Below are 56954 nucleotides of genomic sequence, written 5' to 3'. Positions count from 1 at the left end.
CCTGGAAACCATGGTCGCCGACCTGGACGAACGGAATCTGGCTTTGCTGACGGTGGATATGGTCAACCCCCACGGTTATGGCCGGATCGTTCGCAACGAACAAGGCCTGGTTCAGGCCATCGTCGAGCAGAAAGACGCGACCGCTGAACAGCAGCAGATTCAGGAAGTGAACACCGGCATTCTCGCGGTATCAGCCAGGCACCTGAAGCAATGGCTGCCCGCTCTGTCCAACAGCAATGCCCAGGGCGAGTATTATCTGACGGACATTATCGCGATGGCGGTGGACCATGGCTTGTCAGTGACGGTTTCCCAGCCGCTGAACCCGTTTGAGGTTCAGGGCGTGAACAACCGCCTGCAACTGGCGGAACTGGAGCGCTGGTACCAGCGTCAGCAAGCCGAGCGTTTGATGACCGAGGGTGCATCCCTGGCGGACCCGGCCCGCATTGATGTGCGTGGTGAGCTCACCATTGGCAACGACCTGTGGATAGACGTGAACGCCGTCTTTGAAGGCCGGGTGAGCCTCGGCAACAACGTTGTGATCGGACCTAACTGTGTGATCAAAGACGCCACCATCGCTGACGGTGCAGAGATCAAGGCCAACAGCGTGATTGAAGGTGCGGTAGTGGGCGCCAACGCCCAGATCGGGCCATTCGCGCGTCTGCGTCCGGGCACTGAACTGGCCGCCAACACCAAGGTTGGCAATTTTGTCGAAACCAAGAAGGCCGTGGTGGGTGAGGGCAGCAAGATCAATCACCTCAGTTACGTTGGTGATGCCTCACTGGGCCGTAATGTGAATGTGGGTGCAGGTACCATCACCTGCAATTATGATGGTGTGAACAAACACCAGACGGTATTGGGCGACGGGGTATTTGTCGGCTCCAATACCTCATTGGTCGCGCCGGTGAAGGTAGCGGAGCAGGCCACCATTGGTGCCGGGTCGACCATTACTCGGGATATCAGCGAAGGGGAGCTGGCGGTGGCCCGTGGCAAGCAGCGCAACATCGCCGGCTGGGAACGGCCGAAAAAAGCGTAACCAACGATTAACGAACAGGTGATAACAGCATGTGTGGGATTGTAGGAGCGGTATCTGAACGGGATGTCCAGGGTATTCTGCTGGAGGGCCTGCGCCGCCTGGAATACCGGGGGTACGACTCCGCCGGCATGGCCGTCATCAATGCCGAACATCAGGTTCAGCGTGCCCGGGAAGTCGGCAAGGTTGCGGCCCTGGCTGATGCCATTGAAGCGAACCCCCTGGCTGGTCACCTGGGTATTGCCCACACTCGCTGGGCCACCCACGGCGAGCCCTCGCAGGTCAATGCCCATCCCCATATGTCCGGCGAGCGGCTGGCCATCGTCCATAACGGCATCATCGAGAACTACCAGGAACTCCGGGATGAACTCAGGGCCGAGGGTTTTGAGTTCACTTCCCAGACCGATACCGAGGTGGTCGCGCACCTGATCGAGAAATACTTCCGTGAGCAGGGCAAACCCTATGAGGCGGTAAAGGCGGCCATTCAGCGTCTGCGCGGTGCCTACGCCCTGGCCGTTGTTCATGCTGATGAGCCGGATCACCTGGTGGTCTGTCGGGAAGGCAGCCCTTTGGTGGTAGGCGTCGGTATTGGCGAGAACTTTATCGCGTCCGACCAGCTGGCCTTGTTGCCGGTGACCGACCGCTTCATGTTCCTGGAAGAGGGCGATATCGCCGATATCCGCAAGGACAGTATCCGCATCCACGACCGCAGCGGTCAGTCGGTGGAGCGGACGATTACCCGTTTTGAACACGGTGCTGACTCTGCAGACAAAGGTGAATACCGCCACTTCATGCTCAAGGAAATCTACGAGCAGCCGAAAGTGATCAAGGCCACCATGGAAGGCCGGATTACCGACAGCCGGGTCCTGGAGCAGGCGCTCGGAACCGACGCGGCCAACCTGCTGGATAACGTCCGTCACGTCCAGATCATCGCCTGTGGTACTTCGTACCATGCCGGCATGGTAGCCCGCTACTGGATTGAGGAACTGGCCGGCGTGCCTTGTTCGGTGGAAGTCGCTTCGGAGTTCCGCTACCGCAAACACGTGATTCAGCCCGACACCCTGTTCCTGTGCATTTCCCAGTCCGGTGAAACCGCCGACACCCTGGCGGCATTGCGCCAGGCCAAACAGGCGGGCTTCCGCGCGGCTCTGGCTATCTGCAACGTGCCGGGCAGTTCCCTGGTGCGGGAATCCGATCTGGTCATCATGACCCAGGCCGGTCCGGAAATTGGTGTGGCGTCGACCAAGGCGTTCACCACCCAGCTGACCGCCTTGCTGATCTTCACCCTGGCGCTGGCGCGCCATAATGGCCTGAGTGAAGAGAAAGAGGCAGACATCGTTGCCGCCATTCATCAGTTGCCCAAGCAGGTGAGTGATATCCTCGCCCTGGATGCCGACATTGAAGAGATGTCCAAGGCGTTTATGGACAAGAACCACAGCCTGTTCCTGGGCCGCGGCTCTCAGTTCCCGGTGGCGATGGAAGGGGCCCTCAAGCTCAAGGAAATCTCTTACATCCACGCCGAGGCCTATCCCGCCGGCGAGCTCAAACACGGTCCGCTGGCCTTGGTGGACAGTGAAATGCCGGTAGTCACGGTGGCACCGAACAACGACCTGGTGGAAAAGCTGAAATCCAATCTGGAGGAAGTTCGCGCCCGTGGCGGTGAGCTGTTCGTGTTTGCCGACAAGGCGGCGGATGTGAAGCCGGAAGAAGGCATCCACGTGATGCAACTGCCATCCGTGCATGAGATCACCGCGCCCATCGTGTACACCGTGCCGCTGCAGTTGCTGTCTTATCACGTGGCGGTGTTGAAGGGTACGGATGTGGACCAGCCCCGGAACCTGGCCAAGAGTGTGACGGTGGAATAGGCCACCATTTAGAATGGGCCGGAGCTGTGGGATGGTAATAAAGTTGGTAACAAGGTAAAAGAGTTGGTAACTTTGGAATAAAGTTGGTAACAGGCAGTCGGTGTGGCAAAGTTTGGCTATTCTCCTATGGAGCTATCGGGAATGGCCAACTACAAACTCGACAAAAAAACTGAAAAGTGGATCAAGGAAAACCGTGGCAAAGGAAATGGTAAAGACTACCATCCATGGCTCACGGTCAGAGATCTACCCTCCGAGGGGCGTTCGCACCGGGTGATGGGCCACCTGACAGGGCGAACCCACCATTTCTTCTCTGACACAGAACTTGCGGCTTTTTTGTTAATTGAATGGAACCCGGATGTCATTGATATCCGTGAGCAGTTTCCTCTCCGAATAGAAGACACTCTCTCACTGGCTGAACAAGCCAAAATTTCTCATCCCGCAGCAAGCGGATACCACCAGATCATGTCCAGCGATTTTTTTGTCGACCTATCCACGTCGACTGGGCCACAGAGCATGGCCATCCAGGTGAAAGTCTCATCCGACCTAATGGATCCACGAACAGTAGAAAAACTGGAAATTGAGCGTCGGTATTGGAAGCTTAAAGGTATCCCCTGGTATCTGATAACCGAGAAGCAGATGCCCTCCACTGTAATGGCGAATCTTGATCTGCTTTATTCGGCGCGAGTGCAAGATGAGAGCCTGGAGGTCCTATTTCAGAGTTTGCCGATCTATGTAAGTACGTTGGCAGATAACCCTAATACCAGACTCCCGGATATTGGAATGCTGATTGACCACTCTTACTCACTTGAGCCAGGCACATCGCTGGCTAGGTTACGGGCGCTGGCAGCTTTGAGAGTATTAACGTTCGATATCTCCATCCCGTGGAACAAGCTGGTATCACGAGACCTGCATGTAGTAGATGATATAGGGTTACTGAGGGCGGGTTATGCTGCGAATCAATGACGTCTTCAAGCTCGGGCAGGAGCGGTATCGCATATTGGCATTGGCGGGCCAACACGCTATCTGGATGAATATTGACTCAGATAAAGCGTGGCCTGAGCTAGTCAAAGCCACAGAGATCGAGCAATGGATATTGGATGAATCACTTCGCCGGGTAGAAGATCCCTACTCGGAGCTCGCCTCGCTAGCCGTTGAACAGGGCAGTAAAGCCCAAGTGATTCGGGACCAGCGGTATGAGTTAATAGCGCCTTTGATTGTTGATGAAGAAATTTATTACCGCAGTGGCAGGGGCCGGTTAGTCCAGTCTCGTAGTGACGAAACCGACAAACCCAGAAAATCGCTTTATAAAAACCTCCGTCAGTTTTGGCAGAGAGGAGCGGTGCCTAATGCCTTGTTGCCTGATTACCGAAAGTCCGGAGGAAAGGGCCAGAGAAAAGTATCCAGGAAGAAATTGGGTCGACCCCGGAAAATTTCGCCGGGTACCGGGATTACTGTCGATGGCGCCATCGGAAAGATGTTTCGTCTGATACTTGATCGCTACTACGTGAACGACAAGGGCTATAGCCTGCCGTACGCCCATCGACGATTCATCGACATGTTCGAGGCTGCTAATCCCGATGTACGGCCAGAAGATTATCCAACACTTGATCAAATCAGATATTTCTACCGCAGAGAATATGAAAACGCCGATCGGATTCGCTTAAGAGCAAACAGAATTTCCTACCAGAAAGATACAAGACCGTTAACAGGGACCGCCACAGCAGGAGTGCTGGGCCCAGGCTCAAGATATGAAATTGATGCAACGATTGCTGATGTTTACCTGCTATCGGCAGACCGGCAACGGATCATCGGTCGTCCGACTCTGTATGTGGTGGTTGATGTCTTTAGTCGCATGGTAGCGGGCTTTTACATAGGGTTGGAAAATCCATCCTATGTCACAGCCATGAGTGCTCTGACTACCTCCATGTCAGACAAGATTGAACTCTGCGCTCATTATGATCTGGAGATTACGCAAGAGCAGTGGCCAACCGTTGGGATCCCAAATGCCATCCTTGCGGACCGTGGGGAATTACTGGGGCATCAGATTGAATCCCTGGAGAAAGCGTTTGGCGTGCGTATTGAAACTGCACCTCCATATCGCGGAGATGCGAAAGGGATAGTTGAGCGTTATTTCCGAACCCTGCAAGCAGAATTCAAACCGTTTACGCCGGGTGTCGTGACAGGGACAAAAGTCAGAAAACAGGGGGGAAAGGACTACAGGCTTGATGCAACACTCACGCTGGATGATTTCACCCAAATTATGCTCGCCTCGATCCTTCACCGGAACCAATATGCCGTGCTGTCAAAGTACGACCGCGATCCGGACATGCCAAACGATATGGCGTTAACCCCTATCAACATCTGGAATTGGGGTATACAGAATCGAACCGGTCGCTTGAAGAACGTATCGGAGCAAGCCTTGCGCATTGCTTTGTTGCCACGCCAAAAAGTTCACCTTTCTGATTTGGGGGTTAGCTGTTTTGGTGCTTATTACACGTCTAAGGAGTTATTAGCATCTGGATGGCTGCACAGGAACGGAGATCGCAGAGTCACCGGCCTCCAGGCAGCTTATGATCCTGCAGTAGCTGATTATATTTATCTGTTCCCGGAAAAAGACAGTTCGGAATACTGGGTGTGTTCTCTAACAGATCGTTCGCGCCAGTTTCGCGGCAAGTCTATGTGGGAGTTATGGGCCAGTCAGGAAGAACAACGAAAAGCGATGAGCGTTGCCAAAGTGGCCGAGACAACCAGCAAACGGGAGTTGGAAAATCTGGTCAGCAACACTATCAAAAACGCTGAGCGTTCGCGCCCCGCCATCAATAAACAGCAATCGAAAGCCGCGACAGTCCGAGGCATACGTGATAATCGCAAGCAAGAGCGAGATGCTCAAAGAGCTGAACAAACGAAGGCGCGGCAACCTGACACTAGTAAACCGAAATCTGATGTAACCTACCTACATGGCAAGCCCGACGATGGCGCCTTCCCGGATTTTTTGGATGAGCTGTTTGGAGACGATGAATGACTTTACCTTCAGGCATGGTGAGGGCCGTTTACCAGGACACCGGGATACCGTCATATCATGGCAATCCATTGATTGAGGCTTTACCGCCAATACCAGACCGTAAACAGCTCATAGCGGGGCTCAGTGAGGCTATGGAGCTTCGACCGACAGAAGTATATCTGGACGGCCAGACACGAGTGCACATTATCGCCCAGCTTCTGGACGGTTTTTTTCAGCCGTTGGCGCGCCACATCGAGCTTGAATCAAAAATCTCGATCATGCTGCGTCAGGGATATGTGGGGCGCAATATTGCCACTGGTGATCTTTCGGCCCACCTACAAAACGGATATGAGCGAATCAAGAGCGGAGACTTGAAGGCATTTCGCTTTGATCACGTGGAGTCGACTGCGAAAAGCCTGGTGTTTATCGGGTGCTCAGGTTCCGGGAAGACGAGCTCTCTAAACCGTATTCTGGCAACGTACCCGCAGATGATTCACCACCCGGAACACAATTTCACACAGATTGTTTTCCTGAAAATCGACTGCCCCCACGACGGTGCTCTCAAGAGCCTGTGCCATAACTTTTTCCGGGAAATTGATTCCATCCTTGGGACAGATTATGTCCGGCGCTATGGCGAAAAACGCCACGGCGTAGAAACAATGATTGCGTTGATGTCGCAGCTGGCAAACACCTATGCTATTGGCCTACTGGTCATTGATGAAATTCAGCACTTGAATGTTCGTGCCTCCGGCGGTGCGGAGAAAATGCTGAACTTCTTCGTAACGTTGGTAAACGAGATTTCTGTACCGGTGGTAATGGTCGGTACACCGAAGGCTCGACCGGTCTTTGAAACAGACCTGAGGTCTGCTCGGCGAGGGGCAGGATTTGGATCAATATTATGGGAACCCTTGCGCCAGCCTGCGCCTGAAGAAAACATAAATAAAACCGAATGGGGCGCATTCACAAAAAAGCTCTGGAGATACCAGTGGCTGAAAAAGGCCAGTGATACTATCTCGGATGATTTGAGGGATCTTTGGTTTGATCTGTCTCAGGGCATCATGGATGTCGTCATCAAGTTGTTCGTGTTGTCCCAGATACGGGCGGTTGTAACAGGCACGGAACGAATCACGCCCAATATCATGAAAAAGGTTTATCACGACGAACTGAAGCCGATACACCCGATGATGGAAGCTCTGCGTTCCGGAGACCCGAGCAAGATAGCCCAATACTCAGACCTCACGATCCCTGATGTGGATAAGAAGATTCTGGAACTCAGTGCCCTCTTGGAATCAAGTAAAGACCAGATCCGGAAATCCGTTCAGTACAACGGCAACGATCAGGCAATTCGGCTGCACAACCTGCTGGTCGATATGGGCCATGAATCAGACCTTTTGGAGCCGTTAATTCAACGAGCGTTCGAGGAGTACCCTGACTTACAGCTGAAATACCTGATGCCCATCATTCTTGACTGGTACCATTCTTCCGAAAAGACGCTACCGGTGACGGGAAAGCGAAAAATCAAATCGATTAAAGTGAAAGAATGGCACACCCTTGAGTCAGACGATTTGCGATTTCTGCACTCCCAGGCGGCAAACGAGGACGAAATGCTGGATGCCGCGCGTCAATCGGGTCTGGTTTTTAACAGCGACGAGTGGCTCGGTTCTGGTAACCAGGCATAGCTGCCATGTTGAACTTCCCGATTCCGTACCCTGAAGAGCTGATATATAGCACCGTGGCCAGGGCAGGTATTCGGAAAGGAATTGCCAGCCCCAAGGAATTACTGACCGAAATTTATGGCAACCGCAATGTTATTGCAACGCTGGATTTGCCCAATCAATTGTCGAGGATTTCTCGGTGGCTGCCCCCTGATTATAGCGTTGAAGTGATTGCCTACTGCCACACGCTATTCCCCTTGTATGCCCCGTTTATCCCGGAAGAACGCCGAAAACGGTGCCTGGCATGGATGGCTGGAAAATCTCGAGGTGCGGCCCACCTGGCGATGGGTGTCGCTGCATCGCTTGTAAAAGTGCCTGGCCGTGTTCGATATTGTCCCGGGTGCCTCAAAGAGCAACAACGTACCTATGGAGAGTATTTCTGGAAGCGGGAGTGGCAGATAGCCGGAGTGAACTGTTGTGAGAAGCACGGCGAACTCTTACATACGGCCATTACCCGCCCCTTAGTCGATCAGCACCGCTACCATGACGCTTCGCCAGCCACTTGTCCGATATTCCCTCAAAAACCTGCTCGTAACGAATCAAAGATGGTTCTGACTCAGGTTAGGGAGCTATTGGAACAGCGACCGGCCATTTCACCGAGTTATGACCAGTGGTCTTCTCACTACCACCGATTGGCTCAACAGTCTGGTTTTATTCGCGGCCAGGCTCACATTGACCATGCCGCCATTGCCAAGTCTGTTTCAGATCACTGGCCTGCGAGGTTTTTGCGCCGATATGGTTTGGGGATAGATCGGAATTCGGATTACTGCTGGCTACGAGCGATTTTCCGGAAGCACCGGAAATCCTTTAGCTATCTGCAGCACATCGTTGTTCACCAAGCGTTGATCCCTGAGTGCTGGTCTATTACCGATGTTATTGAGGGTGTCAGAGAGTTGCCCTTGCCCGTACCTCCAGAATCATTTGAGTCAACCGGAAAGGCACACATTGGGCCTAAAGATGGTTTGACGCCAGATCAGAACGACTGGATTAAAATGCTGGCAGACCGGTCACCGAAAAAGGCCCGTGTGGCGGCCCCGGCACTTTACGCCCGGTTGTATCGGTACGATCGATTGTGGCTGAAGCAGGTCAATCAAGCTCAACCACGAACACAGGTTCTTAAAAGAAAACCGAGAATTGATTGGCGGCAGCGGGACCGGCATTATTTAACCAAACTGCGGGAAATTCTCAGGTTTTTGCGTGCGGCCCCACGCGGCCCCCGGCATTCACAAACGTATTTGCTGAAACAACTGGGTAAGCTCTCCACGCTGGAAAAGGCACTCAATCGGTTGCCGCGAACCCGTCGACTGCTGGCACGTTATACCGAAAGCGTTCCCGAATACCAGGTACGGCGGCTGAGAAATGCTTGGTGGGAATTAAAGCAGGAGTTTCAGTACCCACCACGTTGGCGTTTGATCCGTATCGCCGGGCTAAGTGAAACACGACTTACAGACCAAGCACGGAAATACCTGCATGGCCTCGAAGAAAACGAAGAAGACACCAACGTTCAGGGGAATCAAGGACAATAGCCAGGTTAAAGAAATCGGCTCAATGGTTCGTGATCTGCGAAATCCAAACTGGTACATCGAGGTGAAGCTGGATCCGGCCCAAGACAAGGAAAAGTTTGGCATATCGCAGCTGGGTCTGATACCGAGGCGACGTGTATTAAATGTGACACACGCCGGAGCCTCCAAGGTCGCCGGTTATGAAAAGGGCTTAAAGATAACCAGTACCAGCACCTGGTCACATTGCCGGATAGCCGACTGTCCAATAGTCAACATTCGTAGGCAGGGAGACCGGCAACAATGGTGTTTTAGCTTTAAAGCCGGCGATACACAGTTTTTCCTGCCACAAATAGAACTGGCCCGGGCTCTTTTTTTCCATTCGGCCTATCTGACCCGCCTGGCATTGAATCCAAATGGACTAGACGAGGAGTTCGACGTTCAGATGGGTGAGAACCCGAATAGGGCAGAGATACATATCTTGCCAAGTAGTTCTCTGCCCATGGTAGTGCGAGGTAACCCCAGCCAACGCAGAATTCTGGCTTGGCTGTTGTTGAATAAAGAGGTCCGGAACTCGTTTCAAAGCATCGCCCAATACCAGCTGACAGAGGGCGAGATTAGGAATGGGCGCCGGTACTGGCCGTTCCGTTTTGATCCCCCTCCTTTGGAGAAGGTGAAAATGAAGGTGCGAGGTCAGTACGTCAAAGAATCCGAGCTTTTCTTCGTGTATGAAATCCACAGCCTTACAAACCTGACTAGCCAGATCCCGAGAGAGATTGAGTTCATTGATCCGAAATTCACTGAGCAAAAAACAGGGAAAAAAGGAAATTCTATAGAAAGGAGGAGATCGGATGGCCCACCTGAGATTAATGATGACGAGATGCCAACCACGGATGCAGAGGAGTATGTTCTGGACGTCCCAGAAGTAGAATTGGAGTTCTCCGAACCTGCTTATACCACCCGCAAGTCTTCGGATGGCAGACGCCGGTCTGGCACCAGTAAGGGACAATCAGAGGAAGGCCTTGATGATTCGACTAATAGCCAAACGGATGTCAGTACTGATGAGCCAACCGTTCGGGGAGAGATACCAGTCGGCGTTCCTGATGGCATTGATGACCAAAGTGACGATTCACATCTATTCACCTGCAAATTTGAAGCATTTATTGCCATGAGCAACCTATTGGAAATCAAAGGTTGCCGAATCGTGGCTGAAGAAATGATTCCGCTACCGGCGTTGAAAGGACACTCGAAACATCGACTGCCAGATGGTAACCCAAGATACTTGCTTTACCGTGTGTTCAGATATAAAAACCAGAATTATGCATTGGTGGAGGTTGATACCGTAGACTCTGAAGCAAGACTCTCGACACTGCTTCTGAAGCAACCATCTGAAAAATATGATTGGCACTCAAAGCTTTCGAATATGGGCTGGTCGTTGGTGAAGACTTCCTTACGTTGGCCCACCAATAAGAGGCTTGAAAAGGACTTTCCTGCCGGGTTTCGTCGAGTTCCTCATCAACAAAACATCCAATCAAGACTGGGCCGAAAAGACACCGCTACATTGAGCCATTGGATGGGCCGGCTCTATTCTGTACTTGCTGATTTACATACTACTCAGTTGCCCTAGGTACACGAGCCCAATCCTGGCTTAGTGCTACTCCATAGGTTCGATGGTTACTGCCCCTGTCATATCCCGCCCATTGTTCACCAGCAGAGTGAACTCATCATCCGGATGGATTCCCTGCTGAAAACATTGCGTATGCCGTAGCCATCCCTCACTGCACAAGCCACTGAAATAGGGAGGTAGCCCACCCTCTGTGACATACGGCTCTTCCCGCAGAGGAAGGCTCAAAGAGAGTATGGGGAGGCCGTTCCTTACATAGTCCCGGTCGTACTGAAACGACACCATGTTGCCTGTGCGTTCGAGTATGCCGGCGACGCGGTCATGCAGTTTAACGATGGCTTTCATATCACTCCGATAGGCATAAATTGATAGATGCCTGTGGCTACAGACTTAATCAGCGTTGGATTTGTCATGTCGGGATGCGATGGCGTACTGCACCGTTCTGGTGATGCCGACAACAATCGGTGCTGCGGCAGCCACAATTATGGGATGCATGGTGATGACCTCAAAACAAAGTTGATGAATTCAGTATAACCCGCGTCAGGGATCGAAGGTCTGGCCTGGCATTGGGTTCTTTAGTCAGCCTACATGCGTTCTGCAAATTTCGTTGGTTCAAGTGTTTTAGGTGACCTGACCGTGATGATCGTAAAAGACGTTGCGAGTTCGCCGTCAAACTCCCTCTGCTCGTATAGATCGGTAAAGGCAATGACGCTGTGTTTTGGGTGTATGTTATAGCACTCACCCTCCATAGCTCGTGTCAGATTGGCTATCCACCAGATTTGACAATCTCTCTGACAGCATCGCGCAGCAGTTAAGAGTCCTTGCCTTCACTCTATGGAATTTCAAGTCTTTATGAGAAATTTACAACCTCTATTTCTTGCGCAAATTATACGCCCCTCGTCATCAAGGCCCTTCACATACTCTAACCCTTCAAGATCTGCCACATCGAAGATTGGATTCCAAAACTCAATGTCGGTATAGCTCTTCGGAATCTTATCGTAACGATACTGGCATTCAGAAAAGCCACCTTTCAATTCAATAAGCAGAGACTCACCAGCACTCACGCGAACAACTATCTTCGGGACGAAGCGATTGTAGTACCAGGACAATTCCAGTTTTCTTTTTCTGAGTCGAACGCGGCAGCCGAAGCACCCGGGATAGCCGCGTGTCTTGTCGGTACGATGAGCTATGTTGTGGGACCAGAAGTGATCACAGAGTCGCTGCGCCAGATAGCGGTATCTCGCTTGCTCCTATTTGAAACGGCACTCGCGATCCTAATCGCACGATGGGTCAGAGCTGCCACGGGCTTTTGCCCTTTTCGGGCACACAAGGCAGATTCAAGTGCTAAGGCAACGGAGGTGCTTCAAGCCAACGCTGTTTCGGCAGTGTAAAGATCCAATTGATATCAATGTTGAGAGAGAAATCCGATGACAATCGAACTAAAGCCTACCCTCGGAGCGACGAACAAAGTGAGGAACGCAATGGGCCTTTAGCAGCGGCAAATCGTTTCTAGCACAAAATCGGCTCGGTCGGTCACACTGGTGTACGGAAGCAACCTGACTTCGTAGCCAAGTGCCCGGTAGGTTGCATCCAAGTGAGCGTATTCAGCCTTAGCCTCGAGAAAGGTATGCCGCCGTGCCTCGTCGACGCAATAGATTTCCGACCAAGGCGGTGCGAGGAACACGAGCCGCCCATAGGGGCGGGATTTGCCCAGACTTCGCGCCAACGACACACCACAGAGTCGCTGAAGCGCTGCAGCGGCGTCGATCAGCCCGCGATCGAAGAAAACCGGTCCAGCTACCCATGCCGCCTCTTCGAGATCCATTGTGGCGACACGCAGCACCTCACGCAGAAAGGCCTCCATGTCGGTCCATGGCAGTGCGTTGCCGCCTTGCTGAATCTGATCAAGGATGACCCTCCGCCCAGGTTCGTCGATGGTCGCACGATCACGCCGCCGCAGCTCCCCGAGCAAAGTCGACTTGCCGCCGCCAGAGCACCCCGAAATGACTACCTGAGATAGCATCGACATCACCAGACCGGTGCATCGGTGCCTGGCGGCGCTGATGGTCGCGCATAGCCTGCCGGCGTTTTCGACAGTTGTGCGCTGGGGCGCACAGCGCGCAACTGGCCGAAGTGGGAGATTTCGTCGGCGAGCCAGGGGCTGAGGTCCGGTTTGCCGGCCCGCAGCCCCTCTTCGATGCGCCCCAGCCCGCGCATCCAGTGCCCGGTTTGCGCCAGCGACACCTGCACGTGCCAGCTTCCCCCTACGCGCGACTGTCGCCACAGCGCGGCGGCGGCGCCGAAAGCCATCAGGAAGCCGCTGGCCTGGTCGAGGATCTGCATCGGCAGCGCGCGCGGCTTGTCGTCCCCCGCCGCCTCGCCCTCGGCGTGGTTGAAGCCCATCGCCGTCTGCACCAGCGAATCGAAACCGCGCCGGCCGGCCCAGGGCCCTTGCGTGCCGTAGGCAGTCAGCGACACGGCGACGATGCCTGGCCGGCGCGTGGCCAGGGCCTCGGGCGAGAAGCCGAGCTCAGCCAGGCCGCCGGGCCGGTACCCCTGCGAGAACACGTGGGCGCCTTCCACAAGCCGCCACAGCGCTTCGCGCCCGGCCTCGCCGCGCAGGTCGATATGCGCCGAGCGCTTGCCCCGGCTGGTTTCGGCAATGGCGGCGATGTTGGGCAGGTTCGGGGAATTGACCAGCATCACGTCCGCGCCGAACGACGCCATCGCCCGCCCACCGACGGGACCGGCCAGGATGCGCGTGAGGTCGAGCACGCGCAGGCCGGCGAGCGGCTGCTCATCGGCCGCCAGAGGCGGCAGAGCGCGCGGTGGGGCATCGGCGATTCGGGTGATGGTTATCAAGGGTAGCGAGGCCACCGCCTGACCCTGGGGCGTGGCATCCCACTCGGCGAAGCTGCGCAGCGCCGTGGCCACCAGCGCGTGGTCGGCCGCGGCCTGCTCGAAGTCCAGCGCCTTCCAACCCCGCAGGGCCTGCTCTGCGTCGGCGCGTGTGGCAGTTGCGGGGTCCAGGCCCAGCAGGTGCAGCGCGCCATCGCGGTGGTGCGGGAAGTTGGTGTGGACACGCACGTGGCCATCGGCGCAACGGTAAAGGCCGGCGAGTGGGTCCCACAGATCGGGCTCCTGGCCGTCGACCGTGAACCAGCCGGTGCATTCGGCGGCGGCGTGGGCCATGTCCACGGCGACACGCTGGCGCGGAGCACCCCGCTCATGGCCCAGTTCGCAGGCGGCGAGTGCGGCCGCGGCAATGCTGGCCTGCGCGGCGGTGCCGACGGCGAAGGACGAGGGAAACACCGGGTCGCTGCCCGTCAGCGCGATCCCGGCCAGCGCCTGCGGCGGCAGCCCGCCCAGCGACCAGAGCGCAGTCAGTGCATCGAGTGGATTCATCGTATGGACTCCTCACAGAAAATTAAAGATGCCGCCGGTCATGCCGGCACCGGCCAGTAGTATGAAGGTTTCGATGTCTATGCCGCTCGCACCTCAGCTCGTCGGCCTGGACAGGGCCAGACGCAGGCCAAACCCCATCAGCGCCAGGCCCGTGAGCGCATCGAGCGAGCGCATCACCGTGGGCCGGCGCAGCCAGCGTGCCAGGGGCCGCGTGGCCAGCACCAGTGCGGCGAACCACAGCAGTCCCATCGCGGCGTGGATGCCCGTCAACAGCACGCTGAACCCGACCATCGGCACGTCGGCGGGAACGAACTGTGGTAGGAGGCTCACGTAGAACACCCCGACCTTGGGATTGAGCAGATTCGTCAGCAGGCCGCGCAGGAACCAGCGCTCGCCACGCACGAGCGGCGGATCATCTGCGGGCAGCGCCGGCTGGCTCTTGAGCGCGCCAGAGATCAGCTTCCAGCCGAGCCAGAGTAGATAAGCCGCGCCCGCGATCTGCAGCAGGGTGTAGGCGAGTCGGGAGACCGCGAGCACCGCGCCGAGCCCGAGGGCCGCGACCAGCCCCCAGATCAGCACGCCGGTCACGATGCCGCCGCCCGCCCTCATCGCCTTGCGCCCCCCTTCCACAGCGACCGTGCGAAGTACCAGCGCCGTGTCTAGGCCGGGGGTCAAGGTGAGCAGCAGCGCCGTCAGTGTGAAGCCCAGGATTGCAGTCGATGCATTCATTGGGGGATCTCCGTCAGAGCACAGGCAAGTTGAGTGACTCGCTGCACGTCGTCGATTCGTTGTTCTTGACGATGGCCTGGCCGCAGATCACTGCGCCACGCGCCGAGTCGTAGGTTAGGCTCGGCTCGCCATAGAGCTCCCAGCCGCTCTTCAGAGTGGCGGTGACGCGGTGGCAGAACGCCGCGTCGTCGATGCCGGTCAGGTAGCGATACGCGAGCATGCTCATTCTCCCGCTCGATTCGATGCCGGCATCTGGACGCGCAGCCCCGCTCCGAATGCCTGCAGCAGATGCCAGCCGGTATCCCAGTCGCCCACGCCGCTGGCGGCATTGATATGCCCGAGGGCGCCGACTTCCACGCATCCCGCTGCCCAACCCATGGCCATGCGCCGGGCGTGCTCCGGCGAGCCATAGGGGTCGTCGCTGCTGGTGACCACCAGTGCGGGAAACGGCAGGGGTTCGGTCGGTGGCGAGCCGAACTCGCTCGCCTCGCCCGGAAACGCCGGTGCGCCGTGGTCAGGGACGGCAACGAGGAAGGCGCCTCGGACCTGGGCGATCCGGTGCTGGTTGTCGTCTCTGATTCCCCCCCGCAATGCCCAGTGCGCGACGAGCAGGCACGAAAGGCTGTGTGCGACCAGGACGACGGGACCGGCGCACTCGTCGATGGACGTATCCAGAGCCTGTAGCCAGTCGGCCAGATTTGGCCTGTCCCAGTCGGCGGGTTGGAATCGCTGGCAACCCTTTTGGCGCGAAGCCCAAAGTGTCTGCCAGTGTCGGGGCCCAGAATTGCCGATACCGGGGAGCATTACAGGGTGAGCGATCTGATTGCTGGTCATAGTGAGTTATTTGGATATCCGGAACGAGTTTTTTGATCGAAAATGCTATGACTTACAGGTCGAATTGGCGAGTGAGAAGGCCTCAGCGAGCATAGAGAAAAACTCAATAGTCAGGTTTGCTTGCCTTGGTTAACGTTTAATCGCACATCCTCATAGCCGATGACGACGTATCCCATGTTAGATATCTCACTCCCGATTTCCTACGTCCTGGCGGCCTGGCTGTCCATCCTTACGCCAGGCCCGGCCATCCTGCTTGCGATGCGCAATGGCGCTAGTCAGGGTGTGGTCGCAAGCCTGTGGTCGACTCTTGGCAATATGTTAGGGTTGCTTGTGATTTCGGCGTCGGCCGCCTGGGGGCTTGGTCTGTTCCTGCTCGCCTCTGCCCACGCGATGACCGCGCTCCGGGTAGCCGGCGCTGTGTACCTGGCCTACCTAGGGATTCGCCTGCTTGTCCAGAGTCGAAGAGCGCTTCCGGCGGAGTTCGATGATGATGCCCCCAGGCCGGTTCACGGTTTCGCGCTTGCGAAAGAAGGATTTCTGGTGGCGACATCCAATCCGAAGGCGATCCTCTTCTTCACGGCCTTCTTTCCACAATTTATTCAGGCCGACCAGGCACTTCTACCCCAGTTCATCGGTCTGACTACAATCTTCGTGATCCTCAGCGGAGGGACCTTAACCGGCTATGCCGCCATTGCAAGCCGGTTGCGGAAGTCATTTGGAGCCTACGTCTGGCGCCAGTGCTGCACGCGCCTTGCGGGGATCGGCTTTCTCGGATTCGCCGCATGGATTCTCCTATGGAAACCATCGAGCGGCGAAAAGGTCTTGGGTACGTGATTCCGGTTTCTGGCCATTGCATGAAGCCGATTGCAAGCTGTCCGACAGAATCTGGAAACGCGATCAACAAGTCCTTACTGCATGTCCATGCGTTCACGATCCGAACGCTCAAAGGCAATCTGGTTACCTTAGTGTTCGAGGCCGAAAATCTCGATACACGAGCAATGCAGCAGATCACGCATCATATGAACTTGTCCTGGCGATTTTCGTGCTGGCCTGGGAAGCTCCCCACACCTACTATTTAGTGAGTGTCTCCACAGCCTTCATGCTCACATCAACAGCTCGGTCGACGCAAGTCCGCTACGGTAGGCCTGTAAGATAGCTATCGTGCCCCTCGAAATCTTTTCCACCAAGCGTTCTCTCATCTAATATCGTCCATGGCAGCCGCATGCAATCTTTAGTTGTGGTCGCTGATTTCCGGATCTAAGCACAGGTACTAGAAGTGTTCGCGCGCCGCAGCCCATGACGACTCGAAGCAGCTATGTAGGTGCCAAGGCTTGAAGGAAGCCAAACTACATCACCCGAGCGCGCGCGGAGATACAGCGCCTCTCCAGGCCGCACGGTCAACAAATGACGTATCCAGCCCCACAGCCGTAAGCAGAACACAGGCTTCTGATGGGAGAATCGTTGCGTCGTTGCCTGCGCATAGACCACCTGTACCTGGATTCTGATGACAGGGCGGGACACCGAAATTCAGGACATCCCCGTGTCTTGTTACCGGTCCAGCCAAGCGCCGATCGTCCGGCGGGCCGCTGCCGCCAGAGCTGCATCATACCGCTCGGCATCCGCGCGCAGCGTGCCCGGATCGACGCCGGCCTGGCCCAGCTCGCAGCAGTGGCCGACCAGCCAGCGTTCGATTCGGCTGGCATCGGCTTCCAGGTGGAACTGCAGACCCAGCACCCGGTTGCCGACCGCGTAGGCCTGCTGCGCGCAGCTTTCGGTGCTCGCCAGCAGTTCACTGCCCTCAGGCAGCTCGAAGCGGTCGCCGTGCCAATGCAGAACTGGCACGCCAGCCAGCGGGGCCAGCACCGAGCGGCGGCCCGCATCCGTCAGCGTCAGCGCGCCGAAGCCGATCTCCTTGAAGCCCATGGGGGCGACGGCGGCGCCGAGCAGGCGCGCGATCAATTGCGCGCCCAAACAAATGCCGAGCAGCGGTCGGCCGCTGGCCAAGCGCCGTTCGAGCAGACGCAGTTCGTCGGCAAGAAAGGGATAGGTCCGCTCGTCGAAGGCTCCGATCGGCCCGCCCAGTGCAATGAGAAGATCGCTTGACTCGGCTTCTTCACGGGCCAGGTCGTCTGTCGCGGGGTCAAGGTAGCGCACGTCGAATCCACGCTCGCGCAGCAGCGGTTCGAGCGTGCCGAGGTCTTCGAAATGGATATGGCGCAGTGCCAGGGCGGTCTTCATACGATCTGCTCCGATGCGGTCGATGTTGCGGTCCGGTTGTCGTCGGGCCAGTAATGGCTGTTCGGCGTCGCGCGAGCGCCGAAGATGGCTTGGCCGACACGCACGGCGGTGGCGACTTCCTCGATGGCCAGCTCGAAGTCGCCGGACATCCCCATCGACAGTTCATCCACGCCCATGCCTGCCGGCGTCTCTTGGCGCAGCCGATCGCGCAGTTCGCGCAGCAGTGCGAAACAGGGGCGGACCCGCGCCCGGACGAAGTCGGCCACCTCGGAAGGCGGCAAGCCGAACTTGCTGGCCTCGCCCGAGGTGTTGACCTGCACGAACACATCCAACGCGCGCCCTCCGGCTTGCAGGCGACGGTCCAGTGCCTCCGCAACACGCAGGCTATCCAGGGCATGGAACTCGTTGGCGAATCTCGCCACGACCTTGGCCTTGTTGGTTTGCAGGTGGCCAATGACCGACCAACGCAGGTCGGCGAGGTCTGCCATCGCTTCGGCCTTGCGCTGCGCCTCCTGCACCTTGTTCTCACCCAGCTCGCGGCAGCCGGCGGCATAGGCCAAACGGATGCGTTCCTCCGGCACGGTCTTGCTGACCGCGAGGAGGCGCACTTCAGACGGGTCGCGTCCTGCACGGGCGCAGGCATCGGCGATGCGCCGATGCACCACTGCCAGATTCCGCCGAAAGTCCTCGACGCTGTGTGCGGTAGGTCAAGGATGGGGTTGCTCGTTCATGGATAACGAGGAGCTCCGAGCTGCTTATGAAGCGACGACATCGCGCTTCCCAAAGCTCTGCAAATTGCCGGGCGCAGAGTGCAAATACACCGAGAGACGCTCTGGCGGCTGCAATGTATGGATTCCATTACCGGGAGCCAAGGCCCAGCGGTCAGGCGACGCCTTCGCGATTTCACCGGAGCTTCCCGTGCTGCACGCTTCTATCTCCACGTTCGAATCCTCTGACACGGCAAATTCTGCCTCGCAATTGCTTGATTCTATTATAAAAGTAGTAACCACACGACAGAGCATGGCGTCTGCCCCATTGCACGGCCGCTTGCGCACCAGTCCATCGTGCATTATGTCGTCTGCGAGTGGGCGACGCGAGCGGGCCATGGGCGACGCTCCAACAATCCGGTCTCCCGTTCCCGCAGGGTCTGGCTGATCTTACTCGCTTCGGTCACTGACGCGCGAAAGTCCAGAATCATTTGCCGAGTCACCGGCCCCACTGGCCATTCGGTGGTCGCCGCATCCTCGACCAGCGCAACCACCGGCTGCAGTTCGACCGAGGTGCCCGCGGTGAATACCTCGGATGCGGTGCGCAGTTCCTCCAGCGTCACTGTCCGCTCCTCTACCCGCAGCCCGCGCTGGCGCGCCAGTCCCATCACATGCCGCTTGGTAATGCCATCGAGGAAGCAGGTCGGCAATGGGGTCACCAGTACCCCGTCGCGGACCATCAACAGGTTGGTCGCCGTGGTCTCGGCGACCCGCCCTTCGCTGTCGAGCAGCAGTGCGTCGTCGCAGCCCGCCGCAGCGGCGGCATGGCGTGCGAGGGTGCCGATCATGTACAGCCCCGAGCACTTGGCCGCGGTGGGCGCGGTGTCGGGATGGGGACGTCGCCAACTCGCCAGTTGCAGCCGAATGCCTTCCTCGGCGCGACCCTGGGACGCTGCTGTGGGCCAGTCCCAGGCCGCGATGGCCACGTGGATGCGGGCGCGCGGCGAGGCAATGGAAACGCTTTCCGCACCGCGCCATGCCAATGGCCGGATGTAAGCATTATCGAGCTGGTTGGCCCACAGAACTGCCTCAATTGCCTTTGTTAGTTCGTCTCGCGACCACGGCAGGTGATAGTCCAACATCGTGGCGGACTGCTGCAACCGTTCCAGATGTTCTATATTTAAAAAAACATGTCCGTCATAGGCGCGCATACCCTCGAAGACGGCACCACCCATGTGCAGAGAATGTGTAAGTACATGTAGGCGAGCCTGGCGCCAGGGCAGCAGCTCGCCATCAAGCCAGATCAGACCGTCGTTATCGTCAAGGGAATTGAGCATGGCAGGCACCATCACGTGGATTGCAGTTGTATTCAGTCTGCGTCCTGTTCGCGGTTGTAGCAATTGAGTAAATCTAAGTTGTTGATGAGATTTGGTCCGCGCGACGATGCACGCAACAGCGACGATTTCATGTTTAATAAACCTACGAACTTCGAATGATTCCGAGGAGGATATATCCTCAATGCGCATACCTGTTTCGTTAAACGCTTTGCAGGCCTTTGAGGCCGCCGCGCGCCATCTCTCGATCAAGGACGCGGCCCTGGAGCTGGCGGTCACGCCCTCGGCGGTCAGCCACCAGTTGCGCACGCTGGAGGACATGCTCGGCGTCGAGCTGCTGCGCCGCGTTGGTATGCGACTGGAACTGACCAACGCCGGTCGTCGCCTGGCGCCCGGCCTCAACGAGGGTTTCGCCCTAATTGCCGAGAGCGTGGGCAGCTTGCGCGAGGAGCGGCGCGACGGGCCCTTGCGCGTGAATATGCTGCCGACTTTCGCGACCAACTGGCTGTCGCCGCGCCTGAGCCTGTATCCGTTCGATCGGCGCGGCTTCTCCCTGGAGATTTCCACCACGCAGGACGACGTGGATCTGGCCGCCGGCGTGGCCGATGCCGGCATCTGGTATGGCGACGGCCAGTGGTCCGGCCTGCAGGCCGACCTGTTGTTCGAGGCCACCATCGATCTGTACGCGCACCCGGGCTTTGCCACCGGCTCGCACCGAGAACGCCTCAAGCAGGTCACGGGCGCCAACCTGTTCGTATCGCGGCATTGCCTCAGCTGGCGGCGCTGGATGGACAGCCTGCCCGGCGGGCCGTTCGAGCCGGCTGTCGTGACCCGCGTGGATTCGGGCGGTCTGACGATGCAGGCGGCCGCCGATGGGGCTGGCGTCTCGATCGCCGTGTGCGAGTTGGCCGAGAGCGCCGTCCGACTCGGGCGGCTGGCTTCGGTCTTCGACCACCCCGTGAGCGCGGGTGTCGGCTTCTGGCTCGTTTATCCCGAGGCGCTTTCAGAGGACCGGCGGCTGGGCAACCTGCGGGGCTGGTTGCGCGAACAAGTAGATGCGCAAGCTCATCGCGAGGAGAACGAGAACACGACGGGCGACACAAGTAGTGCAAAGGACGGATGCGAGCAAAGCACCGCGTCGTCGGCGCTGAAGCCTCAATCCGCTGCAGCCTGCGCAGATCCGTTGGCTTCAATACCCTGACATGGAGGAAGTGGGGTGTCTCGTCAATGGATCGGTTTCGTCATGGTTTTGCTCTCGGCGGTCTGCTGGAGCTCGGCCGGGCTGTTCGTCCGGCTGACGGGCCTGGACGCATGGACCATAGTCGGCTGGCGTTCCTTGTTCGCGGGGCTGGCGCTGGCCGCGGCCCTGGCCTTGCGCGGATGCGGCGGCGCGTTCGGTGCCGTAGGATGGGGGGCCACCTTCCTCGTATCGGTGGCGACGGTGGCGTACATCGCCGCGCTTACCTTGACCTCGGTAGCCAACGTCCTGCTAATCTACGCCTGCTTACCTTTAGTCGCCGCCGGCCTGGCGAGGTTGATCCTGGGCGAGCCGCTTTCCCCACGCGTCCTCGCCGCCGGCGCATGCTGCTTGGTGGGGGTAGCGATCGTCGTAGGTGCACCCAAAGGCAGTGGCCATCTCCTCGGCAGCGCGCTTGCCTTGCTCATGACATCTGCGTTCGGCGGACTCCTGATCGTCGTCAAAAGCCATCCCGGGCTGGACGTCTTGAAAATCAACACGTTGGGGTGCCTGCTCTGCACCGTGGCCGCACTGCCCTTCATGTCACGGCAGGTTCCGGACCCGAAGGCGCTATCGAGCCTGGCGCTGCTGGGCATCGTCGCCATGGCCCTGGCCTTCCTGCTGTTCCTCGAAGGAGGACGACGCATTCCTGCGGGAGAAGCGGGACTGATCACTATACTGGATGTGGTGCTTGGACCGCTTTGGGTATGGCTGGCCTTCGGCGAGGCGCCTGGGAACGGCGCACTGGCCGGGGGCGCGCTGATCACAGCCGCGCTGTTCTGGTACCTGCTGCGCCCCCAGCGGGACCCGACCCCGGCGCGGCGATCCTCCGTCATCGCCCGATGCGGCGGGACAGAACGATGACACTGACGCCTTGAGGAAGATGAGGGGCCTTTGCGCGTCCCCGTGCCACTGAATTGATTCCTGCGGCCTCGCGCCGCAGGCGGCCACCGAAGAAACGGAGCTGTGCCTGGTGGTGGCGGAACTCGCGGAGCGTTCGGTGCGGGCAGGCTTGCTGGAGTCTTGGTTCGACCATCAGGTCCCGGCCGGTGCGGATTTCCACCTCGTGTATCCACCCGCCCTGGGCGAGGACCGACGCCTTGCGCGTCTGGTTGCGCGAACAATGTCCGCCGGAGAACGGTGGCCGGAATTTAGGCGAAAGGAGATCAGCCGCACCATGAGACTGCTTTACACGCTTGCTTACCCAGTGCTCTCAGATCATGACGGCCATTGGATCGAAGCCTTTCGCCATGAATACGATCCGCAGTTTGCCGTTGTCGGCGCACATTTCACGATGGCGTTTGGTTGTACCGACGTGCGCGAGGACGTGTACATGTCGCATGTCGAGACGGCGAGCAACCTGGCCCGTCCAATTCGCTTCACCTGTCGATATGCGATGCTCGGCACCGATCACCAGACTGACAGCGCCCACGTGTTCCTGGTTCCGGACGAAGGCTATAGCGATCTGTCGCGGCTTCATGACCATCTGTACAGGGGCGTGCTGGCAGAACACCTGCGTCTTGACGTTCCATTCATCCCGCATATCACCATGGGTGCCTGTAGCGACCGCTGGCTTGCCAAGCGCTTGTGTGATGACCTGAACGATCACGGTCTCGAAGTCGGCGGACTCGTCGATACCCTGACCGTTGCCGCCGTCGATGGTGGCAAAGTGAGAGAGCTCGGGGCGTTCGGCTTGGCGGTGGGCTAGCCGATGCGGATGAATCACGATCGAACCGACCCGAAACCCCAGCAACGGGGCCGGCATACGCCTCCATGAAAGCCACACACTCGCGCGATCAGCACACCCTGCCGGATGACGGTGTGACGCTTCGACAGCTCGTTGCCGAGGACGCCGTTGCGCTTGCCGCTCTGCTGGCCGCCTACGGTGACGAAATGCGCCACGGACATGGTGCCGGAGCAGACGCACGGGCCCGGGCCGATGCCTTGATCGCCGATCCGATCGCGGAAGTGCTGGGCGGCTTTCTCGGCGACGAACTCGTCGCGTTCGCGGTGTTCTTCGACCTGCCCGAGGCGATCTCCGGAGGGCGGTCGGGCCAACTCGACGACCTGTACGTTCTGCCCGCAGAACGGGGGAAACGACTCGCGCAGCGGCTCATCATGGCCATCGCCGATACCGGGCGATCACGCGCCTGGGTCCATCTGCGCTGGCTGGTCCCCGAGGACAACCCCGATGCCATCCGGGCCTACGCGCGCTTCGCCGAACCCGCCGGCTGGAAGAGCTACGTGTTTTGGCTGGCAGGTAACGAGCGGTGGTAAAGCAATGAACAACCTACAGCAGATCGATTGGTCGCGTCTTCCGCAGCCGGAGGATGATGGCGGCGCCCGCCACCTGACCGGCCCGATCCATGGACAGCGCTTCGGCAACCCGCCCGGTACCGCAGCCAATATCCAGAACCTCAGGCGGCCATGTCGTGCCTCCTGTTGCTTGCGGATCGTCCGCAGGTCGATGCGTCAGGGCGCCGAGGGGCGGGTCGGTGGCTCGCCGGTACGCAACCAGTCCAGCGCCAGGGGCCACAGCGCCTCGCGGAAGCGCTCGTGGAAGAAGGCAAAATGGCCAATTTCGGCCTGCCCGATGGCCGCGGGGGCCAAGCGCAGGTGATGGCGCTCGCTGCCGGTGTAGTAGTCTAGCAGGCGGTCCAGCGCCGGGACTGTGCCGAACGGATCGTCCTCGATACCCAGTGCCAGGATCGGTGCGCGCACCTGGCCGAAGCGCCGCGCCAGCATCTCGGCTTCGGGCTCGCCTTCCTGCGTCTCTCGGCCGCGGCGTACCGTGCCCTCGAAGCGGGGACCCATGCGCGCCCAGTCCAGCGCCACGCCCTTGGGCGTGTCCTCCATCCATCCCAGGCGCTTGGCCGGCACGTAGCCAAGCACCCGCGCCAGCAACGGCATGGCCACGTGCCAGCGCAGGAACATGGCGCGGCGCGCGGCTGGCGCATAGTCGCGCCAGTAGGCGTACTGGGCCCCCATGGTGAAGATGCGCCGCACGCGGTGCGCGGACTCGGCCAGCCCGATCACGAAGCCCCCGGCGGAGTGGCCGACCACGTCGATCGGCTGGCCGGGGAATCCCCAGGTGACGTACTGCAGCACACCCTCGAAATCGTGCTGCCCCCAGTCGATCCAGTCGGCCTGGAGCCGACGCAGCCCACAGTGTCGCGATTCGCCGATGCCGCGGTAGTCGTAGGTCACCACATCCCATCCGTGGCTGTGGAGCCAGTCGGCAAAGCGCGCGTAGTACCGACAGCGCACTGCGGTGGCCGCGTTGATGACCGCGACCGGATGCGGACGTCGTGGATCGCAGGGGCGGCGCCAGGCGAATCCACCCAGGGCATAGCCGTCGGCGGCGCGAATGTCGATGGGCTCAGCCATTCACAGCGAGACCCTGGACCAGCAGCACCACGGCCTGCGCGCCGGCCTTGCGATCCTGGGCAATGCGTTGGTACTCGGCCGATTCCGCCCAGTCATGGAAGGCGGCTTCGTCGGGGAAGTACATAAGCACGAGCTTCTGGTGCGGCCAGGTGCCTTCAATGGTGCGAGGCTGCTCGTCCGCGGCCAACAGACGTCCCCGGTGGCTGCGGAATACATCCATGAAGCGGGCCTGGTAGCGGTCGTAGGCGGTCCGGTCGTGGATTGTGAGTTGGGCGATGGCGAAAACGGTCATGACGAAGACTCCTCGTCGCGATGGCGATCCGGCTCGGCGGCCGAGGTAGATTCGATGCGGTCGCCCCTCGGCGCTGCCTGTGGGCATCCATTCCTGCCGCATCTGCATGTGTTGCAGTTCCAGCAGGAGCCAACCGAGGAAGATCCCGCCCCAGTCATAGCGGTTACCACCGTCGGTTCGGACGCCCCGCACGGGATCCAGCGCTCTTTTTTCGCGTCCGCTAGGGTTCCTCTCGGTTCCAGGTTCCAATGGCCGGCGTTAAATTCATAAAGACAGATTCTTGAGGGTTGACGCCGACCAGTCGAGTGAAAAAAACTCAATCCAATCTGAGATATTCGCATTTGGAGACCGACAGCATCGCATATTAGGTTTTCAAATGACCGCCTGGGTCTCCACGGTCCTGATGGCCCCAGCGCATCGGAGCAAATTTCACAGGAGAACAACATGAGAACAACATGCGATCGAAATCTCATTCGATGCGACTTGCAACCCGCCGGCTATGCCGAGCTGGTCATCAACCGACCGGCAGCCCGCAACGCTCTGTGCCGGTCACTGACCGACGCGATGGCTGCTCAGCTTGAGAGTTTGGCAGCCGACGCTGCGGTGAGGGTAGTTCTCTTACGCGCCGAAGGCGAACACTTTGCGGCTGGCGCTGACCTCAAAGAAATGCTTGGCATGGACGAGGAGCAGGCGCGCGCCATTGATTTCGCCGGTTGCTGCGCGCATCTGGGCTTTTTCCCAAAGCCCGTGGTGGCATTGGTGCAAGGTTTCGCGCTTGGCGGAGGCTGCGAACTGGTGGAGATGTGCGACATTGTTCTAGCCGCCGAAAACGCCGTATTCGGCCACCCCGAGATCCGGGTCGGCACCATGCCTGGTGCGGGCGGCACTCAACGCTTGCCACGTCTACTTGGCATGGCTAAGGCGCTGGATCTACTGCTGACTGGGCGCCGAATGGACGTGCGTGAAGCCGAGCGCAGTGGTCTGGTTTCACGAGTCGTGCCCACAGACCTTCTCCTCGAAGAGGGCCGTAAGCTCGTGGCTGACATAGCATCATTGCCAGGCGAGGTATTGACGCTCATTAAGCATAATGCTCGTTCAAGCGCCAACTTGACATTGAATGAGGGATTACGAAAGGAGCGAGACGCCTTCCACTATACCCTCTCTTTGCCCGATCGCGAGGAAGGCATGCGCGCGTTCCTGGAGAAGCGGCCACCCCGATTTAACAGTCTCTCTATCCTGAAGGACCGATAAAACCATGTCCCAAACCATTCCATCCTACCCCCTTGATCCTCAGGTCGAGCAGATTGTCCGTGAAAGCTTCTCTCGCCAAGGTCTGATGCAACATTTGGGCGCCGAGTTAAACGAGGTTTCGCGTGGACGGGTAAGCATTGTACTGCCTTTTCACGAGACTCTTACCCAGCAGCATGGCTATTTTCATGCCGGTGGAACGAGCGCCATCGCTGATTCAGCCGGTGGCTATGCGGGATTAACCGTGTTTCCATCGGATAGCTCTGTGCTGACCGTCGAATTTAAGATCAATCTGCTTGCTCCTGCGCAAGGCGACTATCTCGAAGCGGTCGGCACGGTGGTACGCTCCGGGCGGACGCTGACCATCTGCCAACTCGAAGTCTTCGGTGTCACCGATCAGAAGCGTGCGCAAGTAGCCCTTGGCCAGCAGACATTGATCTGCATGCAGGGCAGACCAGACCGATGACACACTCACCATTCAGACAAGCATAGGCCCAATGACAATCGTCACACGGCAAGGAGAGAATCCATGAACTTAGCCTCGGGCCTTGGAATTGCCCGACTAAAGGCTATCCACCGTGTCAGAAGCAAGACAGCGCATCGATGATATGCGGCCTTTCCACTTCCTATCCACGTAACTACCTGATTTGGGACTTTGCCGCTACGCTCCCACGCCCCATGAAATAGCCCGCATGGGCTGAAAGATCCGCGCTCCATTACCGCGTCACAAAATGACGCAGTGATGATGGCGGCTAACAGCGATTGTTCATATTTTCACCAGATTTTGCCCGTAAAGTGATGCATCCTTAGGCGACCTTGGGCACGGAAGTTTCGCTAGCATCTGGACACCGCTCTGGGCTGGACTAGGCCGGCGATTGACGGCTCAGTCAGGTTTGAACCCAATCTCGTGTGCAGGCCTATTCGAGTCGGCTGTACAAGCAAAGACAGGCCAAGCTATAGGGTTATCGTGGGCAGCCATATGGTATTCGACCTTACTCGAAGGAATGCGATTGTCGACAAGAAAATACCCGATCAAGGGTTTGCGCATAGTGACACGCTTCCAGGCGCCACCTTCTTCAAGCTCATAATCAGACGCGATTAATGCCTGCTGCTCACCACTTAGGTGAGGGTTCGGCTTCAACTCAAGCTCAACCATCTGATCCCAATCGGTATCTGCTTCAGGTGGTACTCCCTTGTACTGCTCGAAAGCGGACGCATTTTTTGCCGAGCTCATACCGCTCCTTGGTGCCGTAACAACTTCTGGATTGCTCTTGAAACGGCCAATTAGGAAGTCTCGATAACCCATGTGGTCCCAGCAAAAGGCACGAACGTGGTAACGGTTGTTAACGAAGGCAACAGCTGTCGGAGTTAAACGCCTGGTCCGGCCCTTTGGAGAATTCATTGTTGCGATCACAGCTTCGATAGATCGCTTGTGTTCAATAGCCGACAACAATCGAGCCAGAACCGTCAAATCATGCCGGCGCTGAAGCATTGGCATTTCTGTGGCATGCCCAGCACTGGGCGGCGCGTAATCTTCAATTGACTGCCACTGGAGGTCTTCGCCCGATAACAGCACCGGCTCAAAGGTTTCCGTTGGCTGATGGTAGGGAATGCCAAGTTGGTAGGGTTTCATCGCTGTCGGAGCGATCTGCTGATAGAGCTTGATGTCTTTTTGAGCCTGAGGCCGCGAAATTCCGAACGTTTCCATCAGCATGGTCGTGGTCAGCCGCCGCTCCCATAACAGTTGACGTTCGATGAAGCACAAACGCAGCCATTGTGCGTGCGAAAAGGCCCCGGCCTCAATCCGTCGACCAGCCAGATTCGCTGTAGACAGAGTGCTAGTATCTTCGGTGATCGCAGGTTTTATGTACTGCAAATACTGCATGGCAGGGCCCTTTAGCTGCTGGTTGCGTTCATATGTCCGGAATTTTAAGCCAATACTGTATAAATATCAGCTACCCATATAAAATATAGGGGTGTATAAAATATAGTGTTCCCCGTAAGTTCGGGTGTCAATCTTCGAGGGATGAGTCGGTGAGTTTCGCCACACTTAACACCAATTTGTTCAAAGCGATCGCTGGCGATAATGGGCGGTTAATGCTCGACCTGCTATTAGAGCTCGATGCGTTTCTTGATCCGGCGCAGCTGGCGGATGAGCCGACGCCACAACAGGTGAGAGTTTTTCTTCGCGACTATCTCGCCAATAGTCACTTACGCCTGGAAATTGAATCAGGTGAGGCCGCAACCACCCCGCAAAGCCCAGAACATTATGTTTACTACCGGTTGCGCGATACAGGATGGATCCGAGAAGAGCTGGAAATCGGATACCGTTATGTGGTCTGGATGGCTCAAGAAGGTAGGCGACTACTGCAATTCCTCAGGAGTATGGGTGCTGAACACCCATCGCTTGGTGTGGTTTGCTTGTCGGTGCGCTCTAATCTTGCCGAAGTGGTTAAGGATCCGGCCAATGGGTCTTTGATCCGGAAAGCAGCCGATGACATGGAAGGCTTCCTCAACCGCCTCCGAGCCCTCGTGGGCAATATTCGCGAAATACACCATGTGATTAGCGGCGGAGACGCGTCAGGCAGTGGGAACTTCAATTTCTACTTTGAAGAGTACCTGGGTGAGCTATTTCTGCCGAATATTGAGAAACTCGCGTTGAAGGGCAACCCCAACCTTCACGCCAGCAAAATTCGCAAGCTGGTAAGTGATATACGGTTTAATCCGGAGCGGCTGGAGGTGTGTGCTAAGGCATACCAGCGAGACGATATAGCGAATCCATCGACTGAAACGGTCGAAGCCGATCTGGATCGACTGAGTCTTGCGTTTGACGGTATTGGGCCCTTGTTCAAAAAAACACAGGACTATGCGCGGCGCATTACCCGTCGAATGCATGAAAGAATTAAATACACCGTGCACACTCCCAGCAATATAGGCCAACAGATCGAGGATTTGCTTGATCGTATTGGTCGGAATGATTCGATTGAAACCCTGCCCAGTCCGGTGATCAGCGAAAAACTAATTTCCGAAAGCCGTTTGGCCAAACCTAAGGCGAAATCGGTACCGGCGGTCGCAACGGTTCGCAGGCAATCCAAGCCCCTGTGGGAAAAGCGAGCCTATAACCAGCTCAAACAAGAGCACATACACTTCCAGAGGTATGACCCTGACCGGGTGGTGAGCTTTATTGAGACAAATATGGGCGACCGAGCTCAGATGACCACCGATGACCTGACCATCAAGACTGCTGACGACATGATGGCAGCGTTGCACTTGCGCTTATTGGCGCAAGGTGTTTCCAAAACCCATGCTCTTTATCCCCTGTTAGCTGAGTACAGCGTAACCTTCGACGAGCACGAATGGACACAGCTTGAATACATGGCCGGTCGTCGATTGATTATCACCAGGCAGGCCTTCTCGGAGATATCACGAAATGATTAATGACATTGTGCTGAGAGAGCTAAAAGAAATTGCGTCGCGAAACTCCGACGACTACGCCGATACTCTTCGAAATACAGCTGCCTACCTGCTCCAGAAGCAGTGGGTCTGGAAAGGTAAGCGAGGGCAGAAAGAGCACTTCAAAGTCTGCGAGGACAATGCCACATACTTCCATAAGCTATTCGATGCACTGGACATGGACTGGTATTACGATCGCAACTTTGGGTATGTGGGGGTGCTGCCCAGAGGCACTGGAAGCCAGCTGGATGTCACGGCCACTGTGTTTCTGCTGATATTGCGCAAAATGTATGACACTGAGGCCTCGATGGGGCGCACGGACCTTGGCCGCGTCACGCCGCCAACCGTGGAGCTGCTTAATCAATATGAGCAAGTTAAAGGTGAAAGACCGATACTGACCGCTACCGTCGAGGCCCTGGATACCCTTCGAAAGAGGGGCATCATTGAACTTGGGCCCAGAGATCCGGACACCAGGCTTCCTGATGTGACGGTGTTGCCCAATATAACGCGAGTGGTAGGCCCGGCCTTTCTTGGATCGCTCGAAAACTTCATGAACAGCTACGCTCCAGATTCAGAACCCGGAGATGAGTCACACCTGAGCACTGACCCTGCGGAGGCGTCTGATGACAACGCTGAATAACCCAATGCCAGCGCATTTCCTTCAAAATTTTGTTTTCGCACAGTGGTATCTCTTGGATCTGGAAACCCTGGAGGTGGGAGTAGCCGCATCTCTCTTGTCGGGTGAGAATGGGGCCGGGAAAACAACGATATTTGATGCTATCCAGTTTGTTCTGATGGGAGGAGATCAAAGGCGTATTAGCTACAACGCCGCCTCCGACGGAAAAGCGTCGGGACGCTCTGCCAGAAGCTACGCGCTGGGCGAATTCAAAGAAAACGATGTCACCACGTTCGAGCGGGAAAGTGCCAATACCTACATTTTTCTGAATTGGTACGACCATCACCAGCAGCCCTATTCGTTTGGGGTCTCTATCCACGCTACTCAGCAATCGGCCAGCATTGAAACTCGTGGTCACATCATCAAAGGGCGCCATGTCTCCGAGGTAGACCTTTTATCGTCGGAGGACACATTTTTACCGTGGCGTGAATTTGTTGATCGTATGAAGTTGACCGCCAAAGAGTACCGGGGTTCGATGAGCTACGAGATGATCGACGGGGCAAGGATTATGCGCGAAAAGTTCGCCGAGATGATGTCGGTTGATCAAACTCGCAGCGGGAAAATTGAGCCCGAAATGCTGGTCAAAACATTGTCCAGTGCGTTGCAGTTGAAGATGGATAGTCCGATTGATTCGTTTATCCGCGATTTCATTTTGCCACCCGAACCTATAGAAACAGAGCAGCTTCGTGAGGATCTGCTTGAGCACCGCCGCATTGAGGATGAAATCACGCGCGCGGAGAGTCACAAATTGGCTCGTGAAGCTTTGATCACTGAAGCAGATAAGGTGACGAAGCACCGGACTGATGCTCACTTTGAGTTATGGGTCTCACAAGAGGCTGAAGTGGCCCGGCTTGATGAACGAAACAGCGGTCTAGAGGACCGTCTGGATCAGCAGCAAGACAAGCTTGAAGAAGCAGAGCGGACGATCAAGCAACAAACCCCTCGACTGCCTGAACTCAAAAAGCGTCATGAGGAAGCTCTGATAGCATGGCAATACTCAGATGCCGCAAGTCTGAGTAAAACCGTCGAGGCGGCGGAGCAAAATGTCACGCAAGCAACTACCCGTTTCGCTGAGCTAACCACTTCCCTCAGAAACACGGTAGGTGAAATCACGCGCCAACGCTTTGCTGACACTCTGGATATTACCAGTTTTGAACAACTGGCGGAGCGGTGGGTCGAATGTTCCGATCTTCTTGCCCGCGCTGACGTTGCCAGTCTCAGTCCATCAGATCACGAAAATACCGCCAAGGTCACTGCGGATCTTTTGGATGCCAGACCGGTTTTGGATGAAATTTCCACACGGCTTGAAACAGCAGATAAACATGTCAGCCATGAACTGAAACAAATCACAGATGATGGCGCAGCACTTCAATCACGAGTTGAAAGGTTGAAGAACGGGCTTTCGGACATTCATCCGTCAACCAGCCTAACCATTGAGCTATTAAAGCAGAAGGGCATTCAGGCGGTGCCCGTTTGTGATGTATGTGAGATCACTGATTCAGAGTGGCAAGAAGCTGTTGAATCCTATCTCGGGCCGAATCGTGAAGCTCTTGTAGTTGCAACAGAAGATTTTGGTCACGCACTTGAGATCTACGAAGCCACTCAGAAACAAAGCCCGCGCATAAGGCGAGCATGCCTTATCAACCCAGATTTAGCTTTGCGCGAAAACAAATCTCCTACTGTGGGAATGGTCTCGACACTCATCGAAACCCAGGACCCGGTAGCCCGGGGCTTCATGAACATCATCTTGGATCGAACCAAGATGGCCGCGACCCGTGATGAACTCAGGCGCGAACGTAAAGCACTGATGGCCTCCGGTTTAACGGCTGGCGGCGCAACGATTGGCGGCACCTCTCAAATTGACGGTCTGCTGATTGGTAAACATGCCAAAGCTCAACAGCTGGAACGGCTGGAAAAAGAGCTTGATAGTTTGGCCCGGCGAGTAGCCAGGTTAAGTGGCCCGTCGACAACGCTGAGCAAGCTTAATCGCCAGTGGGCGGGCGTTTGCGCGGCGGTCAACGATGGCGCCGTCGCGCTGCAAGAGCAAAGTCAGAGTCTGGCAGCCTGTGAGCAAACTCTCTCTCATGCCAGGGAACAGCTGCAGCCTCTTACCTCTGAAGATGAGCGTCTTAAGAGCGCCAAAGAGAAGGCGGAGCAGGCCCACTATAACTGCAATGAAAAAATCACACAGGCAAGAAGCGACAAACAACAGGCAGAGGCTACCATCAAAAGCCTGAAAGCTGATTTGGAGCAGGTTCGTCCTTTACTGGAGAGGGCCCGGGAGCAACGCCGCCACACAGAGGCGTCTGAATTGCACGACATGAATAAGGCGCTGGAACGCTGGGAAGCCTATGAACAGAAATATGATGGGGCTGAGGGGCGCTACGCACTGATTCGAAATGAAGCGGAAGGGAAGAAAAATACTGCCCGGGAAAAAGAACTAAGGTCACGTGGAGACCTGCATGTAAAAGTGATCCAATTCACCAATGATTTTTCAGAAGACATTGCCAATCGGGCTGAGCTTCTGGGGGCCGCCAAGCCTGAGAACGATGACTCTGATGCCTATTCTGTCATAAAGACCGACTGCACCGATTGGGTAGAGCGCATCCTCGAAGCTCAGTTACTGGATCATAGACAAGCCGCTCAGGAAGCTGCTGAGCAAATGGAAATGAACTTTCGGGGCATCATCGTCGGGGAGCTTCAGAATCGCTTTGATCAGATGCGATACACTTTCCAGCAGCTCAACAGTGTCCTCAAGAGAATTCCTTTCCACGACAACATCTACAGCTTTCACTTCAAGCTCCGTGAGACCGAGAGCTTGGCCACTGTTTACGAATACATAACAACCGTGGATAGGGAGCAGGCCGAGTTGGTTGGCACCTTGTTCGAGAAAGATTCCGAGCATCCGGCCCTCGAACTTCTGAAAGAGGCTCTGATCTCCGGGGATGACCTGATTAATGAGATCCGGGATTACCGCTCGTTCTTCCAATACGATATGAAAATGCGTAATCCCAATACGGGTGAAGAGCGTCGGGTAACCGAAATGCAAAGCACCGGTTCTGGCGGGGAGAAGCAGACTCCCGCTTATATCGCTCTGGCGGCGAGTTTCATGAATGTTTACAAGATTCGTGAAAACTCTCCTCGGGGTGCCTCTCTGGTTCTCCTGGATGAAGCGTTCAACAATATGGATGGGGGGAACGCCAGTGGTGCCGTTGCCTTTCTGAAAGAGATTGGTCTGCAGCTAATAGTGGCTGCGCCGCCTGAGGTCACCCTCAAGATCGGTAAGGAAATGGACCAGATCTATACCATCTGCCGGGAAGGTCGTGATGTGGTTATCGACCACACAAAAATTTTCGAGGGAGGGCATAAGTTGATTGATCAACGCAACCCTGTCTACCACCCTGAGCTTGTCATTGAGCGAGCCGCTGAATTAAAAGTCAAAGCGGAGACAATCACTGGGGTATGAGCAATCACGTCGAGACATTTCTCGCGCAACTGATCAAGCACATCGATAGGCCGGATGGTGTAGTGCCCCAAGCACGGATACGCATTACAGATCACGCCTATCGGTGGTACTTCGCACTTAACAATAGTGCGAAGACAGCCCTTCACCGAAGTTTAGAAGCGCTGGAGCATCTCGACATTCAGTATCAGCGTAGAGTGGCCCTGGGTGCATTCAAGCATATTGAGGCGGTCCAAATTACTGATGGATGCCGGCTCATGGCGTCTCAAGGGCTAACCCCGTTGGCGGATGACATAGAGCTCGCCTTCGAACAGCTTGAGGCTGCAGAATTCAATATACCCTGGTGGGAAACGACTAAGCGAGATATAGCGGAGGCATGGTCAGCCAACAAAACATTCAATGGTGTTAAGCGACAGCAATCCGCGCGGCTTTTCGATGCCATGAAGGTTGTCGAGTGGATCGTTCAGTCTGAAGACACCTCGCCAGTCCCTGAGATGAGAACCCTCAGCACGATGCTCTTTAATGACTCCAAGAAGCTTGAGGAGAAGAGTTTCGCGAATCTGATTCGTCGTTTGATGGTCGGTCAACTGGACGATGACGTGGCAAACCTGATGGACGATGGACCGAAGTTGCTGGAGCATTATGGGATCAGCAAATACCCAATGCCAATGCGGTTTAAAGCGAACGCCCTGCTATTCTGCCGAGGTGTTGTTGATTTGTCCGCGCTCCACTACGGGATCGGTGTTTCCCCGGATGAAATTAAAGGTATTGAGTGGCGCCAACGACCACCGTATTTGCTCTTCATTGAAAACCGAGCCAGCTTTGAGCGGTATGTGCGGGAGATTGATGATGCGGGTGTCGTCATTTACACCGCTGGGTTCCCGCCCCGTGCCTGGCTGCATGCAATAGAGATCATTATCGCTGAAGTCCAAGATGAGGTGCCGGTTTATCATTGGGGCGATCGTGACGTGGGTGGTTATAGAATCCTGGCGTTTCTGGCGAAACGACTTAATATCGATATTCAGCCATACCTTATGGGGCTGGATGCTTCGATACGAAGCCAAGGTGACGACGAGCTCAAGGAAATACCTGTGGCAGGGTTGATGCAAGCGATTGAATCAGCGCGAGGTTATCCTGCCATTTCTGAGCTTTATGAACATCTTGGTAACTGCCAACGAACAAGCTTACTGTGGATTGAGCAGGAACAAATTGCGCCTCTCAGCCCGCTAGACAAAACCAGGGCCCTATAGAGTCGAGTAGGGAATTGGCGGCCTGATCTGGCTGGATCACGGATGAGAGGTGGATGAAAGAGTGGTTCTGTGATGATTCTCCTATATTTCTGATTATACTGGTTGTATGAAGCACTCTGAGATCGGCTTGCATTTACGAACCTACGAGGAGGAGGGAAAAAGCCACTCCCACGACCACCACCAACTGGTATTGCCGTTGGTGGGAACGTTATCTCTGTCAGTAGATGCCAAAGAAGGGAAGGTTGCGCAGCATCGAGCGGCAATCATTCCCGCAGGAATTGGCCATGGGTATGCTGCGACCGACGATAATCGGTTTTTGGTTGCAGATGTCCCCGAAGGCTTGGCCCCGGCGCTAGACAAGCTACCTTGTTTCGTAGACCTCGATCCGGCATTGCTCCATTACGTCCAGTTCCTTCACGCACAGCTCCAACATGGGACTGAGTCGGATTTTACCCAGCATCAAATGCTGCTTCTGCTGATTCAGTTGCTTCAGGAGCGCCATGGAAGTCAGCTGAAGCTGGACCGCAGAGTCCTCGCCGCGAAACAATTGCTGGACGAACACTTCAGCCGACCGCTGTCCTTGGCTGAGGCGGCTGCAGTGGCACATCTGAGCATTCGGCAGTTGAACGATCTGTTTCGGCGCCAGGTCGGCATGACGCCGCATCAATACCTCACCGAGTTACGAATGAAAGAAGCTTGGCGGCTTCTGGAGCAGTCGGGGCTCAGCGTCCAGCGAGTTGCCGACGCTGTCGGCTATTCATCGTTATCGGCCTTTAGCGACAGGTTCAGAGCCCACTTTGGCAAAGCGCCCAGCCACTTCCGCCGTATTTCGAAATAGTTCCGCCAGGATTTGAAAGTTCCTACCCTTCGCACTGGATACCCTTCTGCAATCATTCACACATGAGAGTTTCGGGAGGGTTTCATGGCATCCGTTACCGCCGCAACCTGGATCGGGTCAATTTCGGTTCTGTTATGGGGCACTTTGGCTTTGCTGACCAAGCTTTCCGGTGGTGAGATTCCTGAGTTCCAGCTTATGGCCATGACCTTCGGTATCGCTTTCCTGCTGATGTGCGGTCGCTGGGTCTTCTCGGGACATTCCGGTGTGCATTATTTACGGCAATCGCCGCTTGCATGGTGCATCGGCATCGTTGGTTTGTTCGGGTATCACTTTGCCTACTTCAAGGCCATGACACTGGCCCCGGCCGTTGAAGTCAGCCTTCTGGCTTACCTATGGCCGCTGCTAATCGTCCTGCTGTCGGCCTTCCTGCCGGGTGAGAAACTACGAGGTCAGTACATCGTTGGGGCCCTGGTTGCCTTGGCAGGTTGTTGGTTGTTGATCAGCCGTAATGCCGATGGATTTTACTGGGAGAACCTGCCGGGTTACATGGTGGCTCTGTCCTGCGCTTTGATCTGGTCATCCTATTCCGTTCTCAGCAGACTGGTTCGCTCGGTACCGACCGATGCGGTGGGCTGGTTCTGCGGTGTCACGGCTTTTCTGGCGTTGATTTGTCACCTTTTATGGGAGGAAACAGTGTGGCCAGAAGGCGCACTTCAATGGATTGGCGTGGTGGGGCTCGGCCTCGGACCGGTGGGCATAGCATTCTTCACCTGGGACCATGGTGTAAAGCACGGAAACATCCAGTTACTGGGAACCCTGGCATACAGTGCGCCACTGATTTCAGTGATCCTGTTGATCATTGCCGGATTCGGCGAGGCTACAGTTGCCGTGTTGAGTGCCAGCATCCTGATCGTCATTGGTTCCTTGATCGCGGGTCGTGCGAAGAGCCGAAAGGTCGCCGAGCCAGATTTGTTAACAGACTAACTACGTCAAAGGAGCAGTGAGATGATTACCTGGGACGATTTCGAGAAGGTTGAACTACGGATCGGGACCATCATTGAAGTGATGGATTTTCCTGAAGCGCGCAAACCGGCTTATAAATTGCGAGTGGATTTCGGGCCGGACATTGGTGTTCGTAAATCGAGTGCACAGATTACAAACCTCTATGGCAAGGAGGAGCTCATCGGCAAGCAGGTTCTGGCCGTCACCAATTTTCCGCCTAAACAGATCGGCCCTTTTCTGTCTGAGTGCCTGGTCACTGGCGTGCAAACGGCGAACGGCGCAGTTACTCTGGTAAGACCCGATGCCAAGGTGGATAACGGGGAACGCTTGTTCTGAGTTCCGGCGGCTTACACCTTCCTCCGATTCGCTGCTCCAAAATAGCCGCAAAGCTCCACGCAATCGTCTAATGCAAATGTTCGCTTTGCGACCATTGAAGCTGCCCAAACTCCTAAACAAAAGCGAACACTCGAATCAGGGCTTGCTTCCGGAGCTTCCAGGCCCATCACATCCATTTGATCCAGTATGATTGGAGGAGCAAATCGCGGGCGCTCAATGATTACATGGCAGAGATGGCCATGCTTGGCTAAGCTATTGTTTCATTGATTTATGTGTGGCGTGATTGATGGTTTACCGGCAGTAATAATGACCCAGTCAAATTTCTTCAATGATAAAGCGCGCTGCCTAATTGCTGTTAACAATATGGAGATCAAGTGAGATACGTAGTATTCCTTGCCTTAGCCTTATACGCGGCCAGCTCGTTGGCTTTTGATAGTTTCAATAACGAATCTGATAGGGTGACGGATCAGATTAAATGTGCAAGTCCAAAAATAACCCCCGGAAGTGGTAGCTGGGGAGCTCTATACGGCTGTGTCGGCGGACAGTCAGAGACTGTTAAGTTTTTCATCAATGAAGATCCGAGCAACGGTCAGGTGAAAAATGTGAAGTTCCTATGGAACGATTGGACTCGAGATGGGGGGTATGGCAAACATGCGGATGAAGCCCTAGCCCGAGCATGGGTATCTGTATTGGGGGCAATGTATGCGCCTCGAAAAGTGGATCAGGTGCTTGACGCTTTTTTCAGCAGTACTGACACCTCAATTGATGGTGAGTCGCACTTTTTGAAGTATACCTACCGCTCAGGGTCCGGAATTGACGAACGTATGTTTATAGTCGTCGAGAAATAATTGTTAAAAAGTCGCTGTAGTACGCGGCCGATGTCCGCCGGACGCCCTTTCCATTGCGGCTACGCCTCCATTACAAGGTCGCCGCTAAGCTCATTCGTTATGCCCTAGGTAGAAATCATGAACATGAGAGAATTTTCGGATAGAGTCGAATTGTCGGCTTATACCCTTCGTTACTACGAAAAAATAGGTTTACTTAAACATGTCCAAAGAAACACTAGTGGTCACAGAGTTTACTCAAAAAAGGATATTGATTGGGTAAAATTCATAAAACGCTTAAAAGATACAGGTATGCCTCTCGTAGAGATTCAGAAATATGCGTCTCTAAGGGAGTTGGGTACACAAACGGTACAAAAGCGGCAAGCTATTCTAGAAAAACATCAAAGAAATTTGATAGAGCATATCAGGCAGCAGAATGAGCACCTGAAGACCTTGGATGATAAAATTAATTTATACAAAAGCGGAGAAGTGAGTTGACTTAGAGTTAACTCTAAGTAGTAAGGTGTGCTGGTTTTATTTAAATAGGAGCGCACGCAATGGGAAATGAACGTTTCGATAAAGGTTTCGATTTACTATCAAAAATTGATGGTGAAGCCGGTCAAAAGGTTATCGATAGTCTAGAAGATATTTGTCCTGATTTAGGCAAATATACCATCGAATATCCGTTTGGAGATATCTATTCCCGACCAGGTTTAGATTTGAAATCACGAGAATTGGCAACAGTTTCAGCCTTAACCGCAATGGGCAACTGCGTTCCACAATTGAAAGTGCATTTACATGCAGCACTTAATGTTGGTTGTACAGAGACGGAACTAAAAGAAGTCATTATCCAAATGTCAGTATATGCAGGTTTCCCAGCAGCACTAAATGGTATGTTTGCTCTCAAAGAGGTGCTCTCTGAACGGCGGGCATAACATGTCGCTCAAGTAGACGGTGGACTTCCCTTGGGCGGCGTTTTCTCCGTTTCGTAAAAGCAGCCGTTTATTGTTGGCGTTGGGGCTGTAGAAAAAAGTCACGAGATCTTCCTGACCCGAAATTGGTCAGTAAATGAACTAAAAAATGCGCCTATTCTTAAAACCTGGAGCATTCATCATCGAAAATACTCCCAGATTTTACGTAGGAGCACCATCGGAAAAAGGGGCGGGTTTATTTCTACAGCCTCGTTAGGTATCAAAAGAATTGTATGAAACACATAGGTATAGCGGCAGTAACAGCGGAAGGTGCTGCACTCGTATATAGGCGGATTTGCTCCTTTTCGACAACGCGCTTGGGCAAACATTGTCACCCTGAAATATCTCTTCATTCCTTTTCGTTCTCTGAACACGTCAACGCAGGCCCAAATAGACGGGAAAAGTGGGCTGAACTTATTGCCCAATCTGCAATGAAGTTACACAGGAGCGGCGCGGACTTTATGATTTGCCCATCTAATACACCGCATGATGTTTACAGCATAGTTGAGCCTTTGTTGCCTTTTCCCTGGCTTCACATTGCGTCGTCTGTCCGTAGGATGGCTGAGTCTAAGAATATCAATAGGGTTCTTTTGCTGGGAACAAGGTTTACAATTGAAGGTGATGTGTATGACAAGGAGTTTTCAGGTAGTGGTATTGAGCTGATGAGGCCAGACAATGACGAGGCAATTCAGATACATCAGTATATTACGGCGGAGCTGGTAAGTGGTTATGTCAGCAATCAATCCAAGCAGTTCTTCTTACAATTGCTCAAAAAATACGCCCTTGAAGGTGCCGGGGGAGTTATCCTTGGATGCACAGAGCTTCCGTTGGTTGTTACTAAAGAGAATTCCTACTTGCCAGTTCTTGATTCTACCATTGCCTTAGCAGATGCGGCTGTTGAGTATGCAATTGAGTAGCTCTCATCGAGCTGCTCATGAAGGCCTCCAGCGGCTACTGGGGGCGGGCCTTTGCCTAAACACGGCAGAAATTATCCATACAAGGCGACGTCTACTACATTGTGGCTTCGCCTCCATTCCGCAGCCGCGCATGCTGGCTGGCGTTGTGCTGCCAGGGGCTCACTGAAAGGAGCCATGGATGATCGTTCCTCTATTCCTTGATACAAATGATTGCCGGTATTTCTCAAAGGATGCTCGCCGCATGGTAGGGCAGCCCCCAACTCCTTTATGGATGGGGTAGTGAGTGAGGGCCTTGCGACCGTGTTTGAACGTGATTTTGGCGGCCGCGAGGCGCCTTGGGGAAAATACCCTGAAGGCGTCGAGGATTGGGTGACTGAACTGCTAGAACTTCCAGTTTCTGCCCCTTACAACCAATGGTGTAGTGGTTCAATGATTCCGGACACCAACGTAGGTGGTAGTATCGCCACCATAAACGAGGTGTAGAAACGGTATCTCACTGTTCAATTCGGGCAAAGGCCAAAAATCAGAGATACAATCTCTTGATGCAAACTCGACTCCCCAATCTGAATTTTTTTCTAACCTTCGAAGTCGCTGCTCAGTTACTGAGCTTCAAGCAGGCAGCGGAGGCGCTGCACGTCACACCTTCCGCGGTCAGCCAGCAGATCCAACAACTGGAAGACAGCATTGGCAAGCAGTTATTCCTCCGTCGCAACCGTTCGCTGGCGTTAACGCACGATGGAGAGCAGTTATTGACCTTGATCCAACCCCATCTAGATGGACTACGACGTGCGACGGCTGCGGTACGAGGCAATCAGAACTCGCAGTTGCGTGTAAGTGTGATGCCACCGGTGGCGAATCGTGTGCTGCTACCAAATATGGCGGAATTCCACCAGGCGCATCCAGATGTCGAGTTACTGGTGGAAACCAGTCTGTCCAATGCTAACCTGCTTTCGGAAGGTATCGATATCGCCGTCCGTTTTGGGCAGCCTCCATGGCCGGGCCTGAACCACGAGAAACTGAGTGACGTGATGATTCAGGTCATTACGCCGGTAGGGTATGCCAGACAATACGGTTTCCCGCAAAACCTGCAGGCAATGGCGCAGATTCCCCTGATTCACATGGCGGAGCGTCCGGGTGCCTGGAAACGTTTCTTTGACCAGTTGGGTCTGCCCGCAAGTGAGGGTACTGCCTACAAGGTTGATGATTATCCCGCAGCTATTCAGGCCGCAGAAACCCTTGGTGCAGCCCTCGCGTTGTACCCGATTGAGCAGCCGTTGGTGGATGCCGGCCGGGTTGAAGCTCCCTTTCCACCGCTGGGTCCGCTTGATGAGGCCATCTACGCGGTGTACCCGAAGAACCGTGATTTGCCCGCCGGTGGTCGCGCTTTCATTGATTGGATTCAGTCTGCATTAAGTGCTTTCGACTCCCGTACAATACCCGATTCGGGTTAAAAATTCTAATCCGACGCTAAAGAAATGCCCGTTTGTCAGGCCAGCCGCCACACGTGATGATCGTCCTACAATTCACGATTGAGGACACATCACAATGGCGACCGCCGAACAGCATTTGCTTCCGCCTTCGTGCTTTCTTGATACGCATCGCCAGGATGACCTGGACGCGTTATTCGACTCACTCGCCGCACCGACGGTGGATGAATTACAGGGCGTTTATCAGGGCCGTTTGATTGGAATAACCGGGCTTAACAGAGCTCCCGCTATCGCAAAACGGGTTGTTTATGGATTGCTGGGAACCTGGATCAATCCCTGGCGCGGTAAACAGTTCAGTTCCTCAAGCGGAGCCAACCGCTGGGGTCTGGGAAGCTTGACCCTGGACTGGGGCGCATATCAGAAAACCCATGCCGCCGAGTCGTCTGTCATTTCGCTTGATTACAATGTGCCGGCTAACCCCAGGATAATGCGCCCGATCCTGGGCGAGGTCAGACCCTTCAGGGACGGCTTGTGGCTGGCTCGCATGCGCTACCGAACCCGAAACGGTGTAAAGACGTTGTTGTATTTTACGCTTCGGGAGATCGACCAATGATAGAAAAGCTGATTCATTACCCCACCATCGTGATTGGTAGCGGTTTCGGAGGTGCGGTGGCGGCCAGCACACTGGTGGATGCGGGGGAACAGGTACTACTGCTTGAGCGCGGCCCCTGGCGAGATTCCGAGGCGGTTCGGGAAGCCGGTATTGAGCGCCGCGCCAGCCTGCCGGTTGGACGAAAAGCGCTTACTCATCTGATCCACCGGGTCAGCCTCCCAGGCATTCTGGGTAAAGGGCAGCGCTTGTCTAGCCGCGGGCTGTTCGATCTCCATCTCGATACGGACATGACGGTGGTGTGCAGTAACGGGGTTGGCGGAGGCAGTCATGTCTACAGTGCGATGAATACGCGCCCGCAAGAATCGGACTACTGGGACAACCACGTCGACGGCGTCTCGTCTGAAGCCATGGACGATCACTACGCCTGGATGCTGGATCGCATGGGGGCCCGGGTACCGGATGCCCAGGAGCAGATTCCGAACTGGACACCTGGGGCGTTTGCCGAATCAAAGGATTTCGTTGCGGATGAGGGCGTTCCCCAGCCGGCCATGTCTACTCGAATGGCCGGAGAGCAGGAGGACTACTGCAACAACAGTTATTTTGGCAGCGCCAACGGTGCCAAAGCGACGCTTGATCGTGTCCTGATTCTGCCAGCGATGAAAAAAGGATTGCAGGTGGCCGCCGAACAGGAGTGCCTGAGCCTGTGGATGCTGCCCGACGGGGGCTATCGCTTGGAGATCATGGACCACCGCATAAAACGACGCCGGTATCTGATAGCGGATCGGATCATTCTGGCAGCAGGAACCCTCAATACCTTGAGACTTCTTTTCCATAGCCGGGCGATCGGCGGACTGAAAGGGATGCCTGCCCTGGGACTGGGATTCAGCGGCAACGGCGACAGCGTTGCATGGTGGGCCCTGAACGAACAGGGCGCGGATTTCAGTCTTGGCACTCCAACCCACGGCCGTTTTGCACTGCGCGATGCCGGCACTGGAAAAGCCATGCCCGGCCCCTACATTACGCGATTCGGTTTCAACGGCGTTAACACGCTGCCCTTGCCCAAATGGCTAAAAGCTCGTCTGCGCCGTGATGCCATTCTGGTGGGAATGGGGCGAGATCGCGCGGACGGTGTCGCATTGTGGAAGCGCGGACGCCTGAAATTTCGGTACATCGCCCAGAACAACGGCATTCTTGCAGACATTCAGGCGTTCTTTGCTGAGGTGGCCCGCCGCAGTCGCAAACCCGTTCGTTTCCTGAAAAACCAACCGTTGACGGTACATCCCCTTGGCGGAGCCAGACTGGCGGCGAACGAACGGGATGGCGTCGTGGATGGAACTGGCCAGGTCTATGGCCTACCCGGACTCTATATTGCCGATGCGTCGGCTTTACCCGCGTCGCCGGGGATGCCGCCCTCGATGACAATCGCTGCCTGGTCCCGCCATCTGGCTCTGGGCATGACAGCGAACAAAAAACGCACGCCTCGACCCAGGACGGCCCCTAAACGCTCAAGGAAACCCGCTCATGTTTAACAAACGAACCTTCACACTGGCGGGCTTCGCTCGCAGCCTGTTGTTCAATCTGTTGTATGGACCGCGGCTGATTACCGCGATGATCCACCCGGCAACCTCCGGCGCGCTCCGGGAGCAAATCATGCTGGGTTGCACGTCGGTTAACGATTGTCGCTATTGCGACTGGTTCCACACGCAGATGGCACTCAAAAACGCCGTTGATCTGGACGAGCTCAATCAGTTTCTCGCCAACCCGGAGGGGACCAGCCTGCCAGAGGATACTGCCATCGCGATTCTCTATGCCCAGCATTTTGCAGAGAACCGGGGCAAGGTCTCAAAGGATGCACGCGAGCGTCTCAAGACGGTTTTTAACGGTTGGCAACGCATCGAAATTAACGCCTATCTGCATGCCATTTACCTGGGCAACCTAAGCGGCAACACCTTTGACGCACTCATGAGCAGATTAAGGGGAGCTCCGAAAGCAGGCAGTCCCGTTGTGACGGAATTAATCGTGTCTGTTGTCGCAGCGCCTGTTCTGCTGCTCATTGCCTCCCGGGCGAGGAAAGCGAACGACAGCCGGTTCAAATCCAAATCCCAGAGTACAGAGAAGTTAGGAGGTCAAAATGCTGATTGATATTGCTACATCGACCCTGTCATCCACCGCCCGTGGATGGCGCGGCACGTCTGCGATGGTGCGCACAGCACAGCCAGAACACTGGCTGGTGTTGTATGACATGGAGGGCTGCCCGTACTGCCGTACGGTTCGAGAGGTATTAACGGAACTGGACTTGAACGTTTTCATCAAACCCTGCCCGAAGGGGCAACCGGGGTTTCGGGAGGAACTCGCTCAGCTCAGCGGCAAAGGACAGGTTCCCTATCTGGTTGACGAAAATACCGGCCAATCGATGGCGGGCAGTGATCAGATCACCAGGTATCTTTATGAAAAGTATGGAGCTGAGAGCAAGCCTGAAAAAAAAGGGAAGTTCCTGCGACCACTCAACAAGCTGGCTACCGGTCTGCGCTTCATGCGTGGCTTGCGGGGTGTAAAGGCATCTCGCCCGGAAAAACCACTGATATTGTTCAGCTTTGAATCGAGCCCCTTCTCAAGACTGGTCAGGGAACGACTGACGGAACTGGGACTGCCATACAAGCTTTACAATGGCGGCAAGCAACAGTTGGCGGACCAGGGCCTCAGCAACTTGCGTCCGGTGCTGGGTGAATACAGCCCTGTGCCCGGTACAAACCGGGAGCGACTCCTGAGAGAGGCGGGGCGCGTGCAGTTTCCCTTCCTCGAAGATCCGAATACGGGCGAAAAGCTGTTCGAATCCAAACACATTATCCAATACCTGAATCGCACTTATCAGCTGTAGGATAGTTTATGAATTTATTCGACTGGTTACCTTTTGGCCGGGTGCCGGAAATATCCCCCGACCTACTGAATGAGCGATTGAAGGATGTTCAGATTGTCGACGTGAGAACACCGGCGGAGTTTCAACAAAGTCATATTGAAGGCGCGGTCAACCTGCCGATTACCCACTTTTCCAAGAAATCGATCACCGGGCTTTCACTGGAACAGAGCAAACCGGTTGTAACGATCTGTCTATCCGCTCACCGGAGCATTCCGGCCACTCGGCGACTGAGACAACTCGGGTATGACGTGAAGCAGTTAGAAGGCGGCATGAAGGCCTGGTGGAATCAAGGTTATCCAATTGTTGGGGGTCAAAAATAGCCGGTGAGTTAGCGCTCCGACGGCGACACTGCATCGGAGCGCTGAATGCTATTCCTTGCTGGCACTTACCGATGCATATTCACGCTGACGGGGCTCCTTAAGAGGTTCAGTGCTATGGAAGAAACGGTGTAAAACGCTCGTTGATTCAGCATTATACTGACGCCATCCATAAACTTTAGGGCGTTCAGTCTCAATTTTCAGAGTGCCCCAAAGCAACCAATCGAAGAGTGAGATGAAATTGGTCATGTTCTTAGTGGAGTTTGCCGTGCGGCTATGGTGATGGTGATGCATATTCGGGAATGTAAAAATATGGCAGAGCGCACGCATGCCTTTACGCACGAGGCTGTTGTGATGATTGAGAAGCCAAAGATCGTATTGCCATTTCCAGTTGGTATGGACGTGCATTCCCCACACGACCTTGGAGAGCGTCCCCCATAGAAAAACTTCATACAGCCCAAGGTACAGGCATGCAAGCCCGAACCAGTAGTTTGGCAATATCAACCACCAAGCCCAGTTTTCAACGAATGTCTGACTGGCGCTGATCTCCCCGCGCTTGTCTGGTCCGCCGTTGAGGTGGTGAGGGCGGTGCGCTGCCTTATAAAAGTTCTGTACCTTGCCGAGCCATCGACTTTTCGGTTTACGGCTATGGGCGAAAAGATGAGTTCTTCCGTGCAGGTACTCATCGATAAGCAGAAAACCGACAAGCGTTGGCCAGAAGTACGCTGCTTCAAGCCAGGCGAGCGCACCGCTATGGGCTGGGAAAAGCCCTGCCATCAAAAGGAAAACCACCACTGTGAGAGCGGGGCGCTGTAATGTCGCAAGAAAACCAAGGGATAAACCGGACATAGCCCAGTCACTAAAGGTTTTTTTTCCGTCTCGCGTCTGACCGCTGATGATTTCATACAGCGAGAAAAAGGCTAGGAAAAGGGCCGTGACTAATGCAGCAACTTTACCCGTCTCTTCGACTGCCTCGGGTATATTGAAAAACTCAAACATGCAAGGTCCTCAGTTTTTTTGTGTTGTCTGTTATGACGTTGAGGGTAGGTAACTGAGGCAAGCATTCCTAGTTAATAACTTGAATAAAAAATATTAGCGAGCCTAATATACTGGTCATGAAAAATCTAAGAAGTGTAGATCTCAATCTGCTCACCGTGTTCGAAGCGATCATGGTGTATGGCAGTCTGTCTGCTGCCGCAGAAAAACTTGGCATGACACAGTCGGCCGTCAGCCAGGCACTCGGGCGCCTTCGACTGACGTTCCAAGATGAGGTATTTGTACGCCGCGGGAATGGCATGCGTCCCAGTAATCATGCCGTCCAAATATACCCTGAAATCCGAAAGGCTCTGTCTTCCATCCGAATTGCAATCGAATCGAAACAATTTTTCGATCCCGAAAATTCAGAGCGTAACTTCAAGCTCGCGATGGGGGATTACGGAGAGCATCTTCTGCTGCCAGAACTCCTGCGAACGTTGGAAAAATACAAAGGTGGCCTATCGCTACAAAATTATCCGAATACTGATCCTAAAGTTTTTGCTCAACTTGAGCAGGCAGAGCTGGACCTTTTCTTTGATGCTCGACCATCTGTAAGCGCCACCACTCAAAGCTGCAAACTCCTCAGTGAAGAGCTGGTAGTTATTTGTGGCGCGAATCACCCGCGTTTAAATACATCCGTTACCGTGAATCAATTTTTGAGCGAGCGCCACGTGGTACTTGCAGTTGGCGATAGCAGTCACACCTTACTCGAAGGAATGCTGGGGAAGCCATTCACCGGAGGTCGCCGTGTGGCTGCTCGGGTCAATCAATACGTTGCTATACCGAGACTGGTTGCAGCGACAGACGCGATCGCCACACTACCCAGGAGAATGGCAGACTATTTTATGGAACGTGAGGCCATACGAACGCTGTCGTTTCCCTCCCCTGACGCCTTTTTTGACGTGTTTATGGTTTGGCATTGTTCTTTTAACAATGATGCGGCACATCAATGGCTTAGGCAGTGTGTTATAGATCTGACGAAACGGTTATGAGGCACCTGTTGCATTAAAAACTCTATACAAGAATGCCAAGCCAAAGCACCATCGTAGTCTATTGGAGTGTCGTCGACATACCTCCCATAGTTTCCTCAAGCCACTGCCTTGCTGCCGCCAAGCCCGGATGTTCTTCCAATGCCGGCGGGTACACCAGCCAGATCCCCATATTGATGGGAACAGGCCTTGGCAACAATACTCGCAAGTTACCCGCATCAATACGCTTCTGAATAATTGGTAGCAGACCCAATGCCACCCCGGAACCTGCTTCGGCGGCGGCAATGGCCGAGAAGGAATCGTTGAAGTACAGTTGCGTATTCCTGCTCAGGTCGATACCCATGGCAAGGGCCGCTTCGGCCCAGTCGTTCACATGGGTGCGGCTGTGAATCAGAGTCAATTTTGACAACTGCTCGGTATTACCGGGTCGCAGCGGGGCCTGGTGTGGATCCGCGCCGTCATCCACCACGGTGATACTCAGGTTGCAATTTATTCAAAAACATGGACTCCTGCGTTCGACCTAGGAGCCTCTAACAATACGAAGCAACTTACAGAATATCTACAACAAGTTGGGAGTTTCAAATCGGGCTGGGGCGACGGCATGTGCCTTGGAGAAAGGGATCGTTTAATGCTTGCGACTTAAGGTAAACATGCAATGTTCTATGCAGGAAATTGCGCTCATACCATTGAGGTTTCACGTTGATGTTTTACATCGGGTGTTCTCACAGGGCTCTTCAGTCTTCAACCATAAATGATGTAAGGCAATCGGCAGGTTAGAAGTTTGGCGGCTTGCGTTAGAGCCGCGATAATGCACGCTCGAATAAACTACGTCACCATAAATTGTCTGGCGAAGCGGGGTTGTTCTTTTCTTGACTCGGTACTCTTTTCGCCCCGTAGCACTGTCCAGTACATAAGTAAGTCCGTTAGGCAGATCACAGATATTGCGCACATATCCCAACATGAGCGCGCGGTCTACTGCCCAAGCATAATCTTCTTTAACAAACCGGCTTATGCCCGCCTTACAATAGGTACTGCCGATAGGGTGTGCAGAATCGATGGGTTTGCATTCGACTAGTATTGCTGCCATCGCATTGCTTCTGGTGACCAATTGACCCCGAAGCGGACGGAATGTGAGATCGGGCTGGCAATCGAGCCTGGTTCCTGTTCGATTTCGCAGGTTACCCTCTCGAACAGGGGTCTGAAAAAGTGAAAGCCCCTTAATAGACTCTGGATGATTGCTGGAAAGTTCATCCAGAATCATGTAAAGCCGCTCAGTAATGGTGTCTTCTTCTTCGCCGCAAATGGAGAATTGCCCTTCGGCGACTTCCTTGAGCAGTTGACGCCAGGCGTGAGCGAGCGCATTTTGAACTACTTCCATTAAGAATACTGGAATTTTGCATGGACCTTCAGCGTCTGTGCCCAGCCCTGTCATCAATCCACGCATTGCTGACTGAGCTCCTCTAAACGCGCCCCGTATTCCCAGACCAGATCTGATGCAAGCAGGCGGGCTTGGCTTTGTGTCCAGTATCGATAACGGTTAAGGAGCCCAACTATCAAGCTGGGCTGCGTCGAACTTAGTAAAGTGATTCGGCTGACGCCGAGACTGCTTACTTGTTGGATCCAATTTTCAGGAAGCTCAAGTGGTGCTGATCTCCCCTCCAATGTGATGGAAATAAAGCGCCACGGGAGGGCTGCCTTGATATTATTTAAGAATTGCACTTGCACCTGATGGCCGCCTGCACCAAGCACCCCAGTCAGTTCTTTTTTCAAACAAGCGATGAAAGCCTGAGCCTGTTCCTCTTCGGTCTTCGCCAACCCTTTGTCGCGAGCTGATGCGTAGGGGGCGTTTACCATGAGAGTATCCGAAAGAACCTGTTGGTCGGTAGTCGACAAACCATAGAGCTGTCCAACGGTATAATCGAGCGACGACCAATCAGGATGGTTGTGGATCAAATTCTTTGCGCAAGTTTCTATGGACTGACGTTGATCTGACGACAGGCTCTCCGGTGGAATAAAGGGAAGACGGTTAATGTCCATTTTTTGCTGAACCTCGCGTTCAACACCGAACTCTCCGCTCGTCATCAGGGTTACGTATTCAAAAAGTTTACTGTGAAGCAAAACCAGCAAGTAATGGGTTAGAAACTCTGAGAGTGGGTGACCAGAAGTTGAGTATCCATAATAAGATTCAGAAAATGCCAAGTCGCTAAAACTTAACAACGCGCGTCCCCTAGCGCGATCTTCCCGCAACGTTTTTCTCACTAGCAATAGTGGTGCTTTATATATTTCAGGCATTCTGGGGCGATGCAACCCTTCCGGAACATAACGTTCAAGGGATTGACTCTCAACAAAAAAGGGATGCAAATTATAGTTCGCTCTGAGTGTGGGCTTATTTGCAAGGAAGCTATCATCCGATGCCCGATCAGCTACCCGAAAGCCCTGCCCTTCATAAAGGTTCGCATTTTGTTTCCAATAGTTGCCGATGGTCGATTGTGCTCGCAGCCTGATCTTTTTGATGATGGCTACATCCAGCACAGTGCCGCGATACAAGGTTTTTAGCGCAGCCGGATTGGCTTTGACCAGATCAAAAGCGACCGGAGTGGCATCACTAGCATCGACTCGCAACAGACCCTTAGCGTTCAGGTTTGGTTCATAATGCGGACTAACGAAGATAAACTGATTATCTGGCTCTGGCAGCTCATTGTCGGCAAACAGTAGGCAGAACGGCTGATCTACACTTGGCCAGACCCGGGTTTGCCTCAGTGCAGCGCCATTAAGGATACCCGTTACTTTCAGGGCTTCGAATATCGCATTGCGAGCCGCAGTTCCTTTGTGAGATTGCTTGAACAGCCAGCGCCCTGCCAATGCCAAAGCAATGCGTCCACCGGGCTTGGCCCAAGCCATGGCTCCCCAAACAAAGGGCAAGTCGGGAACGCCATCTGGGTTTTGATAAGACTTAGCGATTTCATCCAGACCGCGTTGTGCAGCTACCTCTCTACACCTCTTGGTAAAAATCCGTTCAATGCTTCGGTACTCCTTGGTTAAACTGGTCCAGGGCGGATTGCCAATGACGAGGTCAAAGGCATGCTGGTAGTGATCAAACACGTGATCACCCAAGCTGCCTGCCATAGGCACCAGCTTATTACTGTTAGATTCCGGGTCAGCAACGTTGATGAGAACACTGCTCTCAAGTTTCTTGAAACGCAGCTCTTCAAGTGGTGCGGGATGTGGATCAAGTTCTAGGGCCGTCAGGTATAGGGCTAATGCTGCAAGCGTGCGGGCATGGCTATTGGTATCGAAGCCAACCAGTTGTTCATGAAGCATGTCTCGAATTTGTTGGCGCGATGGTCGTTTACCAGTTTCGCGAAAGCGTAATTCCACTAACTTACGTAGTCCGGCGACTAGAAATACGCCGGCCCCGCAAGCAGGATCCAGTAGCTTCGCGTTTGAGCCCTCCGGATGTGCGTGGAAGGCTTCTTCCACCATGTATTCGGCAATGTGATAGGGCGTGTAGTACACGCTCGTGGCGTGACGGGCGGATTGATCGAACCGATGGACCAGTTCTTCATAGGTTTCACTTAACAATCCAATTGGCAGGTGATCGAAATCAAGATCCCCCCAATCGAGCCGCTGTTGTGACGCGCCGGGTTCAATGGCGGTATCAAGGGTCATTATAGCGCTCAAAGGTTGAGTGACACTTGGCCCGTGTTGTTGAACTAATTGGCGGAAATAAACGGCGTAATCGGTAGCGGGGAGAGTTAGAAGGTCGCCATTGAAGGTTTTATCGAGCCAGTGATTAGTCTCTGCCAGTGCTGCATCTGTGTCCATGCACTCTTTTAGTGAGTTGGCACTAGGAGCGATATCGGCCAGATTCTCGGGGAGCACAATCTTTCGACCTATCAAGTAGCGCAGAAACAGCGCTCTACCCGTGAGTGCTATTGCCTCGTGAGTTGATACGCCAAGATCGCGCAGCGCTTCGCCTGCATCGCTCATCAAATCGAGAAGGACATCACGCAGGCGCAGAGTAGCAGGCGCTACGAAGTCCTCACCCTGAGCAAGTCTGGGAAGAATGCTTGGTGCATCGTTGGAATCGCGAGAAAACCAGACTGGGGTCGTGTCTTCTGAGGGGCGCAGATCGGTGGCGTAAATATCCAGTCGTCCCGGTTTCAATATGCCCAACCAAGCCGGCTCGCCCCGCATGGCAAGAATTTTCTGGAGATCACGAACGGGTAACACGTCATCTCGAAAGTGAGTTTGGTCGACGACGTATAGCAGCGCCTGGACCTGATGTTCAACAACATAGTCAACCAGTGGGCGTTCTCGATTCCGATATAGATCTGTATACCTCAGGCAACGAGCATCCAGGTTGTCGTGCAGATCCACACAGCTCTCGTTAGGTGCACCGAATTCCTGTAGCAAATTCATCTTTGCTGCCCTGATGCGATGTTTGTGATCAAGGGTAGCTCTCGTTGAGAACATTCGAATCCCAGGTACCAATCGATACGCTCTCGCTCTTTGGACATATCGACAACCCAGCCCAGGCCGGTGGGATTCTGGCCTCGGAGCAAATAAACGGCTTCTCCCTCGTCCAGGTTTTCCTGTGGAATAAAAATTAACTCAGCTCCAGGAGCCTGACGTGGTGCGCTGACATAACGATGGACAGCGGCTGAGACTCGTTGGACATCTCTGCGTTTCATACCCAGGGTGTCCTCTAGTGTTTGCAGTGCCGCGAACGTAATTAAATCTGCCTTTGTGAAGCGTCGTGCGCTCCTTTCACGAGTTGGCCTGTCGCAAAATGGTGGCAGTTGCGCCCACATGTGAAGCTTTGACCGGCTTATTCCTCCTAAGGCGGCACAAACATCTTTGGCGGTGAACGACTTGATGGCAGGCATTTTTACGCTTTCTGTTTTAGAGCTAGAGCAAAACTGTTCATATTATAGAACAGTTTTATCAGAGAAAACATGCTCGGAGCTTGGCGAGACCTACTAACTGGGGGAGGTGAGACGGATATAGAGCTGTGTTGTTTGGGCAAACTCCCAATCTGCGGGGTTGCTTTAGGCTTTAAATGGGGTAGCCGCCTCGCTAGAGTTATACAAATCAGATTGGAGAGAGTCGGCGGTTTGGCGGCTCAGTTTAGGGAGCACAAATGATGTCATTAGAAATTTGGTTCGCATTTGCTGTTGCTTCTACGGCTCTGCTCGTTATTCCCGGCCCCACTATTTTGACGGTAGTTAGCTATTCGATTGCTCAAGGCGCGCGCGCGAATGTCCCATTGGTACTTGCCGTTGCTCTCGGAGACTCCACTGCTCTTCTGTTTTCTCTACTAGGCTTGGGAGCTCTTTTAACCACCTCAGCGTTTTGGTTCACAGTGGTCAAGTGGGCCGGAGGTCTTTACCTCCTTTACCTGGGAATTAAGCTTCTACGTTCTGGTGTTCAAATTGGAGGAATCGAAAAGACAGCAGGGGGTGGATCGAGATGGAAATTGTTCCTCAATACCTATCTGGTAACCGCCCTTAACCCAAAAGGAATTGTTTTTTTCGTTGCGTTCTTGCCCCAGTTTGTGACGCCAGCCGCGAACGTTACGCAGCAGCTCTGGCTTCTGGCGATTACATTCGTGGTCTTGGCCACGATCAACGCAACACTGTACGCTCTGTTTGCCGCATCGGCCCGTCGGTTTCTCACCTCGCCCAGAGTACAACGTCGTTTTAATGTGGTGGGCGGCACTCTCTTGTCTTCTGCTGGGGTGTGGGCATTGCTGGCAAAAAGGTCGGTTTGAAACGTATAGGACATAGAAAAGAGATCAGGAAGCTGGGAGCATGCAGTTGTTCCGTGGTTCGAACCCGTGAAGAAGTTAGTATCTCGGTGATGCTGATTGGCAACACTGTGGGGATGGTAGAAATAGGGTTAGAGAGTACGAAGCATGTCACCATCTAGAACGTGGAGCATCACCTGGTGTTGCTGGACGAGGCGCCCCGGATACGCATCTCATTAAATCTTCCATTTGGCACTGATAAATACGTAGACAATGCCTTGGTGAATGCCCGCTGTTTAATTGCAGTGACGGCGCGTCAGGCGGCACCTCCTTGGTGTTAGCCGGATGCGAACGAGAGCCTTAGTAGCACTAGGATGCTGCCGCTATTAGCACCTCATAATTGACATTTCCTTGTTCCTTTTGTAGAACGTTCTATAAATGGAACATTGGAAGTGGTTTACATGGATCAGCATTCTCTCGAAACCCTGGGGCGACACCTTCAGTCCCTTCGGGTAGCTCGCGGATGGTCGCTCTCGGGGCTGGCCGCCGCTGCAGGTGTTGCCAAGTCGAATCTTTCCCGCCTGGAACAGGGAAATGGGAATCCGACCCTGGATACCATCTGGCGACTGGCGGTTCAGCTTAATGTCCCCTTCGGCAACCTCGTTGCCCCGATCCGTGTGCCGGTTGGTGAGGAAGGTGTGCAGGTCCGGCTTGTGGATCAGGGGGAAGACAATCCCCGGGTAGACGCTTACTGGATGTCGTGCGCTCCCAATACCACACGCATGGCGGAGGGCCATACGCCGGGAGCAGAGGAATCCGTTACCGTTGTCAGTGGTCAGCTGGAAGTCGGTGTCACTGGCCACAGCCAGCATTTGCGGGCTGGGCAGAGTCACACCTTCGATGCGGAGCAACCTCACCTTTATCGCACCCGGGACTCCTGGGCCACGTTACTGGTCACCATCGTGTATCAGAAAGAAGGTGAGGAATCATGAGCGACCAGGCAATCAGTGCGGGCGGGCGCGCGTGGGTGAGTGGGGTACGGGATGCGACTCCGCTGCTCGGTGGCTACATTCCGGTGGCGATTTCGTTTGGCCTGATCGCCAATCAGGCCGGTTTCAGCAGCTGGGAAGCCATCATCATCTCCCTGGTTATCTATGCGGGTGCCTCCCAGTTCCTGTTTGTTGGCATGGTGGCCTCGGGAGCCCCCTTGTGGCTTGTGGTGGTGATGACGCTGCTGATCAATGCCCGGCATCTGGTTTATGCCCCGAACCTGGCCCCCTGGCTCAACGGGAACCGGTGGTGGTTCTGGTTGATGCACGGGCTGACGGATCAGGTCTTCGCTCTGGCGCACACCCGCCTGCCGGCGTTGCCACCCTCGGAACGCCTGGGGTGGTTCACTGGCGCCATGTTGCTGGCCTGGTTCAGTTGGGTAGGGGGCACGGCCCTAGGAGCTTTTGTGGGGCAGGAGCTGACCGGGCGCTGGCCATTACTGAATGACGTTATGCCCTTCGCGCTACCGGCCCTGTTTGTGGTTCTATTGGCCCCGAGATTCACTTCCTGGTTATGGGCTGCAGCGCTCGGGTGTGCCATTGTCGTGGCGTTGTTGTTCGCGGCTAATGGCCTGCCCAATATGGCGATACCGGTTGCGGCGCTTCTGGGCGCGGCGGTGTTCTTTGTGATGCAATCCAATACACGGGCGGAGGTTTAACGCATGGCTGGTGAGCTGTGGGTTGCGGTGATGGTTGCCGCAGCGGGTACATTGTTAATGCGTTTGTTACCACTGGTGTGGATGCAGAGGCGTCTGGCTCGGGAAGACAGTCAGGGCGGTACAGCGGCCATGCCCAGGTGGCTCGGGGTGCTCGGCCCGGTGATGATTGCGGCCATGCTGGGGGCTTCGCTGGTTCCCGCAGCCGGCACCCTGAATGCCTGGGTTGCAACGGCTGTTGGGGGATGCGTAACCCTGCTAGTCTGGTGGAAAACAAAGTCCCTGGGGTGGCCGGTTGTCTCGGGCGTTGTGGTGTTTGGTGTGGTGCGGTTTCTCAATTTCGTTGTGATTTAACTGATCAAGGATAGGAGTGAATATGAGTACTCATACTTCCAGCCAGAAGATAACAACCTCTAAGATTCAGGCCATGAAAGGACGAGGTAGCATTGTTTCCCTTACAGCATACACGAAGCCCATGGCAGAACTCATGGACCCTTTTGTCGATCTGATCATCGTCGGGGATTCCACAGGGATGGTGGCTTACGGATACGATTCTACGCTGCCCGTTACTCTGGATATGATGATTAACCATGGTGCAGCAGTGGTGCGTGGCAGCCAGAAAGCCTGCGTCGTTATCGATATGCCCTATGGCTCGTATCAAGAAAGCAAGGAGCTGGCTTTCCGAAACGCGGCGCGCTTACTGACAGAAACTGGTGCTCAGGGCATCAAGGTTGAAGGTGGGTTAGAGCTTGTTGAAACGGTGGAGTTCCTGGTCAGTCGTGGTATACCGGTAATGCCACATATTGGCTTGCGTCCTCAGCATGCAAACACTATGGGCGGATTTAAGGCCCAGGGCAGAGATGAGGCTGCAGCCAAACGGTTGGTTGAAGAAGCACAGGCTTTTGAGTCTGTTGGCGCGTTCTCAGTCTTAATTGAAGGGGTATTTGAAGCCGCCGCGCGGCGTGTTACGCAATCTTTAACCATTCCTGCCATTGGTATTGGCGCATCTCCCGAGTGTGATGGCCAAGTGCTGGTAACGGAGGATATCCTAGGCTTGTTCTCTGACTACACGCCGAAATTTGCCAAAAAGTACGTCGATCTGAGCGCCCAAATCAAGGATGTGTTTGCGCTGTATGAAAGAGAGGTCAGAGCCGGCGAATTTCCCGCAGAGGAGCATTGCTTTGGGATTAAGAAGCAACCAACTTAGATTGTCGGGAGGGCCAAGGGGTTGTGTGTGAACAAGTGCGAAACAAAGGGAATGAGCCGAACCTGGGCAAGCCTGAGTACCTCTATCACGGTAGTCGACAAAAAACCGTCCGGCTAGAGCCAGCCCAGGGCATTGGGCATGGTGAGGCTGACAACGAATACGGTATTTATGCTGTCTCAGAGCGGGATTTAGCTGTTCCGTTTGCAATCACATATTACCCCCTGAGCCCTCGTGCAGTTTTCTCGGTCGACACCTCGCAACGCCCACCCCGGATAGTGCTGAGGGATACTGAAGTAAGTTGGCATGAGAAGGGGTATATCTATACGTTGCGATCTGAAACCTTTGAGCAAATAGATGCTCTCCAGTGGGTTTCGCGAGTTCCTGTAGAGCCTGTGTTGATTGAAGAAATTACCCCTGAGCTCTACCGGGATTGGGTCGTTGATTCCTGACTACAGCTAATTCATCGTGGAGACGAAGGCGCCAGTCTTCATTTGTCATCCGATACAGCCGCACCCTCTTCTTATGAAACTCTTGCATGGTGTAGCAGGAGAATCCAGCCTTCTCAGTTACTCGAACTGAGGCCGTATGGTCTGGCTCTATAATGACCACTACTGACTCACACTGTTTTTGATCGAAGGCATACCGCAGCACGCCTTTAACAGCTTCGGTTGCAAGCCCTTGATTCCAGTATCGCCTCGCTAATCGATAACCGAGGTTGATCTCCTCAACCCCTCCGACTAGCTCCGGCCCAATACCACAGAAACCAAAAAGTTTTCCCGACCTCTTCTCAGTTAATGCCCATGGACCCATACCATGGGATGCGTAACATTCCTGGCACCAACCTATAAATTTGCGGGTAGCTTCTTCATCACAAACCCCTCGAACGGAATACCTCATGACCTCAGGGTCACTCAGTATCTCAGTGAGCGCGGGAATATCTTGATGGGATAGCTGCGTTACGATTAGTCTTTTCGTTTGAAACACATACACCGTGTGTACTGAAGTGGACCCCAAATTTTGGACAGGTGCCTAAGCTCTGATTCATCATCTCCATAAGGAGGAGAATCATGAGCAAGAAACGCAAGCAATACAGCGCATCATTCAAGTCCAAAGTTGCCCT

General features: G+C 54.9%; 55 protein-coding genes and 1 pseudogene (1 of these 56 running past the window's edge). 37 read left to right on the top strand and 19 right to left on the bottom strand.

Annotated elements, in window-relative coordinates:
- From glmU to QPL98_RS07835, 7 genes are all read left to right on the top strand, one after another.
- Positions 1-1033, top strand: the 3' portion of a protein-coding gene (gene glmU / locus QPL98_RS07865) for a bifunctional UDP-N-acetylglucosamine diphosphorylase/glucosamine-1-phosphate N-acetyltransferase GlmU (protein ID WP_303293059.1). 332 nt of this gene lie to the left of the window's left edge; only the last 1033 of its 1365 coding nucleotides appear in the window; its start codon lies beyond the left edge, outside the window; the stop codon is at positions 1031-1033.
- 29 nt (positions 1034-1062) lie between these two features.
- Entirely contained in the window at positions 1063-2895 is a 1833-nt protein-coding gene (gene glmS, locus QPL98_RS07860; protein WP_303293058.1) for a glutamine--fructose-6-phosphate transaminase (isomerizing), read from the top strand.
- A 141-nt stretch (positions 2896-3036) separates the two neighbouring features.
- Complete coding sequence (locus QPL98_RS07855; RefSeq protein ID WP_303293057.1) at positions 3037-3858, top strand: TnsA endonuclease N-terminal domain-containing protein; 822 nt, start codon at positions 3037-3039, stop codon at positions 3856-3858.
- Positions 3842-5917, top strand: coding sequence for a transposase family protein (locus QPL98_RS07850; RefSeq protein ID WP_303293056.1), 2076 nt, complete (start codon positions 3842-3844; stop codon positions 5915-5917). The genes QPL98_RS07855 and QPL98_RS07850 overlap by 17 nt, the downstream gene beginning before the upstream one ends.
- On the top strand, positions 5914-7575 hold the full coding sequence (locus tag QPL98_RS07845) for an AAA family ATPase (protein ID WP_023008483.1): 1662 nt from the start codon (positions 5914-5916) through the stop codon (positions 7573-7575). The genes QPL98_RS07850 and QPL98_RS07845 overlap by 4 nt, the downstream gene beginning before the upstream one ends.
- A gap of 5 nt (positions 7576-7580) precedes the next feature.
- A complete protein-coding gene (locus QPL98_RS07840; protein WP_303293054.1) occupies positions 7581-9137 on the top strand; it encodes a TnsD family Tn7-like transposition protein in 1557 nt (518 codons plus the stop codon).
- The gene (locus QPL98_RS07835) at positions 9082-10737 is read left to right on the top strand and encodes a Tn7-like element transposition protein TnsE (protein ID WP_303293053.1); all 1656 of its coding nucleotides are present in this window, start codon (positions 9082-9084) and stop codon (positions 10735-10737) included. Before QPL98_RS07840 ends, QPL98_RS07835 begins: the two co-directional genes overlap by 56 nt.
- A 27-nt stretch (positions 10738-10764) precedes the next feature.
- Here the strand turns inward: QPL98_RS07835 and QPL98_RS07830 are convergent, their stop codons facing one another.
- From QPL98_RS07830 to QPL98_RS07800, 7 genes are all read right to left on the bottom strand, one after another.
- The gene (locus tag QPL98_RS07830; RefSeq protein WP_023008480.1) at positions 10765-11079 is read right to left on the bottom strand and encodes a HipA N-terminal domain-containing protein; all 315 of its coding nucleotides are present in this window, start codon (positions 11077-11079) and stop codon (positions 10765-10767) included.
- 497 nt (positions 11080-11576) lie between these two features.
- The gene (gene mobI / locus QPL98_RS07825; protein WP_348657665.1) at positions 11577-11963 is read right to left on the bottom strand and encodes a conjugative transfer protein MobI(A/C); all 387 of its coding nucleotides are present in this window, start codon (positions 11961-11963) and stop codon (positions 11577-11579) included.
- Positions 11964-12223: 260 nt separating this feature from the next.
- Positions 12224-12763 carry an AAA family ATPase gene (locus tag QPL98_RS07820; protein WP_303293052.1) on the bottom strand — a complete coding sequence of 180 codons (540 nt, stop codon included), beginning with the start codon at positions 12761-12763 and terminating at the stop codon, positions 12224-12226.
- Positions 12763-14139 carry a CoA transferase gene (locus QPL98_RS07815; protein ID WP_303293051.1) on the bottom strand — a complete coding sequence of 459 codons (1377 nt, stop codon included), beginning with the start codon at positions 14137-14139 and terminating at the stop codon, positions 12763-12765. The genes QPL98_RS07820 and QPL98_RS07815 overlap by 1 nt, the downstream gene beginning before the upstream one ends.
- A gap of 93 nt (positions 14140-14232) precedes the next feature.
- Positions 14233-14868, bottom strand: coding sequence for a LysE family translocator (locus QPL98_RS07810; protein ID WP_303293050.1), 636 nt, complete (start codon positions 14866-14868; stop codon positions 14233-14235).
- Between the two features lie 13 nt (positions 14869-14881).
- Complete coding sequence (locus QPL98_RS07805; protein ID WP_303293049.1) at positions 14882-15088, bottom strand: DUF1737 domain-containing protein; 207 nt, start codon at positions 15086-15088, stop codon at positions 14882-14884.
- Between the two features lie 2 nt (positions 15089-15090).
- Positions 15091-15702: an alpha/beta hydrolase gene (locus tag QPL98_RS07800; protein WP_303293048.1), complete on the bottom strand. Its 612-nt coding sequence runs from the start codon at positions 15700-15702 to the stop codon at positions 15091-15093.
- A 174-nt stretch (positions 15703-15876) separates the two neighbouring features.
- On the opposite strand from QPL98_RS07800, the gene QPL98_RS07795 reads away from it, so the two are divergent.
- On the top strand, positions 15877-16536 hold the full coding sequence (locus QPL98_RS07795) for a LysE family translocator (protein WP_303293047.1): 660 nt from the start codon (positions 15877-15879) through the stop codon (positions 16534-16536).
- Positions 16537-17250: 714 nt separating this feature from the next.
- Here the strand turns inward: QPL98_RS07795 and QPL98_RS07790 are convergent.
- The 3 genes and pseudogenes from QPL98_RS07790 to QPL98_RS07780 all read right to left on the bottom strand — a co-directional run bounded on the left by QPL98_RS07790 (position 17251) and on the right by QPL98_RS07780 (position 20173).
- Complete coding sequence (locus QPL98_RS07790; protein ID WP_303293046.1) at positions 17251-17940, bottom strand: glutamine amidotransferase; 690 nt, start codon at positions 17938-17940, stop codon at positions 17251-17253.
- Positions 17937-18671: pseudogene (locus QPL98_RS07785) on the bottom strand (YggS family pyridoxal phosphate-dependent enzyme). The gene QPL98_RS07790 and the pseudogene QPL98_RS07785 overlap by 4 nt, the downstream one beginning before the upstream one ends.
- A gap of 338 nt (positions 18672-19009) precedes the next feature.
- Positions 19010-20173, bottom strand: a complete 1164-nt coding sequence (locus QPL98_RS07780) for a branched-chain amino acid transaminase (protein WP_303293045.1) — start codon at positions 20171-20173, stop codon at positions 19010-19012.
- On the opposite strand from QPL98_RS07780, the gene QPL98_RS07775 reads away from it, so the two are divergent.
- The 4 genes from QPL98_RS07775 to QPL98_RS07760 all read left to right on the top strand — a co-directional run bounded on the left by QPL98_RS07775 (position 20166) and on the right by QPL98_RS07760 (position 23495).
- Entirely contained in the window at positions 20166-21182 is a 1017-nt protein-coding gene (locus tag QPL98_RS07775) for a LysR substrate-binding domain-containing protein (RefSeq protein ID WP_303293044.1), read from the top strand. The two genes, QPL98_RS07780 and QPL98_RS07775, sit on opposite strands and share 8 nt — an antisense overlap.
- A gap of 15 nt (positions 21183-21197) precedes the next feature.
- A complete protein-coding gene (locus QPL98_RS07770; protein WP_303293043.1) occupies positions 21198-22082 on the top strand; it encodes a DMT family transporter in 885 nt (294 codons plus the stop codon).
- A 109-nt stretch (positions 22083-22191) separates the two neighbouring features.
- On the top strand, positions 22192-22926 hold the full coding sequence (locus QPL98_RS07765) for a 2'-5' RNA ligase family protein (protein ID WP_303293042.1): 735 nt from the start codon (positions 22192-22194) through the stop codon (positions 22924-22926).
- 65 nt (positions 22927-22991) lie between these two features.
- On the top strand, positions 22992-23495 hold the full coding sequence (locus QPL98_RS07760) for a GNAT family N-acetyltransferase (protein ID WP_303293041.1): 504 nt from the start codon (positions 22992-22994) through the stop codon (positions 23493-23495).
- Between the two features lie 195 nt (positions 23496-23690).
- Here QPL98_RS07760 and QPL98_RS07755 read toward each other — a convergent pair whose 3' ends face one another.
- Together QPL98_RS07755 and QPL98_RS07750 are read right to left on the bottom strand one after the other, a co-directional pair.
- Positions 23691-24605: an alpha/beta fold hydrolase gene (locus tag QPL98_RS07755; RefSeq protein WP_303293040.1), complete on the bottom strand. Its 915-nt coding sequence runs from the start codon at positions 24603-24605 to the stop codon at positions 23691-23693.
- Positions 24598-24897, bottom strand: coding sequence for a DUF1330 domain-containing protein (locus QPL98_RS07750; protein ID WP_303293039.1), 300 nt, complete (start codon positions 24895-24897; stop codon positions 24598-24600). The genes QPL98_RS07755 and QPL98_RS07750 overlap by 8 nt, the downstream gene beginning before the upstream one ends.
- A 444-nt stretch (positions 24898-25341) precedes the next feature.
- Here QPL98_RS07750 and QPL98_RS07745 point away from each other — a divergent pair, with 444 nt between their 5' ends.
- Positions 25342-26148 carry an enoyl-CoA hydratase/isomerase family protein gene (locus QPL98_RS07745; protein WP_303293038.1) on the top strand — a complete coding sequence of 269 codons (807 nt, stop codon included), beginning with the start codon at positions 25342-25344 and terminating at the stop codon, positions 26146-26148.
- Between the two features lie 4 nt (positions 26149-26152).
- Positions 26153-26611, top strand: coding sequence for a PaaI family thioesterase (locus tag QPL98_RS07740; RefSeq protein ID WP_023008462.1), 459 nt, complete (start codon positions 26153-26155; stop codon positions 26609-26611).
- Positions 26612-27028: 417 nt separating this feature from the next.
- Here the strand turns inward: QPL98_RS07740 and QPL98_RS07735 are convergent, their stop codons facing one another.
- Entirely contained in the window at positions 27029-28030 is a 1002-nt protein-coding gene (locus QPL98_RS07735; RefSeq protein ID WP_303293037.1) for a WYL domain-containing protein, read from the bottom strand.
- A 149-nt stretch (positions 28031-28179) separates the two neighbouring features.
- Between QPL98_RS07735 and QPL98_RS07730 the strand changes: the two genes are divergently transcribed.
- The 17 genes from QPL98_RS07730 (at position 28180) to QPL98_RS07650 (ending at position 45152) form a co-directional block, all read left to right on the top strand.
- The gene (locus tag QPL98_RS07730) at positions 28180-29583 is read left to right on the top strand and encodes a Wadjet anti-phage system protein JetA family protein (protein ID WP_303293036.1); all 1404 of its coding nucleotides are present in this window, start codon (positions 28180-28182) and stop codon (positions 29581-29583) included.
- Positions 29576-30238, top strand: a complete 663-nt coding sequence (locus QPL98_RS07725; RefSeq protein ID WP_023008459.1) for a DUF4194 domain-containing protein — start codon at positions 29576-29578, stop codon at positions 30236-30238. The genes QPL98_RS07730 and QPL98_RS07725 overlap by 8 nt, the downstream gene beginning before the upstream one ends.
- Positions 30222-33740 carry an SbcC/MukB-like Walker B domain-containing protein gene (locus tag QPL98_RS07720; protein WP_303293035.1) on the top strand — a complete coding sequence of 1173 codons (3519 nt, stop codon included), beginning with the start codon at positions 30222-30224 and terminating at the stop codon, positions 33738-33740. Before QPL98_RS07725 ends, QPL98_RS07720 begins: the two co-directional genes overlap by 17 nt.
- Positions 33737-34987 carry a Wadjet anti-phage system protein JetD domain-containing protein gene (locus QPL98_RS07715; RefSeq protein WP_303293034.1) on the top strand — a complete coding sequence of 417 codons (1251 nt, stop codon included), beginning with the start codon at positions 33737-33739 and terminating at the stop codon, positions 34985-34987. The genes QPL98_RS07720 and QPL98_RS07715 overlap by 4 nt, the downstream gene beginning before the upstream one ends.
- Before the next feature lie 106 nt (positions 34988-35093).
- Positions 35094-35825, top strand: a complete 732-nt coding sequence (locus QPL98_RS07710) for an AraC family transcriptional regulator (protein ID WP_023008456.1) — start codon at positions 35094-35096, stop codon at positions 35823-35825.
- Between the two features lie 84 nt (positions 35826-35909).
- Positions 35910-36809, top strand: coding sequence for a DMT family transporter (locus QPL98_RS07705; RefSeq protein ID WP_303293033.1), 900 nt, complete (start codon positions 35910-35912; stop codon positions 36807-36809).
- A gap of 21 nt (positions 36810-36830) precedes the next feature.
- Complete coding sequence (locus QPL98_RS07700; RefSeq protein ID WP_023008454.1) at positions 36831-37163, top strand: tRNA-binding protein; 333 nt, start codon at positions 36831-36833, stop codon at positions 37161-37163.
- 374 nt (positions 37164-37537) lie between these two features.
- Positions 37538-38011 carry a hypothetical protein gene (locus QPL98_RS07695; protein WP_303293032.1) on the top strand — a complete coding sequence of 158 codons (474 nt, stop codon included), beginning with the start codon at positions 37538-37540 and terminating at the stop codon, positions 38009-38011.
- A gap of 117 nt (positions 38012-38128) precedes the next feature.
- Positions 38129-38485, top strand: coding sequence for a MerR family transcriptional regulator (locus QPL98_RS07690; RefSeq protein WP_031209955.1), 357 nt, complete (start codon positions 38129-38131; stop codon positions 38483-38485).
- Between the two features lie 59 nt (positions 38486-38544).
- On the top strand, positions 38545-38922 hold the full coding sequence (locus tag QPL98_RS07685) for a carboxymuconolactone decarboxylase family protein (RefSeq protein ID WP_303293031.1): 378 nt from the start codon (positions 38545-38547) through the stop codon (positions 38920-38922).
- Between the two features lie 269 nt (positions 38923-39191).
- Positions 39192-39875, top strand: a complete 684-nt coding sequence (locus tag QPL98_RS07680; protein WP_031209954.1) for an aspartate/glutamate racemase family protein — start codon at positions 39192-39194, stop codon at positions 39873-39875.
- Between the two features lie 542 nt (positions 39876-40417).
- Positions 40418-41326: a LysR substrate-binding domain-containing protein gene (locus QPL98_RS07675; RefSeq protein ID WP_303293030.1), complete on the top strand. Its 909-nt coding sequence runs from the start codon at positions 40418-40420 to the stop codon at positions 41324-41326.
- A 94-nt stretch (positions 41327-41420) separates the two neighbouring features.
- Complete coding sequence (locus QPL98_RS07670; protein WP_303293029.1) at positions 41421-41915, top strand: hypothetical protein; 495 nt, start codon at positions 41421-41423, stop codon at positions 41913-41915.
- The gene (locus tag QPL98_RS07665) at positions 41912-43444 is read left to right on the top strand and encodes a GMC oxidoreductase (RefSeq protein ID WP_303293028.1); all 1533 of its coding nucleotides are present in this window, start codon (positions 41912-41914) and stop codon (positions 43442-43444) included. The genes QPL98_RS07670 and QPL98_RS07665 overlap by 4 nt, the downstream gene beginning before the upstream one ends.
- Positions 43437-44057 carry a carboxymuconolactone decarboxylase family protein gene (locus QPL98_RS07660; RefSeq protein WP_303293027.1) on the top strand — a complete coding sequence of 207 codons (621 nt, stop codon included), beginning with the start codon at positions 43437-43439 and terminating at the stop codon, positions 44055-44057. Before QPL98_RS07665 ends, QPL98_RS07660 begins: the two co-directional genes overlap by 8 nt.
- Positions 44047-44793, top strand: a complete 747-nt coding sequence (locus QPL98_RS07655; RefSeq protein WP_303293026.1) for a glutathione S-transferase N-terminal domain-containing protein — start codon at positions 44047-44049, stop codon at positions 44791-44793. Before QPL98_RS07660 ends, QPL98_RS07655 begins: the two co-directional genes overlap by 11 nt.
- Positions 44794-44801: 8 nt before the next feature.
- A complete protein-coding gene (locus QPL98_RS07650) occupies positions 44802-45152 on the top strand; it encodes a rhodanese-like domain-containing protein (RefSeq protein ID WP_303293025.1) in 351 nt (116 codons plus the stop codon).
- A 48-nt stretch (positions 45153-45200) separates the two neighbouring features.
- On the opposite strand, the gene QPL98_RS07645 is transcribed toward QPL98_RS07650, so the two are convergent.
- Positions 45201-46148: a sterol desaturase family protein gene (locus tag QPL98_RS07645; RefSeq protein ID WP_303293024.1), complete on the bottom strand. Its 948-nt coding sequence runs from the start codon at positions 46146-46148 to the stop codon at positions 45201-45203.
- 116 nt (positions 46149-46264) lie between these two features.
- Here QPL98_RS07645 and QPL98_RS07640 point away from each other — a divergent pair, with 116 nt between their 5' ends.
- Positions 46265-47176, top strand: a complete 912-nt coding sequence (locus QPL98_RS07640; RefSeq protein ID WP_303293023.1) for a LysR substrate-binding domain-containing protein — start codon at positions 46265-46267, stop codon at positions 47174-47176.
- Between the two features lie 58 nt (positions 47177-47234).
- Here QPL98_RS07640 and QPL98_RS07635 read toward each other — a convergent pair whose 3' ends face one another.
- From QPL98_RS07635 to QPL98_RS07620, 4 genes are all read right to left on the bottom strand, one after another.
- Positions 47235-47639, bottom strand: coding sequence for a LysR substrate-binding domain-containing protein (locus QPL98_RS07635; RefSeq protein WP_303293107.1), 405 nt, complete (start codon positions 47637-47639; stop codon positions 47235-47237).
- A 228-nt stretch (positions 47640-47867) separates the two neighbouring features.
- Positions 47868-48617, bottom strand: a complete 750-nt coding sequence (locus QPL98_RS07630) for a hypothetical protein (RefSeq protein ID WP_303293022.1) — start codon at positions 48615-48617, stop codon at positions 47868-47870.
- Positions 48605-51595 (bottom strand): class I SAM-dependent DNA methyltransferase, encoded by a 2991-nt coding sequence (locus QPL98_RS07625; protein ID WP_303293021.1) that lies wholly within the window; start codon positions 51593-51595, stop codon positions 48605-48607. The genes QPL98_RS07630 and QPL98_RS07625 overlap by 13 nt, the downstream gene beginning before the upstream one ends.
- Positions 51592-52062, bottom strand: a complete 471-nt coding sequence (locus tag QPL98_RS07620; RefSeq protein ID WP_303293020.1) for a DNA-binding protein — start codon at positions 52060-52062, stop codon at positions 51592-51594. The genes QPL98_RS07625 and QPL98_RS07620 overlap by 4 nt, the downstream gene beginning before the upstream one ends.
- Before the next feature lie 254 nt (positions 52063-52316).
- Between QPL98_RS07620 and QPL98_RS07615 the strand changes: the two genes are divergently transcribed.
- From QPL98_RS07615 to panB, 5 genes are all read left to right on the top strand, one after another.
- The gene (locus QPL98_RS07615) at positions 52317-52946 is read left to right on the top strand and encodes a LysE family translocator (protein WP_303293019.1); all 630 of its coding nucleotides are present in this window, start codon (positions 52317-52319) and stop codon (positions 52944-52946) included.
- Between the two features lie 437 nt (positions 52947-53383).
- Positions 53384-53914: a helix-turn-helix transcriptional regulator gene (locus tag QPL98_RS07610; RefSeq protein ID WP_278350837.1), complete on the top strand. Its 531-nt coding sequence runs from the start codon at positions 53384-53386 to the stop codon at positions 53912-53914.
- Positions 53911-54630, top strand: coding sequence for an AzlC family ABC transporter permease (locus tag QPL98_RS07605; protein ID WP_104417579.1), 720 nt, complete (start codon positions 53911-53913; stop codon positions 54628-54630). Before QPL98_RS07610 ends, QPL98_RS07605 begins: the two co-directional genes overlap by 4 nt.
- Positions 54631-54633: 3 nt before the next feature.
- A complete protein-coding gene (locus QPL98_RS07600; RefSeq protein ID WP_104417580.1) occupies positions 54634-54981 on the top strand; it encodes an AzlD domain-containing protein in 348 nt (115 codons plus the stop codon).
- Between the two features lie 22 nt (positions 54982-55003).
- Positions 55004-55834 carry a 3-methyl-2-oxobutanoate hydroxymethyltransferase gene (panB, locus tag QPL98_RS07595; RefSeq protein ID WP_104417066.1) on the top strand — a complete coding sequence of 277 codons (831 nt, stop codon included), beginning with the start codon at positions 55004-55006 and terminating at the stop codon, positions 55832-55834.
- Between the two features lie 408 nt (positions 55835-56242).
- On the opposite strand, the gene QPL98_RS07590 is transcribed toward panB, so the two are convergent.
- Positions 56243-56818 (bottom strand): GNAT family N-acetyltransferase, encoded by a 576-nt coding sequence (locus QPL98_RS07590; RefSeq protein WP_303293106.1) that lies wholly within the window; start codon positions 56816-56818, stop codon positions 56243-56245.
- Positions 56819-56954: the final 136 nt, after the last annotated feature.

The organism is Marinobacter sp. ST-43 (genome assembly GCF_030541085.1).
In the GTDB taxonomy this organism is placed as follows: domain Bacteria; phylum Pseudomonadota; class Gammaproteobacteria; order Pseudomonadales; family Oleiphilaceae; genus Marinobacter; species Marinobacter nauticus.
The sequence above is the reverse complement of the archived record's forward strand: the minus strand, read 5'-3'. Positions and strand labels throughout refer to the sequence as shown.

What these genes read in the sequence shown, in the direction of transcription:
- QPL98_RS07710 (WP_023008456.1), top strand. Translation starts at nt 35,094, where the DNA reads ATGAAGCACTCTGAGATCGGCTTGCATTTACGAACCTACGAGGAGGAG.
- QPL98_RS07755 (WP_303293040.1), bottom strand. Translation starts at nt 24,605, where the DNA reads ATGGCTGAGCCCATCGACATTCGCGCCGCCGACGGCTATGCCCTGGGT.
- QPL98_RS07665 (WP_303293028.1), top strand. Translation starts at nt 41,912, where the DNA reads ATGATAGAAAAGCTGATTCATTACCCCACCATCGTGATTGGTAGCGGT.
- QPL98_RS07815 (WP_303293051.1), bottom strand. Translation starts at nt 14,139, where the DNA reads ATGAATCCACTCGATGCACTGACTGCGCTCTGGTCGCTGGGCGGGCTG.
- QPL98_RS07680 (WP_031209954.1), top strand. Translation starts at nt 39,192, where the DNA reads ATGAAACACATAGGTATAGCGGCAGTAACAGCGGAAGGTGCTGCACTC.
- QPL98_RS07735 (WP_303293037.1), bottom strand. Translation starts at nt 28,030, where the DNA reads ATGCAGTATTTGCAGTACATAAAACCTGCGATCACCGAAGATACTAGC.
- QPL98_RS07690 (WP_031209955.1), top strand. Translation starts at nt 38,129, where the DNA reads ATGAACATGAGAGAATTTTCGGATAGAGTCGAATTGTCGGCTTATACC.
- QPL98_RS07805 (WP_303293049.1), bottom strand. Translation starts at nt 15,088, where the DNA reads ATGCTCGCGTATCGCTACCTGACCGGCATCGACGACGCGGCGTTCTGC.
- QPL98_RS07610 (WP_278350837.1), top strand. Translation starts at nt 53,384, where the DNA reads ATGGATCAGCATTCTCTCGAAACCCTGGGGCGACACCTTCAGTCCCTT.
- QPL98_RS07620 (WP_303293020.1), bottom strand. Translation starts at nt 52,062, where the DNA reads ATGCCTGCCATCAAGTCGTTCACCGCCAAAGATGTTTGTGCCGCCTTA.
- QPL98_RS07745 (WP_303293038.1), top strand. Translation starts at nt 25,342, where the DNA reads ATGAGAACAACATGCGATCGAAATCTCATTCGATGCGACTTGCAACCC.
- QPL98_RS07685 (WP_303293031.1), top strand. Translation starts at nt 38,545, where the DNA reads ATGGGAAATGAACGTTTCGATAAAGGTTTCGATTTACTATCAAAAATT.
- QPL98_RS07760 (WP_303293041.1), top strand. Translation starts at nt 22,992, where the DNA reads ATGAAAGCCACACACTCGCGCGATCAGCACACCCTGCCGGATGACGGT.
- QPL98_RS07725 (WP_023008459.1), top strand. Translation starts at nt 29,576, where the DNA reads ATGATTAATGACATTGTGCTGAGAGAGCTAAAAGAAATTGCGTCGCGA.
- QPL98_RS07660 (WP_303293027.1), top strand. Translation starts at nt 43,437, where the DNA reads ATGTTTAACAAACGAACCTTCACACTGGCGGGCTTCGCTCGCAGCCTG.
- QPL98_RS07810 (WP_303293050.1), bottom strand. Translation starts at nt 14,868, where the DNA reads ATGAATGCATCGACTGCAATCCTGGGCTTCACACTGACGGCGCTGCTG.
- QPL98_RS07855 (WP_303293057.1), top strand. Translation starts at nt 3,037, where the DNA reads ATGGCCAACTACAAACTCGACAAAAAAACTGAAAAGTGGATCAAGGAA.
- QPL98_RS07645 (WP_303293024.1), bottom strand. Translation starts at nt 46,148, where the DNA reads ATGTTTGAGTTTTTCAATATACCCGAGGCAGTCGAAGAGACGGGTAAA.
- QPL98_RS07830 (WP_023008480.1), bottom strand. Translation starts at nt 11,079, where the DNA reads ATGAAAGCCATCGTTAAACTGCATGACCGCGTCGCCGGCATACTCGAA.
- QPL98_RS07630 (WP_303293022.1), bottom strand. Translation starts at nt 48,617, where the DNA reads ATGCGTGGATTGATGACAGGGCTGGGCACAGACGCTGAAGGTCCATGC.
- QPL98_RS07600 (WP_104417580.1), top strand. Translation starts at nt 54,634, where the DNA reads ATGGCTGGTGAGCTGTGGGTTGCGGTGATGGTTGCCGCAGCGGGTACA.
- QPL98_RS07670 (WP_303293029.1), top strand. Translation starts at nt 41,421, where the DNA reads ATGGCGACCGCCGAACAGCATTTGCTTCCGCCTTCGTGCTTTCTTGAT.
- QPL98_RS07790 (WP_303293046.1), bottom strand. Translation starts at nt 17,940, where the DNA reads ATGAAGACCGCCCTGGCACTGCGCCATATCCATTTCGAAGACCTCGGC.
- QPL98_RS07840 (WP_303293054.1), top strand. Translation starts at nt 7,581, where the DNA reads ATGTTGAACTTCCCGATTCCGTACCCTGAAGAGCTGATATATAGCACC.
- QPL98_RS07655 (WP_303293026.1), top strand. Translation starts at nt 44,047, where the DNA reads ATGCTGATTGATATTGCTACATCGACCCTGTCATCCACCGCCCGTGGA.
- QPL98_RS07720 (WP_303293035.1), top strand. Translation starts at nt 30,222, where the DNA reads ATGACAACGCTGAATAACCCAATGCCAGCGCATTTCCTTCAAAATTTT.
- QPL98_RS07835 (WP_303293053.1), top strand. Translation starts at nt 9,082, where the DNA reads ATGGCCTCGAAGAAAACGAAGAAGACACCAACGTTCAGGGGAATCAAG.
- QPL98_RS07740 (WP_023008462.1), top strand. Translation starts at nt 26,153, where the DNA reads ATGTCCCAAACCATTCCATCCTACCCCCTTGATCCTCAGGTCGAGCAG.
- glmS (WP_303293058.1), top strand. Translation starts at nt 1,063, where the DNA reads ATGTGTGGGATTGTAGGAGCGGTATCTGAACGGGATGTCCAGGGTATT.
- QPL98_RS07845 (WP_023008483.1), top strand. Translation starts at nt 5,914, where the DNA reads ATGACTTTACCTTCAGGCATGGTGAGGGCCGTTTACCAGGACACCGGG.
- QPL98_RS07605 (WP_104417579.1), top strand. Translation starts at nt 53,911, where the DNA reads ATGAGCGACCAGGCAATCAGTGCGGGCGGGCGCGCGTGGGTGAGTGGG.
- QPL98_RS07625 (WP_303293021.1), bottom strand. Translation starts at nt 51,595, where the DNA reads ATGAATTTGCTACAGGAATTCGGTGCACCTAACGAGAGCTGTGTGGAT.
- QPL98_RS07705 (WP_303293033.1), top strand. Translation starts at nt 35,910, where the DNA reads ATGGCATCCGTTACCGCCGCAACCTGGATCGGGTCAATTTCGGTTCTG.
- QPL98_RS07750 (WP_303293039.1), bottom strand. Translation starts at nt 24,897, where the DNA reads ATGACCGTTTTCGCCATCGCCCAACTCACAATCCACGACCGGACCGCC.
- QPL98_RS07700 (WP_023008454.1), top strand. Translation starts at nt 36,831, where the DNA reads ATGATTACCTGGGACGATTTCGAGAAGGTTGAACTACGGATCGGGACC.
- QPL98_RS07820 (WP_303293052.1), bottom strand. Translation starts at nt 12,763, where the DNA reads ATGTCGATGCTATCTCAGGTAGTCATTTCGGGGTGCTCTGGCGGCGGC.
- QPL98_RS07675 (WP_303293030.1), top strand. Translation starts at nt 40,418, where the DNA reads ATGCAAACTCGACTCCCCAATCTGAATTTTTTTCTAACCTTCGAAGTC.
- QPL98_RS07650 (WP_303293025.1), top strand. Translation starts at nt 44,802, where the DNA reads ATGAATTTATTCGACTGGTTACCTTTTGGCCGGGTGCCGGAAATATCC.
- QPL98_RS07800 (WP_303293048.1), bottom strand. Translation starts at nt 15,702, where the DNA reads ATGACCAGCAATCAGATCGCTCACCCTGTAATGCTCCCCGGTATCGGC.
- QPL98_RS07615 (WP_303293019.1), top strand. Translation starts at nt 52,317, where the DNA reads ATGATGTCATTAGAAATTTGGTTCGCATTTGCTGTTGCTTCTACGGCT.
- QPL98_RS07715 (WP_303293034.1), top strand. Translation starts at nt 33,737, where the DNA reads ATGAGCAATCACGTCGAGACATTTCTCGCGCAACTGATCAAGCACATC.
- QPL98_RS07775 (WP_303293044.1), top strand. Translation starts at nt 20,166, where the DNA reads ATGCGCATACCTGTTTCGTTAAACGCTTTGCAGGCCTTTGAGGCCGCC.
- panB (WP_104417066.1), top strand. Translation starts at nt 55,004, where the DNA reads ATGAGTACTCATACTTCCAGCCAGAAGATAACAACCTCTAAGATTCAG.
- QPL98_RS07780 (WP_303293045.1), bottom strand. Translation starts at nt 20,173, where the DNA reads ATGCGCATTGAGGATATATCCTCCTCGGAATCATTCGAAGTTCGTAGG.
- QPL98_RS07640 (WP_303293023.1), top strand. Translation starts at nt 46,265, where the DNA reads ATGAAAAATCTAAGAAGTGTAGATCTCAATCTGCTCACCGTGTTCGAA.
- QPL98_RS07850 (WP_303293056.1), top strand. Translation starts at nt 3,842, where the DNA reads ATGCTGCGAATCAATGACGTCTTCAAGCTCGGGCAGGAGCGGTATCGC.
- QPL98_RS07795 (WP_303293047.1), top strand. Translation starts at nt 15,877, where the DNA reads ATGTTAGATATCTCACTCCCGATTTCCTACGTCCTGGCGGCCTGGCTG.